Consider the following 57,322-nt stretch of genomic DNA (forward strand, 5'->3'; position numbering starts at 1 on the left):
TTTCAGGTTTCAGGTTTCAGGTTTCAGGTTTCAGGTTTCAGGTTTCAGGTTTCAGGGTTCAGGGTTCAGGCAAAACTAAGGGGTTCCGGGTTCCGGGTTCCGGCCCTCAAGATAGCATCGGGGCATTTCAGCCGCCCCGCATGCACGGTGCACAGCTTGTCGGCAACGATCCCGAAGCTTCACCAAACGCTCCTGAAACCTGAACCCTGAAACCTGAACCCTTCTTCAAAGCCTCACTTCCAGACGCTCCACCCCACCCATGTAAGAACGCAACGCTTCGGGAACCACCACCGATCCATCCCTTTGCTGATAATTCTCCAGCACGGCGATCAGTGCGCGGCCGACCGCCAGGCCGGAGCCGTTGAGGCTGTGGACCAGCTCGGGCTTGCCGGTGTCGGGGTTGCGCCAGCGCGCCTGCATGCGGCGGGCCTGGAAATCGCCGAAATTCGAGCAGGACGAAATTTCGCGGTAGGCGTTCTGGCCGGGCAGCCAGACTTCCAGGTCGTAGGTCTTGCGCGCGGAAAAGCCCATGTCGCCGGCGCAAAGGGTCATGACGCGGTACGGCAGCTCGAGGGCCTGCAGCACCTTCTCGGCATGGCCGGTCAGCGCTTCGAGGCCGGCCTCGGAATCCTCGGGCCGCACGATCTGGACGAGCTCGACCTTGTCGAACTGGTGCTGGCGGATCATGCCGCGGGTGTCCTTGCCGTAGGCGCCGGCCTCGCGTCGGAAGCACGGGGTATGGGCGACGAACTTCAGGGGCAGCCGGTCGGCGTCGACGATCTCGTCTGCCACCAGGTTGGTCAGCGGAACCTCGGCGGTCGGGATCAGGTAGCGGGCCGGGTCGTCGTCGATAGCGAAGGCATCGTCGGCGAACTTGGGCAGTTGGCCGGTGCCCTGCATGGCCTCGGCATTGACGAGATAGGGAACGTACATTTCCCGGTAGCCGTGCTCGCCGGCATGCAGGTCGAGCATGAACTGCGCCAGGGCGCGATGCAGGCGAGCCACCTGCCCGCCCAGCACGGCGAAACGGCTGCCGGAAAGCTTGGCGGCCAGCTCGAAATCGATGCCGTCGAGCGCCTCGCCGATCTCGACATGATCGCGCGGCTCGAAATCCAGCTCGGTCGGCTCGCCGAAGCTGCGCACCAGGGCATTGTCCGACTCGTCCTCGCCGTCGGGCACGGACTCGTCCGGCAGGTTGGGCATGTCGAGCTGGACGCGCTCGAGTTCGTGGCGGACCTGCTCGAGTTCCTCGCTGGCGGCCTTCAGGTCGTCGCCGAGCTGGCCGACCTCGGCCAGCAGGGGCTCGATGTCCTCGCCGGCGGCCTTGGCCTGCCCGATCGACTTCGAGCGCCGATTGCGCTCGGCCTGCAGCTCCTCGGTCTTCGTCTGCAGTTCCTTGCGCCGCGCCTCCAGCGAGGCGTAGTTCTCGATGTCGAGGTGATAACCGCGCCGCGCGAGCTTCGCGGCGACGTCGTCGAGATCGTGTCTGAGTAGTTGCGGATCAAGCATAGTGCCGTTCCCAATTCCCGTTACGGAAGTTCTCGCAAAGGCGCCAAGGCGCAAAGTTCGCAATGAAATTCAAATTCAATGAATTCCGGACGAACTCATGGCGCTGAGTTCACTCCATCACTTCATCAAATACTAAACAACTTTGCGACCCTTGCGCCTTGGCGCCTTTGCGAGAGGCTTTTCAATCTTTGAATGGATGTCTCAGGATGACATTGGCGTCGCGTTCGGGGCCAGTCGATAGCATGTGCACCGGCGCTTCGATCAGTTCCTCGAGGCGGTCGAGGTAGGCACGGGCTTCGGCCGGCAGCTTGTCCTGGTCGGTCAGGCCCTGGGTGGAGGCATCCCAGCCCGGCATGTCTTCGTAGACCGGGGTGGCGCGCTCCCATTCCTCGGCGCCCACCGGGAATCCGTCCACGCCGTCGTAGTCGACGCAGATGCGCACGCGGTCAAAGGCGTCGAGGACATCGAGCTTGGTGATGCACAGCCCGGTCACGCCGTTGATGCGCACCATGCGCTTGAGCGCGACCGCATCCAGCCAGCCGCAGCGGCGCGGGCGCCCCGTCGTGGCGCCGAACTCCACGCCGCGCTCGGCCATGAGCTTGCCGTCGTCGTCGTGCAGTTCGGTCGGGAACGGGCCCGAGCCCACGCGGGTGGTGTAGGCCTTGGTAATACCCAGCACGTAATCGATATCGCCGGGGCCGACGCCGGCGCCGGTCATGACGCCGCCGACGGTGGTATTCGACGAGGTCACGAACGGATAGGTGCCGTGATCGATGTCGAGCAGGCTGCCCTGGGCGCCTTCGAACAGAATCTTTCTGTTGTCGCGGCGCAGCTCGTGCAGCTCGCCGGTGACGTCGGCGAACATCGGCTTGAGTTCCGCGCCCATGGCGGCGGCTTCCTCGGCGATCCGGTCCCCGTCGACGGGCTCGGCTTTGTAATACTCGGTCAACAGAAAGTTGTAGTAGTCGACGAGACCGCCGAGTTTCTCCTCCAGCCGCCGGGGATCGGCCAGGTCCGCCAGCCGAAGCCCCATGCGCGAGGCCTTGTCCTCGTAGGCGGGCCCGATGCCGCGACCGGTCGTGCCGATGGCCTTCTTTCCACGGGCCAGCTCCTTGGCCCGATCGAGTGCTTCGTGGAAGCCGAGGATCGCGGGGCAGGCCGGTGAGATGCCCAGGCGCGAACGGACGTCGATGCCCTTGGCTTCGAGACCGTGGATTTCTTTCATCAGCGCATGCGGCGCCACGACGACGCCGTTGCCGATCAGGCAGCGCGCGCGCTCGGTGAGCACGCCGGAGGGAATGACGTGCAACACGGTCTTCTCACCGTTGACCACCAGCGTATGACCGGCGTTGTGGCCGCCCTGGAAGCGCACGACCGCATCGGTGTCGTGTGCCAGCAGGTCGACGATCTTGCCCTTGCCCTCGTCGCCCCACTGGGTGCCGAGAATCACGACGGATCGAGACATTGGATATCCCCGAAATTGAAAATCAGCCGACGAGGTGGAAGATCACCGCGCCGATGATGATAAGCGCTACGCCACCGGCACGCAGGCCGCGGTCGGACAACTGGGCGGCCTGGCTGACCATGCTGCGCCAGCCGGACGGGCTGATGGCAGGCATCAGCCCTTCGATGATCAGGACCAGGCTGCCGGCGAGCAACAGGTCGCCCCACACGGCTAGTCCTGCTGCTTGTCCAGGTAGCGGAAGAAGTCCGACTCGGCGTCGAGCAGCATGACGTCGTTCTGCGTGCCGATGCTGGCGTTGTATGCCTCGAGGCTACGCCAGAAGGAATAGAAATCCCGGTTCTGGTTGAACGCCTCGGCATAGATGGCGGCCGCCCGCGCATCACCCTCACCACGCAGTCGCTGCGCATCGCGTTGCGCCTCGGCCAGCAGGATCCGTACCCGGCGGTCGGCATCGGCGCGGATTCTCTCGGCCTCTTCCCGACCGAGCGAGCGCAACTCGTTGGCATACTCCGTGCGCTGGGTCTCCATGCGGTCGAAGACGGAACTGAGCACTTCGTCGGTCAGCTCGATCTTCTTGATTCGAACGTCGATGACATCGATACCGAAATCCTCGAAGCGCTGGTCGGCTCGAACCACGAGCGCTTCCATCATCTCGCGGCGCTGCTCGGAGACGACCTCGCTGAGCGTGCGCTGTGCGAACTCGTCACGCAGGTCGTTCCGGATCAGCTCCGACAATCTCGCTCGCGTGAACACCTGGTCGCCCCGCGTGGCCACGTAGTAGTCGCGCGGGTTCATGATGCGCCACTTCACGTAGTAATCGACTTCGACGAACTTCTGCTCGGCGGTGTTCATCTGCTCGGGCCGCATGTCCATCGTCATCAGGCGATTGTCGAACTTGCGGATGTTGTTGATGAACGGGACCTTCGTGTGCAGGCCCGGCTCGTAGTCCGTCTGCACGACTTCACCGAGCCGGAAGCGAATGGCGTATTCGGTTTCCTTGACGATGAACAGGCTGCTGAGGCCGACGACCACGAGCGCGATCAACACGATGGGAATAAGCAATCTCATATCAACGATCCTCCCGGCCGGTGCGGCTGCGCGGATCAGTCTGGGTCTGGGTCGTGCCCGAACCCCTCTGGTCATCCTGCAAGGTCATGGGCGGCGGTGGCGCCAGCGACGAGCCACCCTGGCTCAGCCGATCGATGGGGAGGTACAGCATGTTGTTGCTCGATGGGGCATCCATGAGGATCTTCGCCGAGCGACCAAAGACCGTTTCGAGCGTCTCGATATAGAGACGTTCGCGGGTCACCTCCGGGGCCTGTTCGTATTCGGTCAGCAGCGCGACGAAGCGATCTGCTTCACCGGTTGCCTCGGCGATCTTGGCGTCGCGATAGCCCTCGGCCTCCTCCATGACGCGTGCGGCCCGACCGCGCGCCTCGGGCACCACCTGGTTGGCGTAGGCCTGCGCTTCGTTGGCAAAGCGGATCTGATCCTCGCGGGCCCGAACGACGTCGTCGAAGGCCTGGCGCACCTGCGACGGCGGCCGGACTTCCTGCAGGTTGAACGATGTGATCTCGATGCCGACCTCGTAACGCGCGATGATCTCCTCGAGCAACGCCTGCGTGTCGAGCGCGATCTGCCCGCGGCCGATCTCGAGGATGAAATCCATGTTGTTGGTACCGACGATCTCGCGGATGGCGCTGTCGGCCGCGTGCGAAAGCGACACCTCCGGCTGTGAGACGTTGAACAGGAAGTCCTCCGGCGTGACCACGCGATACTGCACCGCGTAGGCCAGATCGATGAGGTTCTCGTCACCGGTCAGCATGCGGCTGGAGTTCTCCAGCGAGCGCACCCGGCTGACGTTGACCTTCTGCACTTCTTCGACCGGCTGCGGCAGGGTGAACTTCAGGCCCGGGGCGACGGTGCGGTTGTACTCACCGAAGCGCAGGACGACGCCGCGCTCGGATTCGTCGATGATGTGGACCGAGCTCCAGGCGACCCAGATGACCAGCAACAGGACCACGAGGCCGACGAAGGGCGCGAAGGAACCACCGCCCGAGCCGCCCTTGCGGCCGCCGCCGTCGTCGCCACCGCCGCCCATGATCTTCTTCAGGCGCCGTTGCACGTTGGCAAATACTTCGTCGAGGTCCGGCGGCTGCTGACCGTTGCCCCCTTTCCAGGGGTCGCGATCGCCTCCGCCGCCACTGCCGCGTCCGGGTTCGTTCCAGGGCATTGATATCTCCGTGATTTCGTCCTTGCGCCGGTCCACTGGCCGACCACTGCCGGCCCCGTTCACTCGCTGCAGATGAGCCGCGCGGCGCCCGATGCTCGGAATCGATTAGTTTAACAGGAGTTGCTCGGCCAGTTGTCCATCCGCTCCCCGCAGTCGGGCGAGTTTCCGGGCATCCCGCTCATCGAGATCGACCTCCAGGCGACTGGAGCCGTCATCCTCGATCCGCTCGTCGACCACCACACCCAGATCGAACAGGCGCGATCGCAACCGCTGCCCCTCGACCGGCACATGGATCTCCCGTCGGATCCGGCCCTCGGCCAGCCGCTCCGACAGCGCTGCGGCGAAGTCGTCGAGCCCTTCGCCGCCCTCAGCCGACAGCCAGACGGCCGTGATCCGGCCGTCGGCATCGCGTTCCAGGCCCGGGCCGCGCTCGGTCAGGTCGACCTTATTGAAGACCTTGAGCATGGGCAACTCGCCGGCACCGATATCGTCGAGCACTTCTTCGACCACAGACTGCTGCTGCAGCCGGTCGGGATCGGCGGCGTCGATCACGTGCACGACCAGGCTGGCCGACAGCGTTTCTTCCAGCGTGGAGCGGAAGGCAGCGACCAGCTCGTGCGGCAGCTCACGAATGAAGCCGACGGTGTCCGACATCAGCACCGACGAGCCGGCCAGGCCCTCGATGCGTCGAACCGTTGGGTCGAGCGTGGCAAACAACTGGTCGCGCGCCATCACCTCGCCCGAGGTGAGGCGATTGAACAGCGTCGACTTGCCGGCGTTGGTGTAGCCGACCAGCGCCACGAGTGGCACCTCGCTGCGATTGCGGGCACGCCGCCCCTGCTCGCGGCGCTGCTGTACCTTTTCCAGGCGCGCGGTCAGCTGGCGTATTCGGTTGCCGAGCAGGCGACGGTCCGTTTCGAGCTGGGTTTCACCCGGCCCGCGCATGCCGATACCGCCGCGCTGGCGCTCGAGGTGGGTCCAACCGCGCACCAGCCGCGTCGACAGGTGGCGCAGCTGCGCCAGCTCGACCTGCAGCTTGCCCTCGTGCGAGCGGGCCCGCTGGGCGAAGATATCGAGAATCAGGGTGGTCCGGTCGAGCACGCCGCGCTTGAGGCTGCGCGCGAGGTTTCGCTCCTGAACGGGGCTGAGCCTGCCGTTGACGAGCACCAGTTGCGCTTCGCTCGCCTCGGCTCGCTCACGCACTTCATCGACCTTGCCGCTGCCGACCAGGTACTTGGGATCGGGCGCGTCTCGCGGAGCCAGCACCTCATCGACCACCTCGAGCCCGGCCGACCGGGCCAGCAGGCGAAACTCGGTGCGCGATTCCTCGCCCGAATCCGGCCCGAGAACCGGATGCAGCAACAGGGTCCTGGAGGCGCCGCCAGCGACGGCTGGCGCGAAATCTTCTATCAGGGCTGCTCGTCCTCCGCCAGGTCACCGATGTGCACGTTGCGAGCCGGCACGACGGTGGAAATGGCATGCTTGTAGATCATCTGGCTGACCGAATTCTTCAAAAGCACCACGAAGTTGTCGAACGACTCGATCTGTCCCTGCAGCTTTATGCCGTTGACGAGAAAGATCGAAACCGGAACGCGTTCGCGCCTTAATGCATTGAGAAACGGATCCTGTAACGACTGACCCTTGGACATCTTGACTCTCCTTAGAAGTTCTTTTTCAGCCTGTTAATAATTCTTATGGGGTCGACGCCAGGTCGGGAACCGGCCGGGGCCGGGGCACAATCAATCGGTCCTGGTTCCAACTCGATATTGTGCAAAAAAGTCGCCTACCTGCCTGAAAATCAAATCAATTGTACGATCTTGCAGTGAATCGTGCCATAGCGCACCCGACATTCTCCGCAACGCGGTCAATTGCCGCTTGGCCAGCTGCCGGGTCGCCGCGACCGCCTTGCGCCGGCAATCGGCCTGGCACCCGCCCTCGTCGAGACAACTCCAGACCTGACGATAGCCCACGCTCTTCATCGAAGCGTGAGCGGCGCTCAGGCCCGGCCTGGCCCTGAGGCGCTCGACCTCGGACAAGAAACCGGCCTCGCGCATCTGCTCGAAACGCCTGGCAATGCGCTCATGAAGAATATGGCGATCAGCCGGCGTCAGAACAAGGCGCAGCGCCTCCAGCCTGGGATAGCGGTTGTGTCCGTGGTGAGCGCTCGGCCCTGAGCCGGTCAGGCGCAGGATTTCGACCGCGCGCTGAATCCGCTGCTTATCCGCGGGACGAATGGCCGCCGCCGCGGCCGGATCATGCCGCGCCAGCTCGGCGTGCAGGGCCCGCCAGCCGCGCGATGCAGCCTCGGCGGCGATGACCCTGCGCAACTCGGGATCGGCCGGCGGCATGGGATCGAGACCGTAGAGGAGCGCCCTGTAGTAGAGCATCGTGCCGCCGACGAGCACCGGCCAGCGTCCGGCGGCATGGATTCTACGGATCTCGCTGGCGGCATCGACGGCGAAATCCGCGGCCGAATAGGTCTCCTCGGGGTCCCGAATGTCGATGAGCGCATGCGGATAGCGGGCCAGCGTACCGGCATCGGGCTTGGCCGAGCCGATATCGAGCCCCCTGTAGACCTGAGCCGAATCGACGCTGACCAGCTCGACGGGGAAACGGTCGTGCAGGGCGAAAGCGGCCGCTGTCTTGCCGGCCGCCGTGGGGCCCATCAGGAAAACCGCGGGAGGCAGCTCCCGCCGGCCACGTTCCTTATTGACCACGCAGGAAAAGCCGGTCGAGGGCCTTCATGTCCAGCTGCACCCAGGTCGGGCGACCGTGGTTGCACTGGTCGGAGCGCTCGGTGCGCTCCATGTCGCGCAGCAGGGCGTTCATCTCGTCGATGTTCAGCCGCCGGTTGGCCCGGACCGAACCATGGCAGGCGATGGTCGACAGCAGTTCGTCCAGCACGGTCTCGATACGCTGGCTCTGGCCGAGCGCCACGAGGTCGGCGAGCACGTCGCGCACCAGCCCCTGGCCGTCGGCCCGTGCCAGCAGGGCCGGCACCGCGCGGATCACGACCGCCTCGGGGCCGGCAAGGCCCAACTCGAAGCCCAGCCGTTCGAGCCCTTCTATGTGGCGCTCAAGGGCTCGGCCTTCACGTTCCGAGACGGCAATCTTTTCAGGCACCAGCAGCTGCTGCGATCGCACTCGCTCTTCGCTCCAGGCCTGCTTGAGTTGCTCGTAGACGATGCGCTCGTGGGCGGCGTGCATATCGACGACGATCAGGCCGTCGGCGTTCTCGGCCAGCACGAAGACCCCGTGGATCTGGGCCACGGCGAAGCCCAGCGGCGGGATTTCGTCGCCGGCGGCCTGCTCTCGCCCTTGCCCCGCGCGGGCCAGTTCGGCATAGCGCGAGACCGTCTCTGCCACGCCCAGGCCCAGCCCGGACTGATTGCCCTCGCCCTGCCAGCCCGCCGCGCTCGGCGCGGCGGCGTGAGCCCTCGATGCGGCGGCCATCTGGGCCGACTCGCCGCCGGGCCGCGTGCCCGAAAGCGCATGGTGGATGGTCTTGAAGAGGAAATCGTGGACCAGCCGGCCGTCGCGGAAGCGCACTTCGTGCTTTTGCGGGTGCACGTTGACGTCCACGCGCTGCGGATCGAGCTCCAGCATCAACGCGAAGGCCGGGTGACGGCCGTGGAACAGCACGTCACGGTAGGCCTGGCGCACGGCGTGGGCAACGAGACGGTCCCGGACCAGGCGGCCGTTGACGAAGAAGAACTGCAGGTCGGCCTGGCTGCGCGAAAACCCGGGCCGCGCGATCCAACCCGTCAGCCGCAAGCCGGCGTGGGCCTCTTCGAGCACGATGGCCTGCTCCATGAAGGCTTCGCCGCAGACGGCCGCCACCCGCCGGTTGCGCGTGGCTTCGTCGGCCGCCGGCGCCAGGCTGCGCACCATCCGGCCGTCGTGCGCCAGGTCGAGCGCCACATCCATCCGGGCCAGTGCGAGCCGCTTGAGCAGGTCGTCGATGTGGCCGAACTCGGTGCGCTCGGTGCGCATGAACTTGCGCCGGGCGGGCGTGTTGTAGAACAGGTCGCGCACCTCGATGACCGTCCCCTCGGGCATGCCGGCGGGCCGCACCTCGCCGACCTTCCCGGCCTCGGCCTCGAGTTCAAAACCGCTGTCGGCGCCGGCCGGACGCGAGGCCAGCCGCAGGCGCGAAACGGAAGCGATCGAAGGCAGCGCCTCACCGCGAAACCCAAGGGTGGCCACGCCCTCCAGGTCGTCGAGGGACTCGATCTTGCTGGTCGCATGCGCGCTCAGGGCCAGTGCCAGCTCGTCGCGCGAAATGCCGCAACCGTCGTCGCTGACCCGGATCCTGCGCGCCCCGCCGCGCTCGGCCTCGACGCGGATCCGGCCGCTGCCGGCATCCAGGCTGTTTTCGACCAGTTCCTTGACGATCGAAGACGGCCGCTCGATGACTTCACCGGCGGCAATCTGGTTGACGAGATGGACGGGCAGCTTGCGAATCGGCATGCCGTACAGTTTACCGGACCGCGTCAGGTTTCAGGTTTCAGGTTTCAGGTTTCAGGCGGCGGCCGCTCTTGCAGGTGGGCGGCTTCGCCGCGATGGGTTGGGGGCTGGGTGTTCCGGGTTCCGGGTTCCGGGTTCCGGGTTCCGGGTTCCGGGTTCCGGGTTCCGGGTTCTGGGTTCTGGAGGACAGCGCTCAGGTGTCAGCGTTGGCGGCGAGGGCGACTCGATATGAACTGAAGCAGTCGGCGGGCACGGCGCGAGGGTTTTCGGCAAGTCACTCGGGGCCCCGCCCAATGCGCCTGAAACCTGAAACCTGAACCCTGAAATCCTTCTTCTAGGATCCCGCTGGGATCACCAGCACCGCGCCCGGATGGATGACATCCCCGTCGATATTGTTGGCCTGCCGGATGCGGGACACGCTGGTGCGGTATTTCTGCGCGATCACGCCCAGGGTATCGCCGCGCTCGACGATGTGGCGGCTGCCTTCCCGATTGGCGGCGATCCAGGTGCCCTGCGGCGCGGTCTCGAAGAAATGTCGGCGCACGCCGTTGACGATGGCCTCGGCGACCTGGCTACGGTGCGTGCCGCTGTTGAGATTGGCCTCGTCGTGCGGATTGCTGATGAACCCGACCTCGACCAGGACGCTCGGGACGTCGGGCGAGCGCAGCACCACGAAATTGGCCCGCTCGACCCGCTCGCGGTGCTGCTTGCCCACGCGAGCGAGCTGACCGAGGATGGCCTCGGCGGCTTCCGTGCTGTATTCCATGGCCACGTTCTGCGACAGGTCGAGCAATACCGAACTCAGCACGTCGTCGTCGCGATCCAGCTTGACCCCGCCGACCAGGTCCGATCGGTTCTCGCTTCGGGCCAGCCACTTGGCTGCCTCACTGGAAGCGCCGCGGCGCGACAGGACGTAGACGGAACTCCCGCGAACCCGGCGATCCCGGAACGCATCCGCGTGGATCGACAGGAACAGGTCCGCGCGAGCCTCGCGCGCTCGCGCATAGCGTTCTTCGAGGGGAATGTAATAGTCACCGGTGCGAATCAGTACGCTGCGCATGCCCGGCTCAGCGTCGATCTGCTCCTTGAGCTCACGCGCCAGGGCCAGGGCCACGGTCTTTTCGTAGGTACCGGACGGCCCGATGGCGCCCGGATCCTCGCCGCCGTGCCCGGCGTCGATGGCCACGATCATGTCGCGTTCGCCGCCCTGGGCCGACTGGACCGCCTCGCGCACGCGCTGCTCGGCGGTCTGCCCATCCTCGGGATACAGGTCGACGACGAGTCGATGGCCATATTCCCCGGCCGGGGCGAGCAGGAAACTCTGGGGGCGCACTGTTCCTTCGAGATCGAGCACGACGCGCAGGTCGTGACCTTCGCGCACGCCATGACGAACGCGACGGATCACGCCGCTGTGTTCCTCGTCAAGCTCCAGTACGCGGTCGAGATCGACATCGTCGATGTCGATGACCACGCGCGAAGGGTTGTCCAGCGTGAACAGGCGGTAGTCCACGCGCTGATCGAGATCGAGCACCGCGCGCGTGCTGTCCGGACTGGCCCAGACACGCAGGTTGCGCACCTCGCCGGCGGCCGCCGACAGACTGGCCGCTACCAGCAGAAACCCTAGAAGCGTGATTGCCTTGCGCATGTGGAATCGACCCTCGGCCGCAAGTTCCACTCAATCATGCACTGACGGGAGGATTTTTTCAAGCCAAATCGGAAGCTTGCGAATACTTTCCAGAAGCTGCTTGGGGAAACGCATCCAACCCCGCGACCGGCCGTGGCCGACGCCACAAAGGCCTGCGTCGTCAATGGATTGCGCAGGAGAGGCCCGGCGTCCGCCAGGACTCGGGCGCAAGTGCCTGTTTCGACGAGCGCGTGCGGGAGTCGGAAGGGTCGTCTCAGGCCGATTCGACGCGGATATCGAGCAGGCGCGAGAGTTCCTGACGGCGCGGCGGGGCGAGGATGTCGGCCAGGGTATAGCCGTCGAGCACCTCCAGAAATGCCTTCTTCGCTTCCGACAGCATGCCGACGAGCGCGCAGGCCGGCGTGATCACGCATTCGTTGTCGGGTCGCATGCACTCGACCAGACCGAGATCGGGCTCCATGGCCCGCACGATGCGCCCCACCTTGAGCTGGCCCGCATCGGCCGAGAGCGTCAGACCGCCGCCCACGCCCCGGACGGAATCGATGAAGCCCTCCGCGGCCAGCTGCTGCACGACCTTCATGAGGTGGTTCCGGGAGATGCCGTAAGCCTCGGAAATCTCGCGGATCGTGCATCGGCGGTCATCATGCAGGCCCAGGTAGATGAGCACGCGCAGGGAAAAATCGGTGTACTGGGTCAGGCGCATCGCGTGATTCTAACCCGCCGACCGTCAGCTTTTGTATAGTGAATATTCACATCATCAAGTGATCGATCCTCCGGGGGCGCCATGTCGCAGGATTCTTCAACCGCTCGCGTATCGAAAAGGGATACGCACCAGGTCTTCAATCAGCCCGAGCCGCTGACCGACTACGATCCCTGGGCGCGCCACCCGGCCCTGCGGGAGGCCCTCGAACGCGAGGGCGGCAGCGCCTTCGAACAGCGCGTCCACGATTTCGCCCGGCTGGCCGCCGCCGAGATCGGCCCGCTCGGATTCGACGCCAACGAATTCACGCCGCGTCTGCGCACCCATGACCGATTCGGCCACCGCATCGACCGGGTCGACTATCACCCCGCCTACCACCGCATCATGGCCATCGGGCTCGACAACGGCCTGGCCAGTCTGACCTGGTCGGGCCGGCCCGGCGGCAGGGTCGCCCGCTCGGCGATGATGTTCCTGCACAATCAGTTCGAAGCCGGCACGATGTGCCCGATCACCATGACCCACGCCGTGGTCCCGGCACTGCGCGCCCAACCCGAAGTGGCCGCGGAATGGGAGCCGCGGGTGCTGGCCTCGCGCTACGACGAGCGCTTCGTGCCGGCGGAACAGAAGCGCGGCGTTACGCTTGGCATGGCCATGACCGAAAAGCAGGGTGGCTCGGATGTGCGCTCGAATTCGACCCGGGCGACGCCCCTGGGCAAGCCCGGCGCCGGCCGGGAATACGAACTGGTAGGCCACAAGTGGTTCTGCTCGGCGCCGATGTGCGATGCCTTCCTGACCCTGGCGCAGTCCGACGAAGGCCTGAGCTGCTTCCTGGTGCCGCGCTTCCGTCCGGATGGCTCGGCCAATCCCTTCCGCATCATGCGGCTCAAGGACAAACTCGGCAATCGCTCCAACGCCTCGTCGGAAATCGAATACCCGGGTACCTGGGCGGTCATGGTCGGCGAACCGGGACGCGGCGTAGCCACCATCATCCGAATGGTCGCGGAGACGCGCCTGGACTGCGTGATCGGCTCGGCCTCACTGATCCACAAGGGGGTGGTCGAGGCCATCCACCACGCGCGCGGGCGCGAGGCCTTCGGCAACCGGCTGATCGACCAGCCGCTGATGGGCAACGTGCTGGCCGACCTGTCGATCGAATCCGAGGCCTCGCTGAGCCTGGCGATGTTCCTCGCCGGTCGCTTCGAGCGCGCCAGCGGCGGCGACGAGCAGGCCGAGCGCCTCGCCCGCATCGCCACACCCGTGGCCAAGTACTGGGTGTGCAAGCGCGCCGTCGGCGCGATCAACGAGGCCCAGGAATGCCTGGGCGGCGCCGGCTACGTGGAGGAGTCGATCCTGCCGAGGCTCTATCGGGAGGCGCCGGTCAACGCCATCTGGGAAGGTTCGGGCAACGTGCAGTGCCTGGACGTGCTGCGCGCGGCCCAGCGCGATCCGGGGTCGATGGACGCGCTGCTCGGGCATCTCGAACCGCACCGCGGCGACCACGACGGCATTGCCGGGCGTCTCGACACGGTCAAGCGGCTGATGGATCGTCCCGACGAAGCCCCCCAACAGGCGCGGGTCCTGACCGAGGCCCTGGCGCTCTGCCTGCAGGCCACGGTGCTGATCGAGGCCGGCAGCCCGCTGGCCGAAGCCTTCTGCGAAGCCCGGCTCACTCCCCGCGGTGCCGGCCTTCACGGCTCGCTGCCGGCGGGCGTCGACCGGACAGCGATCGTCGAGCGCGCCTTTCCGGCCTGAGCGCCCGTCTGCGCGGGTGGTTGAAAGCGCTGGAGGCCCGCTCCATGTTAGTTTGTTCACCAAACCAGAAAGCTAGGATCATCATGGAAATTGCCAACAACACCGTCGTCAGCATCGACTACACCCTGACCGGAGACGACGGCCAGGTCATCGACACCTCCGAAGGCCGGGAGCCGCTGCAGTACCTGCACGGCCACCAGAACATCATTCCCGGCCTGGAAAAGGCGATCGAGGGCAAGACCGAGGGCGACGAGCTGGAAGTGGCCGTCGATCCCGAGGAAGGCTACGGCCCCTATCGCGACGAACTGGTCCAGGACGTACCGAAGGATGCCTTCGCGGGCGTCGAAAAGGTCGAGCCGGGCATGACCTTCCGCGCCGAATCCAATGCCGGCCCGATGACGGTGACCGTCAAGGAAGTCGGCGACGAGTCGGTCACGGTCGACGGCAACCACATGCTGGCCGGCCAGGTGCTCAACTTCAAGGTCGCCATCAAGGGCGTGCGCGAAGCCACCGAGGAAGAAGTCTCCCAGGGCACCGTCGCGGCCTGATCGCTGCCGCTAAGAAGCAGGACTTTCCGAGGGGCCTCATCGCGAGGCCCCTTTTTTGTGGCCGCAAGCCGCCGCAGCACGCGGTGATTGCCCCTTCGGCGCTATCATCGAGGCTCTATCCGTTCACCGGATGATCGATGGCCGACTGGCATGCACTCGGGGTCGACGAGACCCTTCACAAGCTCGAATCCTCGCCCCGTGGCCTGGATGACTCGGAGGTCGAACGTCGTCAGGCGGAATTCGGCCCGAACCGCCTTCCGGGGCAGGCCGGACGGCCCTGGTGGCGGCGCCTGGCCGCCCAGTTCCACGATGTCCTGATCTACGTCCTGATTGCAGCCGCTGCGTTGTCGGCATTGACCGATCACTGGGTCGACGCCGCCGTGATCGCGGCGGTTGTGATCATCAACGCACTGGTCGGCCTGGTGCAGGAAGGCAAGGCCGAACGCGCCATGGAGGCCATCGGCCGGATGCTCGCGCTGCGCGCAAGGGTGCGGCGCGGGGATCGGCCCGTCACCGTGCCCGCCGCTTCACTGGTCCCGGGCGACATCGTCGCGCTGCAGGCCGGCGACCGCGTGCCCGCCGACATGCGCCTGATCGAATCGCACGGCCTGCGCATCGACCAGGCCGCGCTGACCGGCGAGTCGGTGCCGGTCGGGCGGCAAACCGAACCGGTGGCCGCAAACACCGATCTGGCCGAGCGCCGAAGCATGGTCTGGTCGGGCACCATGGTCGTCGGCGGCCAGGCCATCGGCGTGGTCACCGGGATCGGGCGCGACACCGAGCTAGGCCGCATCAGCACGCTGCTCGAGCAGGTCGAGCCGCTGTCGACGCCTCTGGTACGCCAGATGAACCGGTTCGGCCGGCGCCTGACCGGCCTCCTGCTGGCCCTGACCACCGCAATCATCGCCCTGGGCGTCGGTCTCCACGACATGGGCCTCGGCGAGGGTTTCCTCGCCGGCGTGGCGCTTGTGGTTTCAGCCATTCCCGAGGGCCTGCCGGCCATCATGACCGTTACCCTCGCGATCGGCGTACAGCGCATGGCCGCGCGAAAGGCCATCGTCCGGCGCTTGCCCGCGGTCGAAACCCTGGGTGCGGTCACCGTCATCTGCTCCGACAAGACGGGAACGCTGACGGGCAACGAACTGCGCGCCCGCGAACTGATCACCGCCGAAGGCAGCATCGCGCCCGGACAGCTTCCGGGTGCCGGCGAGACATTCAGGCGACTGGTCGAAGCGGCGCTGCTCTGCAACGACGCCGAGCAGGGCAGCGACCACAACGACCCCATCGAGGCCGCGCTGCTCGGCCTGGCCGAGCCGGCCGGCATCGACCTGGCGGCATTGCGGCGCAAGCGGCCGCGGACGGGGCTGCTGCCCTTCTCCTCGGAGCGCAAGCTGATGGCAAGCGCCCACGGCCAAACCCTCACGGTCAAGGGGGCGCCCGAGCGCATCCTGTCGCTGTGCGAAAGCACGGCCACCGCTTCGGGATCCATGCCCCTGGATGCCGCCGGATGGCACGAGCGGCTGGATGGCCTGGCCGAGAAAGGGCTTCGCGTGCTCGCTGTGGCCGCCGGAAAGTCGGATGGCGCCGGCGCAGCACTCGACGAGTCCCGCCTGAGCGACGCCGGCCTGCGCCTGCTCGGGCTGGTCGCATTCTCCGACCCGCCCCGGGCGGAAGTGCCCGAGGCCGTCGCCGCCTGCCGGCGGGCCGGCATCCAAGTGAAGATGATCACCGGCGATCACGCTGCAACGGCTCGCGCCGTCGCCGAGGAGCTGGGCATGGCCGGGGACCAGCCACCAGTCACCGGCCAGGAACTCGAGCGGCTCGACGAGCGGGCGCTGGCCGAACGAGTGCGCGTTTCCCACGTGTTCGCGCGAACCGCGCCCGAGCACAAGCTCCGCCTCGTCGAGGCGCTCCAGGCCAACAGTGAAGTGGTGGCGATGACCGGCGACGGCGCCAACGACGCGCCGGCCCTCAAGCGCGCCGACATCGGCGTAGCCATGGGCATCAAGGGGACCGAAGCCTCCCGGCAGGCGGCGGCCATGGTACTGGCCGACGACAACTTCGCCTCCATCGCCGCCGGCGTCGAGGAAGGGCGCGGCGTCTACGCCAACATCCGCAAGTCCCTGCTTTTCATCCTGCCCACCAATGCCGCGGAATACATCGTCGTTTCACTCGCGGTCCTCGCGGGCATGGCCCTGCCGGTCACGCCGGTGCACATTCTCTGGATCAACATGGTCACGACCGTGACCCTGGCCCTGGCACTGGCCTTCGAACCCGCCGAGGAAGACGCCATGCGCCAGCCCCCGAGGCCGCCCGGGGAGGGCTTGATCAACCGCTTCGTGGCCATTCGCATCGTCTGGTTCGGTCTGGTGTTGATGGCGGCCACCTCCGGACTGTTCCACTGGGAAATGGCCGCCAGCGGCGAGGAGCTGCTGGCAAGGACCCTGGCGGTAAACATGCTGGTCGCCGGGGAGGCGATCTACCTGTTCAACTGCCGGCAGTTGCTCGCACCGGGATTCACGCCCGGGACCCTGGGAACGAACCCGGTCGCACTGGCGGCCATCGGCGCGCTGATTGTCCTGCAGCTGGGGTTCACCTACCTGCCCGCGGCGGCCGAAGTCTTCGGCACGGCCCCGCTGAGCGCCCGTCACTGGCTGACGATCGCCGCGCTTGCCCTGCCCATCGCAGCGCTCGTGGAACTGGAAAAGGCCCTGTGGCGCGCAAGCCTCGGGCGCCGACGCGAACCGATCGAATCGCAGATCGACAACCGGACGGACGCCTGATCCCGGAACGGTTCAAAGGCGGCTTGAATGACTGACCCGCGGCACCAGCAAAGCCGGCACCACGAGAACGTAAGCCATCACGACGACCCCCATGGTGAACTGACCGACTCCGGCCTCGAACGCCATTCCCAGCACGATCGGTCCGATAGCCGTCGACACCACCATCAGCGCAGCGTAGACACCCCGGATCATTCCCAGCCGCGCGGTGCCGAACAACTCCACCCAGACCGCCCCGCAGACGACGCCGTTGACGCCCGCAGTCAGCCCCAGGCCGGCGAACATGAGCCACATGGCGGCCTGCGACGGCAGAATACCGAGCCCGAGAACGCCGACGCCCAGTGGCAAAAGATAGGAACGCAGCAACGCCCGGGCGCTGAAGCGGTCAACCAGCCGACCGCCGGCGAAGGCGGCCAGTGCCTGCATCCCCGCGAAGAGCACGAATCCGGAGGCCACGGCCGCCAGCGACCAGTCCAGTCGCTCGGCCAGGGTGCCCTGGTGCAAGAACAGCGCGGTAACCACGAAGGGCGAAACCAGGGCGACCGCAAGCACCCGCAGGAACCGGCCGTTGACGAACAGGCTCCTGCGCGAGCGTACCGATGTATCGATATCGCCGACTTCCCCGGCCTCGGGCTCGACATGCCCGACCAGGGGCCGCGCCAGGCCGAAAAGGGCCGGCAGCGCCAGCAGGGCGACACCGGCCGCGGCGCAAAACCAGATCTCGCGCCAGTCCAGCCAGCCCATCAGGGCAGCAACGCCCGGCGGCAGCAGCGCCTCGCCCAGGATGAAGCCGTAGGTCGCCATCGCGACGGCCCGGCCGCGCCCGGCAACCGCGTAGCGGCCGGCGGCCACGACGGCCAGGTGCCCAGCCAGCCCCTGCCCCGCCAGGCGGAGCAGGAACAGGCCGACGAAAAGGCCGGCGACGCCGGGAGTGAGGCCGACCAGGGCCGCGCCCACCGCCAGCATGGCCATGGTCACGACGATGGCCCGGCGCATGGCCAGGCGGTCGGCCATCGCGCCGAGCCAGAACATGCTCAGGCCGCTGATCAGCGTGGCCGTGCCGTAGAGCGTGCCCAGCGCCGACTCGCTCAACCCGAACTCGGCGCGGAAGTCCGCGCCGAACAGGCCGATGTAGAAGGTCTGGCCGAAAGAGGAGCAAAGGGCGGCCAGGAATGCGAAGCGGCCCGCCGGGGGCAGGCCGCCGCGGCGATCCTCAGGCATGCACCACCCTCCCCGGCCGCTGCAGGACCGGGCATGTCGTCTTGCCGGAAACCATGGCGCCAGTATAGAGCGCCGCGCCGATTGGCGCGGCGCTCGTGCCTTGATTACTCGAATGCGCCCTTGAGCTGGAGCCAGGCGGTGCGTCCCGGTTCGGGAATCCGGCCGGCCAGCGCACCCAGCTCGGCCGCCCCGCGCTGCAGGTGCTCGGCATAGCGGCGATCGAAGACATTGTCCAGGCCGGCGGTCAGGGTCCAGCGTCCAGCCAGGTGACGGCCGACATAGAACGAAGTCACGGCAAACCCCGGGGTGGGCGTGGTATCCAGCGAGTAGATCGTGCCGTACCCGGGATGAATCCGGTCCTGCCGGGCCACGGCGCGCAGCAGGGCGCCGCCGAACCAGTGCGCGTCATCGTAGTCGACGCTGAACGTCGCCTCCAGCGGCGGCGTCTGGGCCAGCGGCCTGCCATCGCTGTCGTTGTCCGAACGTACCCAGGCCAGGCTGCCGCCCACGCTGAAGCGCTCATCGAGCGCAAGGCGCCAGTCCGCCTCGGCACCGAAGGTGGTGGCATCGACGCTGCGCGCCTCCGCCGGCTCCAGGCCGGGCGCGATGATCAGGATGTAGTCGTCGAGCTTTCCGTAGAAAAGCGACAAGGTGGCGCTCAGTCGCCGACCGCGGTAGCGGGCACCGGCATCGAGCTGCGTCAGGACCTCGCTGCCAAGATCGAACAAACGCTCGCGCTCCCAGTAGTCAGGCGCTCGTTCAGCACGACCCAGCCCGGCGTAGAAGGCCAGTGGCTGATCGGCGAGACGGTGCTCATAGCGCGCGAAGCCGCTGAGCTGCCGTCCGCTCTGACGCTGTCCGGCAGCCGCACCGCCGAAGCCGTCAAGCAACGCGCGGCTGCTGCTGCGGTCGATGCGAACCCCCCAGACCGTCTTGCGGCGATCGTCCAGGGATCGCTCGAGTTCGACGAATGCGCCGGCATCGGTGAATCGCGCGGTGTCTGCTCGGGGCGTTTCGTCGAAGCGGACCACAGCCGGCCCGCGCAGCATGCCGTCGCGGTGACGGTTGCGCATCCAGTCGACACCGGCGTGCACCACCAGGTCATCGGCCGGCTGCAGCCGACCGACCAGGCGCGCGCCCTGGGTGCGCCGATCGGGGAAACGCACCATCGGCATCATCGGCGACTCGCGCAGCGTGTAGTTGTCCATGACGTGGTCGACGTCGTTGCGGAACAGCAGCAGCTCGAGCTCGCGAAGCCAGGGCGTGATGTCTTTTCGCACGATCCGCAGGCTGTATCCGCTGCGGTCGAAGCGAGTGCCGTCCATCATGCGGTCGTCGTAGGCGGCTTCGCCGTCGCTGCGCTCGATGCCCAACTCGACGCGGGTGTCCTCGTCCGGCGTCCAGCCGGCCAGGAGGCTGCCGCTCCAGCGTTCGTATTGCGAGTGGATGCGTTCCCCCGATCCGTCGCGGTAGTCGTCGCGACTCGACCAGGTGCCGATGAAACGGGCATAGCCGCCCTGCCCGCCGAGCAGCACCTCACCGGTACCGTCGCGCCGGTCGAAGCTGCCGACAGTCGCACCGAAGTAGCCACGCTGCGTCGGACCCTCGAAGGCCGGATCCTCTCGATCGAAGCGCACGACACCCGCCGCGGCCACGCCATGGCGAACCGACTGCGGTCCCTTGATCACCTCGATGCGATCAAATGCTTCGGGGTAGACGTAGGCCGTGGGCGGGTCCATCCGCGAACCGCAGCCGCCCAGCACCGTGGCATCGTCGAGCAGGATGTTGAGACGCGACCCGCCCAGGCCGCGCAGGGCAGGATCGCCGCTGGTCCCGCCCTTGCGCGAGAGCGCAAAGCCCGGAATCGACTTCAGGTAGGAGCCGCCGTCATGCGCGGGCAGGGGCAGGCGCGGCTGGCGCGGGTCCGTCGTGACGCGGTAGGGATCGCTCATGATCGGCGCAGTCACCACCACGGGGCTGAGCGCGAGCCGCGCCTGCAGAAGTTCGGCGACCGTCGGCTCGTTCGACGCTGCTTCTTCCCGCTCTTCGGCGCCAGCGACGGGGACTTCGCCGGCCCATGCGGGCAGGCAAAGCATGGCGGCCAGCAGGCCGCCGGAGACATGATTTCCCATTTGGATACTTCCTCTTGCTGATCAAACGCGAGCGAAGCGGCCGGAGCCATTCGCTCGCTTACATCGGATTCGATTCGTTCAGCAGGGAAGTCCCGGCGGTGCGCGAACGCGTGGCAGCCCGGTGACGGCATGGTCCGGCGGGCACTCGATCGGGGCCACCGTGGACCCGACGGCCGGGTATCGCGTCGGCAGGGAAGGCCCGCACGGCAGCAGCGCACCGGGGAAGAATGCATGGGCCCAGGGGCATTCGACAGCGAGCGAGGCCTCGACCTCGACCGGCTCTCCGGTTTCCGGGTCGATGACCACGGTCACCATGCCCTCGGGGGTACACAGGGTGACGGCACCGTCCTCGCCGGGCATGAAGCCTTCGGCCACCAGCGAACGCAGCAGGACCGCCGCCAGGATCAGAATCGTCAGCCAGGTCCGATCGGCGTTGTGCAAGCTGTCGCTCCGACGGGCCCTTGCCGGGCGCCAGGTTCGTCCAGGTCGGAATTATAAGCTTTTTCTTATGGAGCCAGGCGCGATTGCACCGCCGCATGGGCGGGCACAGTGTCGGAAGCGATGGGCACCGCCAGGCGTGCATGCCGAAGGCCGCAAGCACGCTGAACCCGGAGCATTGCCGTTCAGGAACGCCATGCTGATCCGAAGCCGGGAAGCGCGCTGATCAATCGCCCCGGTTGATCTGTCGCAGCTTGCGGCGCTCGCGCTTGTCGGGCCGGCGCGAGGGCGCCACACCGGCCGCCTGCTTGAGGCGACGCTCTTCGGCCAGTCGCTCGCGCGCCGCGCGACTCGCCCCGGTCTCGGTGTACATGGCCTGGGCCAGTGGGGCGGATACCCGCTTTTCGCCGATTTCATCGACCACCACTTCGAAGCGCACCTCGCCCTTGGTGATCTGCAGCCGGTCGCCGCAACGCACCAGGCGCGAGGCCTTGGGCGAAGCCCCATTGATCTCGACCTTGCCGCCCTTGATCGCCTGCTGGGCCATGCCCCGCTTCTTGAAGAAGCGGGTGGCCCAGAGCCATTTGTCGAGTCGTACGGCGTCGGTCACGGTTGGTTCGTTGGGTCGTTGGGTCGTTGGGTCGTTGGCAGCTTTCTCGCCTTTGGCCTTTGGCCTTCAACCCGACCTGCGATCGTCCGCGCCTTCTTCGAGATGCTTGAGGCGCTGGTTGATCGAGCGCAGTTCGGCCAGAAGCTCGCGGCGCTCCAGGTCCTCTTCGTCCTGGTGGATGGACTGGGTGGCGGTCACGATGATCGCAATGAAAAGGTTGAGCACCATGAAGCTCGAGACCAGGATGAAGGGCACGAAGAAGGCCCAGGCCCAGGGATAGGCGTCCATCATCGGGCGCGCGATGCCCGACGACCACGATTCCAGGGTCATGATCTGGAACAGCGCGAACAGGCTGCGCCCGAGGTTGCCCCAGTACTCGGGGAACTGCTCACCGAAGAGCATCGTACCCATGACGGCGAACACGTAGAACACCAGCACCAGCAGCAGCGCCGTCCAGCCCATGCCGGGCAATGCGCGCAGCAGGGATTCGATGATGACCCTGAGCTTGGGCACCTGCGAGAGCAGGCGCAGTACGCGCAAAACGCGCAGCGCGCGCAGGATCTCCAGCGGACCGGCCGCGGGCACCAGCGCGATGCCGACGACCAGGAAATCGAAGACGTTCCAGCCGGATTTGAAGAAGCGCGGCCCGAAGGCGACCAGCTTGAGCGCAATCTCGACGATGAAGGCGCCCAGGATGGCGGTGTTGAGCGCGATCAACGCATCACCGAAGCGCGCCATCACGGCCGGAGAGGTCTCCAGGCCGAGCACCACGGCGTTGACGATGATCAGCGCGATGATGAAGCGGCTGAAAGCCGGGCCCTCGACCCTTCGACCGAGTCGCTGGCGCCAGCCGCCGCCGGGGGCGGCCGAAGCGATCGCCTCCCCGTCAGGCCGAGGCGGCATCGTCTTCGCTCGATTCACCCTTTCCGCCGAGCGCATTGACCAGCAAGGCGTTCACTCGCCGCACGTAGCCGGCCGGGTCGGCCAGCTCGCCGCCCTCGGCCAGCAGGGCCTGGTCGAATAGCAGCTGCGAGAGCTCGCCGAATCGGGCCTCGTCCGTCTCGTCGGCCATGGCTTGCAGCAGGGGATGTCCGGCGTTGATCTCAAGATCGGGCTTCGAATCCGGCACGTCCTGTCCGGCCTGACGCAGCATCTTTTGCATCTGCAGGCTCATGGCGTTGTCGTCGCTGACGATGCAGCCCGGCGAGTCCGTCAGGCGACTGCCGGCCGTGACGTTGCCGACCTGCTCACCGAGGACCTGCTTGATGCGACCGGCAAGCGTCTTTGCCGACTCGTCCGGTTCGGCCTCGTCGGTATCGAGGTCGAGCTTGCCGCTGGCCGCGGACTTGAGCTGCTTGCCCTTGTACTCATGGAGGTGGGCGACCAGCCACTCGTCGATCCGGTCGGTCAGCAGCAACACTTCAATGCCGCGCTTTCGGAACGCCTCCAGGTGCGGGGAGTTCTTCGCCACCTTCAGGCTGTCGGCGGTGAGGTACCAGATCGTGTCCTGGCCTTCTGCCATATTGTCGATGTAGGCATCCAGCCCGACGCCCTCGTCGTCGGACTTGCTGGAAGCGAAACGCAGCAGCGAGGCGATCCTTTCGCGCTGCTCGAAGTCCTCGATCACGCCTTCCTTGAGCACGCTGCCGAAGGCGGTGTGGAATTTCTCCCAGGCTTCGCCGCCCTCTTCGGCCAGTCTCTCGATCAGGTCGAGTGAGCGTTTGATCACCGTGGCGCGGATCTTCTTCAGCAGGGGGTCGTCCTGCAGGATCTCGCGCGAGATATTGAGCGGCAGGTCGGCCGAGTCGATCACCCCGCGCATGAAGCGCAGGTAGCGCGGCACGACCTGCTCGGCCGCATCCATGATGAACACGCGCTGGATGTAGAGCTTGACGCCCTCGCGCTCGTCGCGGTTGATCAGCATGTCGAACGGCGCCTGCGAAGGCAGGTAGAGCAGCAGGCTGTATCGCTGGCTGCCCTCGACGTGGTGGTGCGCCCAGCTCAGCGGCTTCTCTTCGTCGCCGGTCAGGCTGGTGTAGAACTCCTGGTAGTCCTCGTCGGACAACTCCGACTTGGCCCTGGCCCATAGCGCCTTGGAGTCGTTGACCGTTTCCGGGGCTTCGTCCTTGGCTTCGTCCTTGCCGGCCTCGCTCAGGCGGATCGGAAAAGCGATGTGGTTCGAGTAGTGACGGATGATGCGCTTGAGCTGCCACTCCGAGAGCAGGTCCTTGTGCTCGTCGCGCAGCGTCAGGGTGATCGTCGTGCCCTGCGCCTCACGTTCGATCGGCTCGAGCTGGTACTCGCCCTCGCCGCTCGAGGTCCAGCGCACGGCCTTGGCCGCCGGCTCGTCGGCACGCCGGGTCTCGACGCTGACCTCCGAGGCCACGATGAATGCCGAGTAGAAGCCCACGCCGAACTGACCGATCAGCGCGGCGTCCTTCTGCTTGTCGCCCGACAGGGACTCGAGGAACTGCTTCGTGCCCGACCGGGCGATGGTGCCGAGATTGTCGATGACCTCTTCGCGGCTCATGCCGATGCCGCGGTCGCATACCGTCAGGGTGCCGGCTTCGGCGTCGAATCGCACATCGACGGCGAGGTCCTGGTCGAGGCCCTTGAGCGATTCGTTGGTCAGCGCCTCGAAACGCAGCTTGTCGCAGGCGTCGGAGGCGTTCGAAATCAGTTCACGAAGGAAGATCTCGCGATTGGAATACAGCGCGTTGATCATCAGCTTGAGCAGCTGATGAACTTCGGTGTCGAAGCGGCGGGTCTCGGGGGCGTTGGCTTCACTCATGGCGGCGTCGAGTCAGTGGTTCGCGATGCTCACGAAGTGGGAACAAACACCCCGGCTTTCAAGTCTCGGCCTAGTATTCCTCGATACCGAGCACTTCCTTGCCCTGGCGGAATTTCACATCCACCGGAATCCCGGCGGCGTCGATGCGATCGAGGTCGGATTGCAGCGCCTCGCCGATGACGCCCAGCTCCTCGAGCATTCGGCCGGCCTTTTCGTAGTCGCCGTCGCCCTGCATCACCAGGATTTCGCGCGAGAGCGCGTCGATGGCCTCGCTGAAGCGCTCGGGGACGACACGGTAGTGGCCGTTGTCGTCGCGCTCGAAGGCGCCGAAATCCTCGAAGTAGTTGAATCGCATCATGTTGGCCCGGCCGTGCGCGCTCGAGGCGCCGAAACGAACCGAGCGGAAGATACCGGCCAGGAAGGTGACGTAATAGTCCATGATGTCGCCCTCGATCTCGCCGGCTTCGTGGAGTTCTCGCACCATGTACAGTCCGAGCACGTCGGCCTTTCCTTCCTCGTGCGGGCTGGCATGCTCCTTGAGCGCGGCGCGCACGGTGCCCTCGCCCTCGACCAGGTTCTTGATGCCCAGACCGTGGGCCACCTCGTGGAACATCGTGTTGCCGAAGAAGGCGTCGAAGCCGATGTGCTCGCGCTGATCCTCGGCGATGACCACGTCGGCGATGGGTACCAGGATGCGATCGTACTTGGCACGCATTGCGTTCTTCAGCTGGGACCGGCGCGTCCCCTTGGCCAGCTGCACCTCCTCGTCGTTGGGCAGATTGACCGCAATGGTCTTGGAGCCGGCGTTGGAGTCGCCCGCGTAGTAGACGACATCGTAGGCGTTGAGCTCGGCCTCACTGCCGGGCTGCTCGGCCTTGTAGGCCTCGGGCACGGGCAGGTTGCGCTGCAGTTCGGGCAGGAACTCGGCGAAGCGGGCCAGGCGCTCGCTCCACTCCAGGTCCTTGATCAGCACATAGGCCTCGAAGGCCGCCTTGTAGCCGTAGCGCTGGTCCTCGTAGGTCTCGATCGGGCCGTAGATCAGGTCGACCTTGTTGTCCGATACGTCCATCCAGGCCAGGTCGGAGGGCTGGTAGCGGTTGGTGCGAAGCGCATCCGCCCTCAGCCGCAGATAACGCGCGAAGCTCTCGTTCTCGGCCAGCTCCGCGGCCCGCTCGAGCATCTCCGCCGCATCGGCCAGACGCTCCGCGTAGAACTCGTTGTAGGGCTCGACCGTCAGCTCGCCAGCGTCGTTGCGGCGGACCAGGCTGTAGAGATCGTCCTTACGGCGGTCTTCGAGCGCCTCGAATTCGGCGTCGGTCATGTCCGCCGGGTAGAAATTGGCGCCCGGCGGCTTCGGACCGTAGCCGGGCACGAAGGGGCGGTTGCCGGCCAGGCGGTCCCAGGGACCGTAGTTGATGCGGGCGAACTCGCGCGCGGCCTCATCGTCGATCTCCTCGAGCAGGGCATCGCGGTTACCGAAGGCCTGGTGCCAGAACAGGTCGTCCATGATCCGGCTGGCGTCGATCAGAACGGCGACCATCTCTCGCTGCTTGTCGCTGAGATGACTCAGGTTCGCTTCGAGCGTGAACTCCGAGTAGATCCCGGGCCGGGGTTCGGCAACATCCACGGCTTCTTCTGGAGGCGGGCCGTCTTCGGAGGCGGCGGGCTGCTCGACGGCCACTTCGCCGGCCGCGCCCGTCGCTGCGTCCGGGCTTGCGGCTTCGTCCTGGGCACCGCCGCAGGCGGCAAGAAAGAGGCAAACGAAAACACTCAGAATCGTCTTGTTCATTGACCGGACTCCATCGGCATACGGTACGACACAGGCGGGCATTCTAACCGCCGGCCGGGCCCGGTGTTTGCAACCGATCGCCGCCCCTCGCATAATTGGCGCCCCGGCTGCGGGCAAAACCCGGCCGAAAACGGGTGCTTGGCGCCCGGATACCGACAACAACAAGAGCGATACCAGCGCATGCGGCAACGCTATCATGTCACCATCACCGACTACCGGGGCTCGCGTCATTTCACCCTCGACCAGCTCGTCCGCCGCGTGATCGCGGGATCGGCCGTCGGCCTGGCGGTCATACTGGTCGTCGGCGCGGCCAGCATCCTGCTGCTGTCGAGCCGCGTCGGTTCGCTCAACGGACAGGTCGCGGAGCTGGCGGCCGAAAAGCAGGCGATCCGCGCCGACAAGGAGCGGCTGGCCGAACAGCGCAGGCAGCTCGAACGCGAAGTCCAGCGCCGCAGCCGCGAACTGGCCGTGCTCGGCAGCGAAGTGCAGCGAATCGAGACCCTTGTGGGCCTGGAGCCGGCCGACGACCGCCCGCTTGCGCAGCGCGTCGACATTGCCGCGCAGACGGCCTTCGAGAAGCGCCTGATGCTGCGTTCCATTCCGAGCGGCTTTCCGGTCCAGTCCGGCCGCGTGACCAGCGATTTCGGCATGCGCCACCACCCGATCCACGACCGCGAGGCCCTGCACGGGGGCGTCGACCTGCGCGCCCGGCGCGGCACGCCGATCTACGCCACCGCCGACGGCGTGGTCGAGTGGGCGGCCATGCACCAGAGTTCCGGCCTGGGCAAGATGGTCAAGGTGGTCCACAACTACGGGTTTTCGACCATCTACGGCCATCTCGACGATATCGAGGTGAACTCCGGAAGTTACGTCAAGCGCGGAGACCTCCTCGGTTACTCGGGCAACACGGGCCAGTCAGCGGCGCCTCACCTGCACTACGAAGTGCGCTACCTGCAGCGTCGCCTCGACCCCTCACCCTTCCTGCGCTGGTCGCTGGAGGAATACGACGTACTGTTCAGCGAAGAGGATCGCGTTCAATGGGAATCATTAACCGAAGTCGTCCGGACGGCAGCCAGCACGCCGGAACGACCGTCATTGCAGCAGGTTCAAAGTTTGTCGGCGACCTTGCCCTGAGCGACAACCTGCACGTGGACGGCCGAATCGAGGGCGCGGTTCACTCCGAAGCGGAAGTCGCCATCGGCCAGGGAGGCAGCATCGACGGTGAACTCAAAGCCGATCACATCGTGATCAGCGGCAGCTTCGAGGGCAACATCGACGCCAAGCGCCTGGAGATCGTCGCCGGTGGCCGGGTCCACGGCGACGTCACCGTGGCCGAACTCGTCATCGAACCCGGCGCCCTGTTCAACGGCAACAGTCGCATTCGCGAATCCGAGGCCGTCGGCAAGCGCAAGACGGAGAAACCGACCACCGGGGCCGGCAGCGGCGGCGAAGAGGCGGCCAAGGCCGGTTGACGCGATTGCCCGCCTTTGGGGGAAGCGGACGGTTTGAAACCGGAGCGTCCCGAAACGCAAAAAGGCCAGCCGCCCGGCTGGCCTTTTTGCGTTCGGAGCGTTGCTCGATTCAGGCGCGGGCGCGGTTGCGGCCGGAACCCGAAAGCTTTTCCTTGATGCGAGCGGCTTTGCCTTCCAGATTGCGCAGATAGAACAGCTTGGCGCGGCGCACCTTGCCCTTGCGCTTGACCTTGATCGATTCGATCAGCGGGCTGTAGGTCTGGAAAACACGCTCGACACCGGTGCCGTGGGACACCTTGCGAACGGTGAAAGCGGAGTTGACGCCGCGATTGCGCTTGGCGATGCAGACGCCTTCGAAAGCCTGCACACGCTGGCGATCGCCTTCGCGAACCCACAGGTTCACGGTGATCGTGTCACCCGCCGCGAAATCCGGAATCTCGCGTTCGGTCTGTTCCTTGTTGATCTCGTCGATGATATTGCTCATGACTGCTCGTTCCCATTGGCGCGTTGACTAGGAGCGCGTTCTTTTTGCCCCGCCCAGGGGCAGACAAGCCGGTAATTGTAACCGGTTTTTCAGCCCTTGTCTTGTTCTGCGTCCGAAAATTCTGCCAGTACCCGCTCGTCTTCGGCATCGAGACCGCGCAGGTCCAGCATGTCCGGCCGCCGGCGCCGGGTGCGCTCGATCGCCTGCGCGCGTCGCCATCGCTCGATCCGGGCGTGATCGCCGCTGAGCAACACCGGCGGCACATCCAGACCACGCCAGGACTCCGGGCGGGTGTAGTGCGGACAGTCCAGCAGGCCGTCGGAGAAGGAATCCTGCTCGGCCGACTGATCGTGACCGAGAACTCCCGGCAGCAGGCGCACGACCGCATCGATCATGACCGCAGCGGCCGGCTCACCGCCCGAGAGCACGAAATCGCCGATCGACCACTCCTCGTCGACCAGGGTATCCATCACACGTTCGTCGATGCCCTCGTAGCGACCGCAGACCAGGATCAGGCGTTCACGCCCGGCCAGTTCACGGACCGCGGCCTGGTCGAGGCGGCGGCCCTGCGGTGTCAGGCAGCCGACGAGGGCCTCGCCGTCGTCGCCCCGGGCCGACTCGATCGCCTGCGCCAGCGGCTCCGGGCGCATGACCATACCCGGACCACCGCCGTAGGGCCGGTCGTCGACGCTCTTGTGAACGCCGGGCGCGTAGTCGCGCGGATTCCAGCAGTGGAGATCGACCGTTCCGTCGGCTATCGCCCGGCCGGTCAGGCCGAGTTCGCGAAGCCCCCGAATCCAGTCGGGGAAGAGGGTCACCACATCGATGCGAGAGAGCATTGCTTCAGACCGGCTCGGTCCACTCGAGCGGCCAATCGACCGTGATGCGGCCACCGTCGAGGTCCACCTCGCGCACGAATTCGCCGGTGACGAAGGGAATCAGGACGGTGCCGCCCTCGCCGCGGATCTGTAGCACGTCGTGGGCGCCGGTTTCCTGCATCTTCTCGACGCGGCCGTAGCTGTGGCCCTCGAGGTTGACCACCTCCAGGCCGATCAGGTCGTGCCAGTAGTATTCGCCCGGCTCGGGCTCGGGCAGCGACGAGCGCGCGACGCGGATGACCTGCCGGCCCAGCGCCGTCGCCTGTTCAGGAGTGTCGATGCCGTGCAGCTTCACGACCAGCCGGGGGCCGGACTGCTGCCACTGCTCGATTTCGAGGGAGTCGCCGTGCTCGCCGAGGAGCCACGGCTGATAGTCGAAGATGGCGATGGGCGGCCGGGTGTCGGACCACACCTTGACCCAGCCGCGAACGCCCCAGGGGCCGTTGAACCGGCCGACTACGACCGATTCGTCCGACCGGCCCACGCGTTCAGGCCGCGGCCTGGGCCCGGCGTGCTTCGTTGGCGAGGTCGCGGACGCGCTCGGAAATCTGCGCACCCTGGCCGAGCCAGTAGTCGATGCGCTCGACGTCGAGGCGCAGGCGCTCGTCGTTGCCGCGGGCCACGGGGTTGAAGAACCCGAGCCGCTCGATGTTGCGGCCGTCGCGCGCGTTGCGGCTGTCGGTGACGACAATGTGGTAGAAGGGCTGCTTCTTGGCGCCGCCCCGGCTCATGCGAATCTTGACCATTTTCTCTCCTGAATCGCCCCGGAACCGCTGCCGGTTCCGTGACTTGCAATTGCTGAATTCGGCAAACTCGCCATTCTATCGGATTCCCCATGCGTTGGGAAGGGGCGAATGGCTAGGTTTCAGGGGTTCCGGGTTCTTTCCTGAAACCTGAAACCCTGAAACCTAAAACGGCATCCCGCCACCCCCACCCGGCATCCCACCGGGCAGGCGCTTCATCATCTTCGCCATGGCGCCCTTGCTGCCGACCTTCTTCATCATCTTCTGCATCTGCTTGTGCTGCTTGATCAGGCGATTGACGTCCTGGATCTGCAGGCCCGAGCCGGCCGCGATGCGGCGCTTGCGGGACCCCTTGATGATGTCGGGGTAGCGGCGTTCCTTGGGCGTCATCGAATTGATGATTGCGACCATGCGCCGGGTCTGCTTGTCGTCGACCTGCGACTTGACTGCATCGGGCAGATTGCCCATGCCGGGCAACTTGTCCATCAGCGCGCCCATGCCCCCGAGCTTGTCCATCTGAAGCAGCTGGTCGCGGAAGTCGTCCAGGCCGAATCGGCGACTGCCCTTGCCGACCTTGCCGGCCAGTTTCTTGGCCTGCTTCTGGTCGACCTTGCGCTCGACCTCCTCGACCAGGCTGAGCACGTCGCCCATGCCCAGGATCCGCGAGGCCAGGCGATCCGGATGGAAAGGCTCGATCCCGTCGATCTTCTCGCCGGTGCCGAGAAACTTGATCGGCGCGCCGGTGATGTGTCGAACCGAAAGCGCCGCACCGCCGCGCGCATCGCCGTCGGTCTTGGTCAGCACCACGCCCGACAGGGGCAATGCCTCGTGGAAGGCCTTCGCCGTATTGGCGGCGTCCTGGCCGGTCATGGCGTCGACCACGAAGAGCACCTCGGCCGGATCGACCGCGGCGTGGACTCGCCGAATCTCGTCCATCATCGCCTCGTCCACGGCCAGGCGGCCGGCGGTGTCGAGGATGAGAACGTCGGCGAACTGCTTGCGCGCGTGATCGACCGCGTCGGTGGCAATGCGCACCGGATCGGCAGTCTCCGCGGATCGGAAGAACCCCGCATCCACCTGTCCCGCCAGGGTCTCGAGCTGGTCGATTGCCGCGGGCCGGTAAACGTCGCAGCTCGACAGCATCACCTTCTTCTTGTGCCGCTCCTGGATCAGACGGGCGAGCTTGCCGGCCGTGGTGGTCTTGCCGGCGCCCTGCAGGCCCGCCAGCAGGATAACCACCGGCGCCTGGCGATCGAGAGCGAGCGGGGCCTGCTCGTCGCCCAGGACGTGCTTGAGCTCCTCGTGAACCACCTTGATGAGGGCCTGGCCGGGCTTGAGGCTCTTCGTGACCTCCTGCCCCACGGCGCGATCGTTGACCCGGGCAATGAACTCCTTGACCACCGGAAGCGCGACGTCGGCCTCCAGCAGGGCGACGCGCACCTCGCGCAGGGATTCGCGAATGTTGTCTTCGGTCAGCCGGCCGCGGCTGCGCAGCCGCTCCAGGGATCCGGAAAGTCGCTTACTGAGCTGGTCGAACATGAGAATGCTTCTTACGAGTCGTCATCGAGACATTATACTGGGCTCGAGTTTCTTTCATTCGGTCATCCTTGGACAAGAACGCTCTTTTCCACCTGTTGCCGATCGTCGTCTACCTGGGGGCGGCAGCCGACCTGGTGCTTGCCCAGGTTCTGGAACGGGGACAGTTTCGCAAAACCGGGCTGTGGTTCGCGGCCACGGGCGTCTTGCTGCACGGCTTCGCGCTCTCTCACGCCGTGGACACTCCCGCCGGCTGGGACGCCAACTTCGTCAACATGCTCTCGCTGGCCGCCCTCCTCATCATGGGCACGCTCGTGGCAACCGCTGCGGCCTGGGCCAGGGCCGGCGAGGCCTGCATCATCGCCGCTCCCGGCGCGGCGCTCTGCGTGGCGCTGCAGTGGCTGTTGCCGGTCGACGCGCTGATCCTCGGCGAAATCACGGTCACCGTGAGGCTGCACATCGTCAGTTCACTGCTCGCCTACAGCCTGCTCAGCATCGCCGCCATCAACGCCCTGATGCTCGCCGCCCAGGACTACGCCCTGCGCCACCCCCGCCTGGTGCGCCGGCTCGAGTTCCTGCCTCCCCTGACCGTCATCGAGACGATCATGTTCCGGCTGATACTGGCCGGCTGGCTGCTGCTGTCGCTGAGCCTGGCGACGGGACTCGTCTTCGTCGACAACCTCTTCGCACAGCACCTGGTGCACAAGAGCGCGCTGTCGATCCTGTCCTGGCTGCTGTTCGGACTGCTGTTGCTGGGACGCTGGCGCCTGGGCTGGCGTGGCCGCCGGGCCGTGCGCTGGACGCTGATCGCCATGACGGTGCTGGCCCTGGCCTATTTCGGCAGCAAGCTGGTACTGGAGGTCCTGCTCGATCGAAGCTGGCAGATGACGGCCGGTTCCTGAGGCGATATGACTGAAGCGCCCCTGTCCGCACTGTTCATCCTGCTGGCGGTCCTGATCGTTCTGTCCGCCTTCTTCTCGAGCTCGGAAACCGGGCTGGTCGCCCTCAACCGCTACCGCATGCGCCATCAGGCCAACAGCGGGCACCGCGGCGCGCGCCTGGCCCAGCGCCTGCTGGCCAAGCCCGATCGGATGTTCGGAATCATTCTGCTGGGCAACAACCTGGTCAACATCCTGGCCGCATCCGTCGCCACCGTCATCGCCATCCGGCTGCTCGGCGAGTCCGGCATTCTCGCTTCCACCCTCGCGCTGACGGCGGTCATTCTGGTGTTCGCCGAGGTCGCCCCCAAGACGCTGGCCGCCCTCAAACCCGAGCGAATCGCCTACCCGGCCAGCTATGTACTGGTGCCGCTGCTCAAGCTGCTCTACCCGGCCGTCTGGCTGGTCAACCTGCTCGCCGCCGCGCTCCTGCGGCCCTTCGGAGCCCACCGGGCGGGAAGCGCCCAGGACTCCATCAGCCGCGAGGAGCTGCGCACCCTGGTCAAGGAGGGAGGCCGGCACATTTCGCTCGACCACCGGCAGATGCTGATCAATATCCTCGATCTCGAGCACGGTTCGGTCGACGATGTGATGGTGCCGAGGCAGGACATCGTCGGCATCGACCTGGAAGCCGACTGGGAAGAGATCCTGCTCACCCTGGAGACCAGCATCTACACCCGGCTGCCGGTCTGGCGCGGCGACCTGGACAACATGATCGGCCTGCTGCACATTCGCTCGGTCCTGCCCGGGCTGACCCAGGGCCTGCTCAACCGCGACACGCTGGAAAAAGCCATTCGTTCACCCTACTTCGTCCCCGAGGGCACACCGCTGACCCAGCAACTGCTGGAATTTCAGACGCGCGAGCGACGGCTCGGCCTGGTCGTCGATGAATATGGCGACATCCAGGGCCTGATTACGCTCGACGACATCCTCGAGGAAATCGTCGGCGAGTTCACCAGCGAACGCCGCCACCGCCAGCGCATGGTGCGCAAGCTGGAAAACGGCGACTGGATCGTCGATGGTGGCGCCACCGTTCGCATGCTCAACCGGCGATTCGACTGGAACCTGCCCATCACCGGCGCCAAGACCCTCAACGGACTGATCCTGGAACACCTCGAGTCGCTGCCCGACGGCCGCACCAGCCTGCGCATCGGCCCGCACACTTTCACCATCGTCGACATGGTCGACAAGCGGATTCGGAAGGTGCAGGTCAGGCAGGTGAGGGGCTAGGTTTCAGGTTTCAGGTTTCAGGTTGCAGGTTGCAGGTTGCAGGTTAAAGACCGGGTTCCGGGTTCCGGGTTCCGGGTTCGGGACGGCACCGGGTTTTCCGGCGTGCGGCATGCACGGCGCAAGGATTGTCGGCAACGATCCCGAAGCTTCACCAAACGCTCCTGAACCCTGAACCCTGAACACTGAACCCCTTCTTTTCACCCTTCCGTCATCGCCACCAACTGCGCCACCAGCCGGGGCCAGTCGACCAGCCGCCGGTGGCCGACCACGTCGAGATGCGGCAGGCCCCGCCCCTCCACGATGTAGAAGCCGCCCGATTCGTGCGGGGCGACGCCGTCGATGTGGCAGATGTTGCGGTCGAGGCGACAGGCCAGCCCGGCCCGCCGGTAGGGGAATTCTTCGAACATGCGCAGCACGGTCGCGCCCAGCGCCGCCGCGCCGCCGCCCAGTCGGGAGAGGTTTTCCACCGCGCGCTGGCTGATGCGCCGGCTCGGTACGTCCTCATGCGTATACAGACGGGCATCCATTGCCACCGGGCGCCAGTCGAGCAGGCGCAGATCGCGCATCCAGCCCGAGACCTCGCCTTCCATATGGCCGAAGTTGAACGCGCCGGTCAGCTCGGCGAGGTCGAGCCGCTCGATCTCGACCTGGGCCGCCAGCGCCGGCAGCGAACCGAAGGGCCGCTCGATGACGAGGTCGCCGAGACGAATCCCGCCCGAGAAGGCCCGGATATCGATGCCGCCGGAGAAGGCAATTCGATCGCCGCTGACCTGCACTCCGGGAAAGCTGCCCGACAGTTGCCCGGAAAACGTAGGGAAGCCGAGCATCTCGGTCAGTGCCGACAGCTCCAGGGGGGCGATATGCGCATCCAGGGTCAGCGAGCGCTGCGCGGAATCGGCGCCCTGAACAGCCAGGCGCTCGACCACGAAGGCGCCGTCGAGCAGCGGAAGCCTGAGGGGCTCGATGAGCCCCCACGCCGAGGGCTCGCCCGCCGCCGCGAGGCGGGAGCTGCCGAAAGCGAGGCTGAACAGTTCGAGTGCATCCCAGGTCAGCTCGGCCCGCAGATCGTCCTTGGAGCGGTCGAAGGAGCCCTCGAGCGAATCGATGGCGGCCCGTCCGGCCGCATCGCGAACGTCGACGGCCTCGAAATCCACGCGGAAGGACTGCAGGTCGCCCGAACGCCAGGCAAGGGCGGCCGAGACTTCGCCATCGGTCTCGAGATCGCCGAAACCGCGCGACGAAGCCAGCCCGTCGCCCCAGCGCCGCCACGCCCCCGGAAACTCGAGACGGGCGCGCTCGACAATCAGCTCGGCCAGGCGCCAGCCGCCCTCCCCCATTGCCAGCGTGAAGCCACCGTCGGCCTCGACCAGCCCGCCGTCGTCGAGAGCCAGCGAATCGACCTGGATCCGCCTGCCGTCAGCCACGCTGCCGGACAGCTCGAGTTCGAGCGGGCGCTCGGGAGACGGCAAGTAAACCGGGCCGGCCAACAGTTCACCGGCACGCTGCGACAGCGCCGCCGAAAAGCCGAGCTCCCCGAGGTCGCCGAGGTCCTCGACCTCCCCGCGAAGCGACACCGCCAGCCCGGCGCCGGCGACCAGCCCGTCGGGGCGATCGAAAGCGCCGTCGGCCAGCGCGAGGTCGAACGACAAGCCGCCCGATTCGACTTCGATCTGTCCGTCGAGCCTCCCTTCCAGCACGCTCAGGCCCATCGCCTCCACGAGGGAACCGGGCGGCGAAGTCAGGTCGAAGCCCTGCAGCATGACGCGGACGCCGGGCAAGGGCGAACCGGACGGGTCGGGCCAGCTGAGCGATCCGGTCAGGGTGTCGCCCTCCAGTGCAAAGGCAAGATCGGACGCCCCTTCCGGCCGCAGCAGCCGCCCGGCAAGTCGACCGGCACCGTCGGCGCCGAGCCATTCGAACTCCCCCTGATGACACCAGGGCAGGCCGGCACGCAAACCGCCGACGGCGCAGTCGATGGCGACCGAACCGCGCCAGTCCTGCCACGCCAGTCCGTCGACGCGCAACCGCCATTGCGACGCCCCATCGGGTTCCGGACCGCCTCCAGGAAGGTAGACGAGGGACGCCGATCGCCAGCTGAGCGGACCGGCGCGCCCGTCACCCGATTCGAGTTCGAGCCGGCTTTCCGCATCCGCACGCGCGGTGAGCGCCAGCAGCATGACCAGGAACACCAGGGGCGGCATAAATGCGGTTTGTCGGGCGACGACGCTCGGGTAAGATGACCGCCATGAGCAAAGGGACATCACGTTATTCGATCGAGTCGCTCAGCGTTTTGGTCGTCGATGACCACCGCATCAACCGCGAGTTTCTCGGAACCGGCCTGGGACGCGTGGTCGGACAGGTCGCGCTGGCCGAGGACGGTCCGGGGGCCATCGGACTTTGCGAGCAGGAAGATTTCGACGTCATTCTGATGGATCTGCACATGCCGGGCATGGACGGTCTGGCTACGGCCAACAGGATACGCGATCTCGATCGCCGCTCCGCTCATGCCCAGATGGTGGCGCTGACCGCCGACGCCCGGCCGGAGGAAAGACTCAGGCTGCTCGAGGCCGGCTTCGACGACTACCTCAACAAACCCATCAACATTCCCGACCTGGTCGAGGCCATTGAAGCCCTGTTCAACCCGGGTGCGGCACGATCGCCGCGCGAGCAGCCCGCCGCCCCGACCCAGCTCATCGACCGCAGCCGCGCCCTCGCCGCCGCCAACGGCGACACCGAACTGGCGGCAAGGCTCCAGGACATGCTTTCGCGAGAACTCGACGAGAAACTGCCCCAGCTCGACCGCATGATCGCTGCGCGAGAGTACCGGGAAGCGGCGGAGTTGCTCCACCAGTGGGCGGGTGCAGGCGGCTACGCCGGTGCCACGCGCATGACGCAGGCCTGCCGGATGCTGCGCCAGCGCCTGCTCTCCGGGCTGGACAGCTCGCCCGGGACCTCGTATCTCAACTTTCTACGGATCGCTCACGCCACGCGGCAGACGCTGCGGCACATCTGAACCTAGGCGCTCGCGATCAATCCGCGCATTTCGCGCACCGCCGAGTCCAGGCCGGTAAACACGGCCCGCGAGACAATGGCATGCCCGATGTTGAATTCCGCGATGCCCTCGATGGCGGCGACCCGCCGGATGTTGTGATAGTCAAGGCCGTGACCGGCGTTGACCACCAGCCCGAGGCGACGTCCGGTTTCGACGGCCTGGCGCAGGCGCGCGAGCTCATCAGCCGCTGCGCGACCGCGCGCTTCGGCGTAAGCGCCCGTATGCAGTTCGACCACCGGCGCCCCGACGGCGACGGCCAGTTCCAGCTGTTCGGGATCGGGATCGATGAACAGGCTGACGCGAATGCCCGCGGCCGACAGCCGCTCGCAGGCGCTCGAGATCCGTTCGCGCCCCGCGCCGACGTCGAGCCCGCCTTCGGTGGTCAACTCCTCGCGGCGCTCGGGAACGAGGCACACGTCGCTCGGCCGCAGGCCTTCCGCGAATGCGATCATCTCATCGGTTACCGCGAGCTCGAGGTTCATGCGCGTACCGATCGTGGCCGCAAGCAGGCGCACGTCCTCATCCTGGATGTGGCGCCGGTCCTCCCGCAGATGGATGGTAATGGCGTCTGCACCGGCCTGCTCGGCCACCAGCGCTGCCTGGATGACCGAGGGATGGTGGCCCAGCCTGGCCTGCCGCAGCGTGGCGACATGATCGATATTGACGCCCAGCAGCGCTTGGCTCATGAATCGCTTCCTCCTGTGCTCTTGCCTTTCGCGCCGGCCAACAGTCGGCGCGTGGCCAACTCCCGACCGGCCAGGTGATGGTCGATCAAGGTGCGCATCAATTCACGCATCTCGCGCGCCGTCTCGCGCTGATCGGTGCTTCCCGCAGCGAGCGCCCGAATGGCGGCGCCGCGAAACACACCCGCGCCGCCGCGCTCGACGGGCACGAAACCGACCTCCGGCTGCAGATGATACAACCCGTCGGGACGGATCGCGTCGCCGCCGGCGGCATCGAAATCGAAGTCCGGGGCCACGCCCATGCCGCTGAGCAGGGCCAGCTCGAAACGACGCAGCAACATCGACTGCGGCTCGTCTCCGCCAGCCAGCCCCCTGAAGACGGCCTCACATGCGTCGAATACCGTGGGGTGAGGATCGTCGCGCTCGAGCAGCCTCAGCAGCAGTTCGTTGACGTACAAGCCGCACCACAGCGCCCGGCCGGCCAGCGCATGGCGGTCGCCTGCGGGTTCCAGCCCGGTGAGCGTACCCATTTCGCCACGCCGCGACCACGAAGCGCTCAGCGGCACGAAAGGCTCGGCCAGTCCGCGCCAGGGCGAGCGCGCGGAGCGCGCGCCCTTCGCGACGAGTCCGATACGGCCGTGCTCGCGGGCAAAGAACTCGACGAGGAGGCTGGTTTCGCGCCAGGGGCGACGGTGGACCACCCAGCCCGGCTGGTGCTCGACGCGGGACACGGCGCCTATCGGCTGTAGCCGAGCTCGTCGAGGGCGCCTTCGTCGTCCATCCAGTCCGCGCGGGTCTTGACGTGCAGTTCGAGATGAACACGCTCGCCGAGCAGCTCGGCAATCTGGTGCCGGGCGCGGGTGCCGACGCGCTTGAGCACCTGGCCCGACTTGCCGATGACCATGCCCTTGTGGCGATCGCTGGCCACCAGGATCAGTCCGTCGATCTCGACGCGTCGCGGCGTGCGCTCGAAACGCTCGATCACCACCGTCACGCCATAGGGGATCTCCTGGTGAAGCTGGAGCATGAGCTGCTCGCGAATCAACTCGGCGGCCAGGAATCGTTCCGACTTGTCGGTGAACAGGTCGGGGTCGAAGATCGGCTCGGCTTCGGGCAGATGCCGGAAGACTTCATCGAGCAGGTCGTCGAGTCCCTTTTTCTTCTCTGCCGACACATAGACGACGGCATCGAAATCGACCTCCTCGCTCAACTGCGCGGTCTTCTCGAGGAGGCTGGCGCGGTCGGCAAGCAAGTCGATCTTGTTGAACGCGAGGATCTTCGGCACCTCGAGCTGGGCCACCATATCGAGCACCATCCGGTCCTCGTCCGTCCAGCGCATGGCGTCGACGAGCATGACGACCAGGTCCACGCCCTGACGCGTGTCGGCCGCGATCCGGTTCAGGCGGCGATTGAGCGCGTGATCGCGCCGACGATGCAGGCCCGGGGTATCGACGAACACCGCCTGGCCGGCGTCGCGGGTCACGATGCCGGTGATGCGGTGGCGCGTGGTCTGCGGCTTGTGCGTGACGATGGCGACGCGTTCGCCGACCAGAGCGTTGAGCAATGTCGACTTGCCGGCGTTCGGGCGGCCCAGGAGAGCCACGTATCCACTGTGCTTCAATGACATGTCCGGATCAGGAATCAGTTGCTGTTTGAACTCGCCGCCGGGCGCGGGTTGCCCGACTCGAGCAGGCTCAGGAGGTTTTCGTGCATCAGGCGCGCGGCCGCCTGCTCGGCCTTGCGGCGGCTTCCCGCCTCGGCGCGAACCGGCTCGGCCAGGTTACCGGCACTGCACTCGACCTCAAATCGCTTGGCATGGTCGGCGCCCGACTCGGAAATCACGCTGTAGACCGGCAACTCATAACCCCGCCCCTGCAGCAACTCCTGAAGGCGCGTCTTGGGGTCCTTGAGGCTGTCGGCATCCGGCAGATCGGCGAGACGTTCGGCAAACAACTCCCTGAGTACCCGGCGGGCGGCCTCGAATCCCCCGTCGAGATAGATGGCGCCGATGATCGCCTCGACCACATCCGCCAGGATGGACTCCCTGAGAAATCCGCCGCTCTTGAGCTCGCCGCCCCCCAGGCGCAGGTAATCGCCGAGATTCAACTCCCTGGCGAGCCGCGCCAGGGTGACGTCTCGCACCAGGCGGGATCTCAGCCGGCTGAGGTCCCCTTCCGCGGCATGCGGTCTCTGGTGGAAGAGCTGCTCGGCAATGACCATGCTCAGGAGACTGTCGCCGAGAAACTCCAGGCGTTCGTAATGGCGGGGGCCGAAACTGCGATGCGTCAGGGCCTGCTGGAGCAGGCCCGCGTCACCGAACCGGTAGTCGATACCGGGAATTCGATCCAGGCGTTCAGTTCCGGAGGGGTTCGGCACTGTTGAATCGCACGATCGCGTCGATGTTGCCGATGAGGTGCTGTTGCACGTCGTACTTGACTACGATCCTGACCTGATCGGCCCGCTCGATCGTGATGTGCTGGGGCTCGACGTGATCAATGTAGCTGACACTCATTCGCCGCAGCAGCTCTCTCCGAATCGTGTTGGGGGGCTTGTTGGCCGACCCCGGCTGCGAAGCGACTGCCTTCACCTCGCTCATCACCGACATGTGATTGAGGTAGATGGGCACGAGCTTGATGCCGATATAGGTAAAAAACAGAACCAGGACGAGAATGAAGATGAAGCCGAGCAGGCTCAATCCACGCTGGTTTTGCAGTGATTTCATTATTCCAGGTCCCTCTGGTTTCGGTGCCCCCCGGTTCATTCGATTCTATCACCGATTCGGCTGAAGTCGACACAGCCCCGCGAGCAGTCCCAGTGCATCCAGATACGAACGGCCTTGCCGACCAGGTTCTCTTCCGGCACGAAGCCCCAGGAACGGCTGTCGAGCGACTGATCGCGGTTGTCGCCCATCACGAAGTAATGCCCCTCGGGTACGGTGACCGACTCGAAGCGCCCGTTGGGGCGGCTCGGATAGATCACGACGGGATGCGGGTCTTCGGTCAGGTACTCGAGGCGCTTGACCGGATCGGTGCCCGGACGGTTGCGGTTGAGCCCCACGCCTTCCCAGCGACCGGCGGGCTCCTGCTCGACCGGCTCGCCGTTGATGTAGAGCACCTTGTTGCGGTAGGTGATCGTGTCGCCGGGAAGGCCGACGACTCGCTTGATGTAGTTGACGCGCTCGTCTTCGGGAAAACGGAAGACGATCACATCGCCGCGCTCTGGATCACCGGTTTCCAGGATCTTGCTGTTGAGCACCGGCAACCGAAGACCATAGGCGTACTTGTTGACGACGATGAAATCACCGATCCACAGGGTCGGGATCATCGAGCCGGAAGGAATCTTGAACGGCTCGAACAGGAAAGAGCGAAAGACCAGCACCAGCAACAGTACGGGAAAGAGCGAGCCGACGACTTCGACGGTCTTGTGCGCGCCCTCGGGCTCTTCTTCATGGGCCTGACGGCGCCGGAAGTAGTAACGCTCGATCAACCAGAACACGGCGGTAACCAACGTCAGCACCGTCAGGATGAGTGCGAAATCCAGATGCATCGTTCTATTTCTCCGAATCGGTTCGCAGCACGGCCAGGAAGGCCTCCTGCGGAATCTCGATCTTGCCGACCGATTTCATGCGGCGCTTGCCGGCCTTCTGCTTCTCGAGCAGCTTGCGCTTGCGCGAGACGTCACCGCCGTAGCATTTGGCGGTCACGTTCTTGCGGTAGGCCTTGACCGTCGAGCGCGCGATGACATGCGAGCCGATCGCGGCCTGGATCGCCACATCGAACATCTGGCGAGGGATCAACTCACGCATGCGATCGGCCAGCTCGCGGCCGCGGCGCTCGGCCTGGTCACGATGCACGATCGTAGACAGGGCGTCCACCTTTTCGCCGTTGATCAGCAGGTCCAGACGCACGAACGGCCCGGCCTCGTAGCGCAGGAAATCGTACTCGAAGGAGGCGAAGCCGCGGCTGACCGACTTGAGGCGGTCGAAGAAGTCCATGACCACTTCCGACATCGGCAGGGCGTAGCTGAGCTGCACCTGGCCGCCGAGAAAGCGCATGTCGCGCTGCTCGCCGCGCTTTTCCTCGCACAGGCCGATGACGCCGCCGACATAGTCCTGCGGCACGAGGATATTGGCCAGGATCACCGGCTCGCGAATCTCGGAGATCTTGTTGGCCGGCGGCAGTCCGGCCGGATTGTCCAGCGAAACGATCTCGCCGTCGGTCATCTCGAGTTCGTAGATCACCGTCGGCGCGGTCGTGATCAGGTCGAGATCGTACTCGCGCTCGAGGCGTTCCTGCACGATCTCCATGTGCAGCATGCCGAGAAAGCCGCAACGAAAACCGAAGCCCAGGGCCATGGAGGTCTCGGGCTCGAACTGAAGCGCCGAATCGTTGAGCTGCAGCTTCTCGAGCGCTTCGCGCAGGTCGGGATAGTCCGAGGCGTCGATCGGGAACACGCCGGCAAAAACGCGGGGTTTGAGCGGCTTGAAGCCGGGCAAGGGCTTGTCGGCGGGCGTACGCGCGCTGGTGATGGTATCGCCCACGGGAGCGCCGTGGACTTCCTTGATGCCGGCGGAGATGAATCCGACCTGTCCGCAGCCCAGCGTGTCGCGCGGGCGCCGCTTGGGCGTGAAAATCCCGATCTGGTCGGCCTGGTGCTCGTCACCCGACGACATCACACGAATCTTCTCGCCCTTCTTCAGCCGTCCCTCCTTGATGCGAACCAGCGAATTGACGCCCAGGTAGTTGTCGAACCAGGAGTCGACGATCAGCGCCTTCAGCGGCGCGTCGGATTTGTCCTCCGGCGGCGGAATCCGGCGAACCAGGGCCTCGAGGATCTCGCGCACGCCCTCGCCCGTCTTGGCGCTGACCAGCAGCGCATCGGAGGCATCGATGCCGATGATGTCCTCTATCTGGTGCTTGACGCGCTCGGGATCGGCTGCCGGCAGGTCGATCTTGTTGATGACCGGAATCACTTCCAGGCCCTGTTCGACAGCCGTGTAGCAATTGGCGACGCTCTGCGCCTCAACGCCCTGCGCGGCGTCGACGACGAGCAGCGCGCCCTCGCAGGCGGCCAGGGAACGCGAGACCTCGTAGGAAAAGTCGACGTGCCCCGGCGTGTCGATGAAATTGAGCTGGTAGACCTGCCCGTCGTCGGCGTGGTAGTCCAGCGTCACGCTCTGGGCCTTGATGGTGATGCCCCGCTCACGCTCGAGATCCATGGAATCGAGCACCTGTTCGGCCATCTCCCGCTCGGTGAGGCCCTCGCAGGCCTGGATGAAACGATCGGCCAGCGTCGACTTGCCGTGGTCGACGTGAGCGATGATCGAAAAGTTGCGGATGTGGCGGGTGTTGTTCATGGATCCTTCGCGGCTGCGCAATCAGATCGCCCCCGCGGGTCACGGGGGCGATCACGGGTCAAAGAGCGGGGATTATACCGGCCCGACCGGTCCGGAGACCAATCGCATCACTCCCCGCCGCCGTTTTCCGGCCGGTAGGCCAGGAATGCGGTGGCGCCATTGGCCTGCTGGACGAGCAGCGCAACGGTACGCTCGGGCTCGATGCCTTCGACGATCTCGTTGAAGTCGCCCATGTCGCCGACCGGCTGGTTGTTGATCATCAGGATCAACTGGCCGCGGCGGATGCCGGCACGATAGGCGTTGTCGCTCTCGACCTCGGCGATCAGGACACCGCCTTCGGGGTCTCCGTAGCGATTGCGAAGGTCGTCGGTCAGCGGCTCCACGATCAGCCCGAGGGCATTGGAGGGCTCCACGGCGCCTTCACCGTCGCTGCCGGTTTCGACGGCATCGGCCTCGCGTTCACCCAGGGTGACCTCGACCGTCTGCCTTTCGCCCCAGCGCCAGATCGTCATTTCGGCCTCCGTCCCCGGACGCTCCATACCCACCAGCGGCGGCAGTTCGGAATGCTGATCGATGGGCGTGCCGTTGAATGCAAGGATGACGTCGCCGACCTCGATACCGGCCTCTTCGGCCGGGCTGCCGGGCTCGACCCGGTTGATCAGCGCGCCGGTCGGACGCTCCAGCCCCAGTGCATCGGCCTGTTCGCGGCTGACCGCCTGCAGCTGCACGCCGAGGAAGCCGCGCGCGACGCGGCCGGTGTCGAGCAACTGCCCGATGGAGTTCTGCGCCACCTCGCTGGGGATCGAGAACGAAAGGCCGATATTGCCGCCATGCGAACTCAGGATCCAGGAATTGATGCCGACCACCTTGCCGTCGGTGCTGATCAGGGGGCCGCCGGAGTTGCCGCGATTGATCGCCACATCGGTCTGGATGAACGGCACGTACTGCTGTTGCGCGCCCTGGCTTCGGCCCTTGGCGCTGACGATGCCGGCGGTGACCGACTGTTCGAACTGAAACGGCGAGCCGATGGCGATGACCCATTCTCCCGGCTTGAGATCGTCGGTCGACCCGAACTCCAGCGTGGGCAGGTCTTCGGCCGGAATGCGCAGGACGGCAATGTCGGTTTCGGCATCCGAGCCCACCAGCTCGGCCTCGAATTCGCGCCGGTCGGAGAGCCGGACGATGATCTCGTCGGCCCCGTCGATGACGTGGTGGTTGGTGATCACCAGGCCGTCGGATTCGAGGATGAAGCCGGAACCCCCGCCCATGCGGTCGGGCTGACCGCGGCGACCGTAGGGTTCGTCGAAGAAGCGCCGGAAGAACTCGGGCATGTCCTCGGGCATCCGCCGATCATTCTCGGGCGCCTCGTCCGGCCGCGTCCCGAAACGCGTGGTTTCGATGTTGACCACGGCCGGAATCGAGTCCTCGACCAGGCCGGTGAAGTCCGGCTGCGCCAGCACCGGCTGGACGAGCAGCACCAGAATCAGAGTCGCGAACGGTTTGAAGGTTCTGTGCATGATGAGCAATCCTTTTGCTGTTGCTAGCTGAAGGAAGAGTTGGTGTCGCCTCGAGTGCATGACAAGCGCTCGAGCGCAGGATTCAACACGGGTCGCGCGCCGCGGGCCAGCAACCGCGCAACGGCGAGGAAAGCCACCAGACCGGCCGCCAGCGCGCCCGCGTCTTGCCCCGGCCGGCCGCCCATGGCCACGTGCCCGGCGACCACGCCCGCCAGAAATCCGAGCAAGGGCAGGCCGTAGTGCACGGCCGCTGCGAACGCCAGCTGACGGGGCTCGAGTCCGACACGCACCCAGTCACCGCAGGAAACCGGCAGGCTTCCGGGCAAGGTCACGCACGTCGCCCGACGGCTGAACAGGCGCGCGAACACACCCGCGCCGCATCCTTCCCCCCGCGCGCACCGCTCGCATTCTTCCGGCGCCGAGAACAGCAGGGTCAGACGCTCCGCATCGATGGAGACGACACGTGCGAGCTGCCAGATCATGGCGCCGGGTCAGCGACGCGACGGCAGGCGACTCGTGCGGCGGAGCTGACGACCGACGAACTCGACCGTCGCCGCGGGCACCTCGCCGACGACGGTGAACAGCCTGCCGCCGCTCTGGGTCGTGTAGACGTGAACCGGACCCATGGTCTCGACCCGGCCGGCCATCGTCTCCTCACCGGCCCGCTCGATATAGATGGAAAAGCTCGACAGTCCGTCGCTGTAAAGGAGGTGATCGAATTCAGCCCCCCCGGCGCCGCGCCCCTGGCCGGCGTTGACCAGCCGGAATCCGCGCGGCACGCGCGGGCTGACCGGCACGGGTCCGACACTCGATCCTGCAGAGTGGATCGATTCGTCGATCGACTCGGTGGTGAACTGCTGGCCGACCAGCTCGGGCTCGAGCTCGGCGTCGGAAATGTTCGCGCCCAGCTCCAGCGAGGTGAAGGACAACTGCTGGAGTTGGCGGCCGTCGTGATCAATGAGCGCATAGCGCAGGAGCATGCCCGTGCGTTCCTCCAGCCACAGGCGCGACCCATAGCGATAGGCGTCACGCGGCTGGATGTGGATGATGCGCGCCATCATGCCGGCCACGCGTTCTCGGCCACCCATTGTCATCCGGTATCCGGACTCGGGACCGAGCAGGCGGTTGACCGGCAGCGAAGGAAGCAGACGCCCGGCCAACTGGCTCTCGAGCATCATCGGTTCGTCGCCTGGCAGGACGCAGCGCACACTGTCGCCCTCCCTGAGAACTTCCCGCGGCACACCATCGACCGAGTAGATCCTTTCCCGCACACCGTCCTCGTCGGCGCGGTGGATGATCCTCAGCGTATCGACTTCGCCATTGCGCACGTTGACCAGGGTGCCGCGGTAGTCGAGGGTCTCGACCGCGCGCGACATGCGATCCAGCCAGCGCTGGACCGTCTCCTCGGCCCTTGCCGGCGCGGCCAGCGTGGCAGCCGCGATCAGTACCGCCAGCATCCAGCGAAGTTCGGGAATGCGCATCGATTCAGGGTTCGCCCACGCGGGCGTCGGCTTCCGAAGCGGTCGGCTCACCCTGCCGCTCGTCTTCGTTCATGTCGGTCACGATGGGCACCCATGAGACGAAGCCGGTGCTGCCGGCCGCCTGATGGTGACGCATCACGTAGCCGCTGATGCGCTGCCGCTGGGCGCGGCGATCCTCGGAGTAGCTGACCGGCACCGCCGATTGCGTGAACGGCTTGTCCAGTTCGGTCGGACGGCTGACGAAGCCGGGCTCGTCGCCTTGGAGCGAAGCGGCGCCCTGCTGTTCGAGCATGCTGGAGTTGATACCCACAATGGCCATCACCGCCACGCTCGCGGCAATTGCGCCGCCCGCGACGGGCCGCAGAAGCCGGGCCGGAAGGCTTCTGCTGGGGACCGGCTCGGCATCCAGGGCGGCGGATACCCGGGCCACCAGGTCGCCGGTGGCGAGCTTTTCCTGGTGCAGACAGGCCCTGACCGCGTGCATGCGATTCCAGCTGGCCTTCATGTCGGCATCGCCGGCCAGGCGTCTCAGCAGGAACTTGCGTCCTTTCCGGTCCAGCTCACCGTCCATCAGGCTCGACAGGTTTTCCCGGCTCGATTCACTCATGTGTCAGCACTTCCTATTGGTTGTCCAGCAGCGGCCGAAGCCGCGCGTCGATGGCCTCTCGGGCCCTGAAGATTCTCGACCGGACCGTGCCGATCGGGCAGTCCATGGTCTTGGCGATGTCTTCGTAACTCATGCCGTCGAGTTCTCGAAGGGTAATGGCGACCCGCAAGTCCTCGGGCAGGTCCGCGATCGCCTGGTGGATCGTCTCTTCGATTTCGGCCCGCAGCACGTCGTGCTCGGGCGAATCCTGCTCCTTGAGACGCGAATCCACCTGGAATTGTTCCGCATCCGTTGCGTCAACGTCGGATTGCGGCGGTCGCCGGCTCTGGGCGACGAGGTGATTCTTGGCCGTGTTGATGGCAATCCGGTACAGCCACGTGTAGAACGCGCTGTCGCCGCGAAAACGGCCGATTGCTCGATAGGCCTTGATGAATGCTTCCTGGGCCACGTCCATGGCTTCGGCATGGTCGGTTACATAGCGGGAAATCAGGCTGACGATCTTGTGCTGGTATTTGCCGACCAGCAGGTCGAAAGCCGACTTGTCACCGCTCTGTACACGCTCTACCAGTTCTTGATCGACTTCCCGCTCGCCCATCGGGGCATTTCCTGTCCTTGCATAGGCGACCGGGCTCACGCTGGAACTAGACCATGGCCCGGCCGGATAGTTTCATGAATCGTCGGAGAATATCATGGCGCGGGTCTGACCTGCCCGGCGCAGGATGCGATAATACTCCGTTTTCCAAGTGGACAAATCTCAGGAGAAAGCGGTCATGAGCGATCACAAGCAACTTCTCGAACGCCTCGGACTCAAGGACATCAATCCGGGCGCCTGTTTCGGGCCCGGCCAGCATGCGCCGGTACGCGAGGACAACCTCGTGGAGTCGATCAACCCCACCGACGGTAGCGTCATCGCCCGCGTCAGCGGCGCCTCCGTGGAGGACTACGAGAAGGTCATCAAGACCGCCCAGGAAGCCGCGCTGGCCTGGCGCCAGGTGCCGGCCCCGGAACGCGGCAACGCCGTGCGGCTGGTCAACGACGCCCTGCGCGACTACAAGGACGCACTCGGCTCGCTGGTTTCGCTGGAAATGGGCAAGATCAAGCCCGAGGGCGACGGCGAGGTCCAGGAAATGATCGACATCGGCGATTTCGCCCTGGGCCAGTCGCGCATGCTCTACGGTAACACCATGCACTCCGAGCGCCCCGGCCACCGCCTCTACGAGCAATGGCACCCGCTCGGCGTGGTCGGCGTGGTCACCGCCTTCAATTTCCCGGTCGCCGTCTACGCCTGGAACGCCTTCATCTCGGCCATCTGCGGCAACGCCACCATCTGGAAGCCGAGCCCGAAGGGCGTGCTGTGCTGCTCGGCCGTGCAGAACATCATCAACGAGGCCCTGGCCGACACCGACTATCCGCCGGTGTTCACCTCTTTCATGGAGCCGACCAACGACCTGGCCGCGCGCTTCATCGACGACGAGCGCGTCAACCTGCTGTCGTTCACCGGCTCGAGCAAGGTCGGCCGCATGGTCGGCGAGCGCGTCGCCGCGCGTATGGGCAAGAGCCTGCTGGAACTCGGCGGCAATAACGCCATCATCATGGACGAATCCGCCGACATCAAGCTGGCGGTCCCCGCCGTCGTCTTCGGCGCCGTCGGCACGGCCGGCCAGCGCTGCACGACCACGCGCCGCCTGTTCGTCCACGAGTCGATCTACGACCAGACGGTCGAGGCCCTGGTCAATGCCTACGGCCAGGTGCGCATCGGCGACCCCCTCGACGAAAACACCCTGATGGGCCCGTTGACCGGTGAGCAGGCTGTCGACAGCTTCCTCGACGCCGTCAAGCGCGCCAAGGAAGCCGGCGGCAAGGTGCTGACCGGCGGCAATCGCGTCAACCGGGAAGGCTTCTTCGTCGAGCCGACCATCATCGAGGCCGAGAACCACTGGGACATCGTCCAGGAAGAAACTTTTGCCCCCATCCTCTACGTGATGAAGTTCAGCGACATCGAGGACGCGGTGAGAATGCAGAACGACGTCCGCCAGGGCCTGAGTTCGTCGATCTTCACCACCGACCTGCGCAACGCCGAGTACTACCTGTCGCACCAGGGCTCGGACTGCGGCATTTCGAACGTCAACATCGGCACCTCGGGTGCGGAGATCGGCGGCGCCTTCGGCGGCGAGAAGGAAACCGGCGGCGGCCGCGAGTCCGGTTCCGACGCCTGGAAGGCCTACATGCGCCGGCAGACCAACACCATCAACTGGTCGAAGGAAATGCCGCTGGCCCAGGGCATCAAGTTCGAACTGTGAGCCCAGCAAGTTTTCAGGTTGAAGGTTTCAGGTTTCAGGAAAGGGGCCAGTTGCTTCCTTCCTGGAGCCTGAAACCTGAAACCTGAAACCTGGAACCTCCGATGTACCAATGGCTCCGCAACGGCCTTTTCCTCCTTCCCCCGGAGACGGCCCATGATGTCGCGCTGAACGCGCTTTCGGCCGGCAGGCTGATCGGCCTGCCGCGCCTGATGGGCGGGAGGCCCGAGTCCAAGCCCGTCGAATTGATGGGACTGACCTTTCCCAACCCGGTCGGTCTGGCCGCCGGCCTGGACAAGAACGGCGATCACATCGACGCGCTGGGCGATCTCGGTTTCGGCTTCATCGAGGTCGGCACGGTTACCCCGAAGCCGCAACCGGGCAATCCCAAGCCGCGCATGTTCCGCCTGTCCGAGCACCAGGCCCTGATCAACCGGCTGGGTTTCAACAACAAGGGCGTCGACCACCTGGTCGACCGCCTCGAGCAGCGGAAATTCGGCGGGATCGTCGGCGCCAATATCGGCAAACAGAAAGAAACCCCGGTCGAGCGCGCAACCGATGATTATCGGTATTGCCTCGAGAAGGTCTTCGCCCACTGCGACTACGTGACGGTCAACATCTCTTCGCCCAACACGGCCAACCTGCGCGAACTGCAGGATACCGGTCGCTTGCGTGAGCTGCTGTCCGAACTGAAACGGAGCCGCGATCGACTCTCCGAAGAACACGGCGCCCACCGACCGCTACTGGTCAAGATTGCGCCGGACTGGGACGAACAGGCGTTGGCGGAATCGCTGAAAGTCATTGGCCAATCGGGTATCGACGGACTGATCACGACGAATACGACGCTCGATCGCACTGCGGTAAACGGGCACCCGCATTCCAACGAGGTCGGGGGCCTCAGCGGCGCCCCGTTGAAGTCACGAGCCGATCATGTGTTGCGATTTGCACGGCGCGTGCTCGGTCGCGACTTTCCGATCATCGGGCTGGGCGGCATCACCCGGGGCGCCGACGCAGCCGACAAGCAGCGCGCCGGCGCCGACCTCGTTCAGGTCTACACCGGTTTCATCTACCGCGGGCCGACCCTTATCCGGGAGTGTATCCGCGCCTGGGATGGCGATGGTTTCGCAGACCACGCCTGAAGTCTTAAGTGACGCCGACCTGACGGGCCTGAGCACGTTCGGACTGCCAGCCCGCGCGGCCGAGCTGGTCTGCCTCGAATCGCCCGAGCAACTCGCCGAGCTGCCCTCATCGACCAGGCCGGAACTGATCATCGGCGGCGGCTCCAATACCGTTTTCGTCGCCGACTTCCCCGGCCGGGTTCTCCTGAACCGAATGCGGGGTGTGCGCATGACGCCCCGGGGCGATGATGTCCTCGTTTCCGCGGCGGCAGGAGAGAACTGGCATGCGCTGGTGCGACGCTGCCTGGACAAGGGGCTGCACGGCATCGAGAACCTGGTCATGATCCCCGGGTCCGTGGGAGCGGCGCCAATGCAGAACATCGGCGCTTACGGCGTGGAACTGGCCGATGTCTTCGAGTCGCTCGAAGCGCTCGACCGCAAGAACGGCAAGCGAGTCACCCTCTCTCGCGAGGATTGCCGCTTCGGATACCGGGACAGTCGCTTCAAGTCCGCCGATCGCGGCCGGTTCATCATCTGCGAAATCACGCTGCGGCTGACCCGGCGCTTCGAGCCCGCAACCGACTACGCCAGCCTGGCCGCCGAACTGGCCAAGCGGCGCATCGGCGCTCCGAATCCACGCCAGCTGACGGCTGCGGTGATGCGCCTGAGACGCCACCGCCTTCCCGATCCAAGACGACTGGCCAACGCCGGCAGTTTCTTCAAGAACCCGATTGTCGATGATGAGACCGCCAACCGACTGATCGCCGAACACCCTGACCTGCCGCATTGGCGCTTACCCGGCGGCGGCACCAAGCTCGCCGCCGCCTGGTTGATCGAAAGCCTGGGCTGGAAGGGGCGCTCGATGGGCCGGGTTGGCGTATACGCCCATCACGCCCTGGTGCTGGTCAACCACGGCGGCGCCACGACAGCCGAACTGATGGCCTTGGTCACCGCCATCACCGACTCGGTCGAGGCCCGCTTCGGACTGACCCTCGAGCCGGAACCCCAACTGGTGGGCTAGCCCGGTCAGTCGGCGCTCGCAAGCGGCGAGGGCTTGGAGTAGCATGACGCGATTCCATTGCATCGAGAGCGAGAGCCTTCCCATGTCGAAGATCAGAAGATTCTGCACCACCCTCGGCGCGGCTGGCCTGGTGGCCATGAGTGCGGCTGCCCAGGCCGGTGTAGGCGCCTCCGGATGCGACGACCTCAGCGGCATCGCAGAAACCCCGATGGTCGATTTCCAGAGCCAGATCCAACCCATCTTTGACAACAGCTGCACGGGTTGTCACGGCGCATCGGGGCCGGCCGGCCTGGACCTCCGCCCCGGAGAGTCCTACGGCAATCTGGTGGGCGTGATCAGTACGACCAATACGAGCCGACTGCGCGTGGAACCCTTCAGCCCCGAAAGCAGCGCCCTTTTCCTCGCCGTCAACTGCGACGCTCCGGCCGGGCCCGGCTTTCGCATGCAAGGCACCGATGCCCAGCAGCGCGCGCTCATCCGCGACTGGATCGCTCAGGGCGCGCTGGCCGAGCCGGCCGGTGCGCCCGAGCCGATTGCCGTCCCTGTGGACGGCCACTGGGCACGGGTCCTGCTGACGATCATGCTCCTGCTCACCGGCCTGAATCTCGTTCGAGCGACCCGACCGTGATGGCATGACAGGATTCCGGGCGGGAATGCGCTTGCTTGTGCAGGTCATTCCCGAATCCCGGAGTCCACAGCATGCAGTCCTTCTCAGGCTTTTCCAGCGCAGGCCGGCTCGCCGCCCTGCCGATTCTCTTCGCGCTCTTCCTGATGGTTTCGCCGCCAGCCGACTGCGGCGAAGGGAGCGATCGAGTGTTCGCATCGGCCTTCAGCGAAGACATTCACCCCCTCTTTCCCAGTTCGGGCGGCACGGTCGACTGGCCGGACTACGGACTGTCCGACCGGCTGCAGTGGGTGATCGACGAGCTGGCGGCTTCGGAAACGACGAGCCTGGCGGAAATCCAGGCCAGGTTCTCGGGGGGCTTCGACCAGCCCGGGCTGGTCTCGTTCTTCAACGACGTACTTCGACCGCAGTTTCCCGACGCTGTCGTGGTCGATGTCGTGGGCGTCTCACCGACCCGCGCCACCGTCGTCATCGACGGCGACAATCCGGCGTCCGAACTGGGCTATCTGAACCTGTGGACCCAGTATGCGGGCAGCGGCCTGATCACCTACTTCAGCGTCGGCAACTTCTCCGGATCAGTCCAGTTTCCCGGCGACCAGTACTTGACGCTCGGCGAGGCGGCCGACCACTTCCAGGGACTCACTCCCGCCAACAGTCTCTACATCGGAAGGATCGACAGCCAGGGACAATGCTCGCCCGTGCTCCAGCGGGAGGCACAGACGCCGCGGGCGCTGGGCTCGATCTTCAAGATGTGGGTGCTGGCCGCCGTCGCGCAACGCCTGGCCGACGGCCTCTCGAACCCGCAGGATCCGATTACCCTGGTCGCGGCCGAGCGCGCGGCCGGCGGCATCATCAACGAAGAGCCGCTGGGCACCAGCTTCAGCGTGGACCACATGGCCACCCTGATGATGGGCAACAGCGACAACACGAGCACCGACCACCTCCACGAGCTGGTCGGCCGCACGGCGATTGCCGGGCAGCTCGCCGATATCGGCGTCGAGAATCCCCAGCTCCTGCAGCCCTTCCTCAACATCAGCGAGCAGTTCCACGTGTTCACGCGCTTCGACCTGCCCACGGCACAGTCCTACGTGAGCGGTTCGCAGGCCTTCCGCGAACAATTCCTGAACGACGAGATCGTTCCGGAAGGGCCGTCCTACCCGATCGACTTTCCGTTCTTCCACGACGCCTTGCTGACCGAAGGGACCTGGCGCGCCACCGCAGAGGACATCTGCCGCACCCTGGCCAGCCTCCAGGGCCTGCCGAGGAACTCGTCGGCGTTCGAAGTCGTCGATCGCGCCATGGGGTCGCAGGCCGCCCAGCCGGGCGTCCGCAACGAGTGGGCACGAGTCTGGTACAAGGGCGGCAGCCTCGAGTCCGGCATCAGCGGCCTGCACGTGCTGACCCATGCCTGGCTGCTGCAGGCCGACGGCGCCTCGAGGCCCTGGGTCGTCGTGGCGCTGTCCAACAACGAGGCGGGAAACATCGACGCGATCGCGATCCAGTCCGTCACCTCCCGGATCCTCGAACTGGTCGCCGGAATGCCGGACTGAGGCGCGTGGTCGCTCAGGGCGGGTCGATTGGAACGACCCCGGTGATCCAGGGCTCGTGTCCCCGGCCCCAGCGAATCTCGACCCGATAGCGGGGCGGCGCGTCGATCGCGTTGCGTTGCTCGTCGGTCGCCTGCCGAAGCGCCTCGTGGAAGCGACGCGGCAGGTAGACCTCACCGGGCAGGAGCCGGCCGACGCGGCCGCGCAGCCGCAGGTCTTCACCCCGACCGTGCGGGGCGATGGCATGCATTCGCAGCAGGCCCCGCGTCACCACATGGCGCTCCGGGTTCGCGTAGCGATTCCGGAGCGCGTCGGCGTCGGTTCCGGCATCGACGGCGACCAGCCTGGATCCGGCCCTGAGAAGACGCTCCAGCCCGCTCCGGGCGGCTTCCACTTCGTGGCGGCTCGCCCCGCCGGCCGCCAGCTCCGATCGCAGCCGCTCCAGCCGCGAGCGCTGCTGGTCGAGCAGGGCTTCGAAGGCCGGGCCGTCGTATTCCAGCGCGACGAACAGCCGGCGCTCCTGCCCTCGCCAGTAGCGGCCATCGTCGCGATCGGCGGGCACGACATCGAAGCCCAGCTCCGCGAGTTTGCCCGCGTCCAGCCAGTCGTAGTCCTGGTCGGCCAGACGCAGCGACAGGGACACGCCGGTACTCTCCCGGTTCGACCAGCGGTCATGGGACAGGGCCAGTTCGCGCTCGGTCAATTCGAGCACCGACGCCGGCTGGCCCGAGCGATTCCAGGCCACGCCGACCAGCACCAGGGCGTTGGCTACGACCACCAGAGCGATGGCGAAGATCGACAGCCGAATCTTCATGACGCACCTCCGCCTCGCCGCAGCCGTCCCAGCACCAGCAGGAAGCCGACGGCAATCAGCCCCACGACGAGGAAAAACAGCCACTTGGGCAGCCAGTCCCACCACCAGTCGAAGACCTTGGTGTAGAGAAAGAGCAGGAAGAACGTGGCGCCCAGGTTGAAGAGCTTGTGCCAGCCGCGCCGAATGCCGAGCACGATCAACACCGCACTGCCGGCGAAGCCGAGCAACTGGTAACCCGCCTCGATCAGGGAAACCGACAGGGGGAGGAAACTCGCCCGCCCCCAGTGCGAGAGTATGAGCACGCTGACGAGAGCCACCAGCAGCCCGAACACGCGATAGACGTTCCGGAATTCGGGTCGGGGCAGCCCCCAGAACCAGCCCGGCAGCGTGATCAGCAGGCCGGCGATCAGGACGGTTTCCGGTCGCTCGCCGAACGACAGCCAGTAAAGGCCGCCCCAGGCACCGACGGTCGCCGACAGCCACGCGACGAGACTGACCAGGCCGGCGGTCAGCACCAGCTTCAGTCCCCAGGAGTAGGCCAGGATCAGCGCGAAGGCGGCCCACAGCAGAAACGCGTTGCGGCTGGGCACGAGATTGAAGGTCTGCCCCAAGACGGCGAGGTTCAGGACGAAACAGGCCACGGCCACCAGCGCCGCCAGGGACGTGAAGTAGCCGCTCCGCTCGCGGCGATGCACGACGCCGGCTAGCACGATCGCGGCGATAGGCGCAGCGACCAGCAGCACCACCTGCACCGGCACGTCGAGCAGCCCCCAGATCCGGTAGAAGAAGAAGAAAACGGCCGCCGAAAGCGCCAGGGCACCGATCAGAGAGGCGATCCTCATGCCCAGGGACAGGCGCTTGCGGGATTCGTCGACATCCACATCGAAGCGCTCGCGCAGCTCGGCCTCGATTGCAGCGTGGTAGTCGTCGATGCGCTGCCGATCGGCGTCACCAAGCGTCAGCACGCGCTCGCGCTCGAGGGCGGCCAGCTCTTCGCGAAAAGCGTGCACCCGATCGATTCGCGCCTGGGCGGCGCTACGGGTATCGGGGGCATCGGGCAGAGCACTCATGTGTTGATGATAGTGGTTTCAGGTATCAGGTAAAAAAAACGCCCCGGCAAATACCGGGGCGTCATTCGTTCGGATCAACTCGTCGGCTCGGCCGGAATTCAGGCCTCGAAGCGCGCCTTGAGCTTCTTCAGGGCCGCGGCCTCGAGCTGGCGGATTCGCTCGGCCGACACGTCGTACTTGTCGGCGAGTTCCTGCAGCGTGGTCTTCGGGTCCATCAGCCAGCGCGCCTGGATGATGTCGCGCGAGCGATCGTCGAGATTCTCGATCCCGTCGAACAGCAGGTTGTGGTGATGCTGCTCCCAGTCCTCGGCCTCGGCGGCTTCGTCCGGGGAAGCCGACAGGCCCTCGAGGTAGGCGGCCGGCGCCATGTAAGTGGATTCCTCGTCGTCGGTCGGCATGTCGAAGCCGACATCCTGGCCCGACAGGCGCGATTCCATTTCCATGACCACTTCGGGCTTGACGCCCAGGTCGTCGGCAACGGCATTCACCTCGGCCTGGTTGAGCCAGCCCAGACGCTTCTTCTGCTTGCGCAGGTTGAAGAACAGCTTGCGCTGCGCCTTGGTGGTGGCCACCTTGACGATGCGCCAGTTGCGCAGGATGAATTCGTGGATTTCGGCACGGATCCAGTGCACGGCGAACGACACCAGCCGCACGCCCTGGTCGGGGTCGAAGCGCTTGACGGCCTTCATCAGGCCGATATTGCCTTCCTGGATCAGGTCGCCGATCTGCAGACCGTAACCGGAGTAGCCCCGCGCCACGTGCACCACGAAGCGCAGGTGGGACATGACCAGCTGGCGGGCCGCGTCGAGGTCTTCCTCGTCGCGATAACGGCGCGCCAGGCCCTGCTCCTCCTCCAGCGTCAGCACCGGGATGCGGTTGACTTCCTGGATGTAGGCATCCAGCGAGCCGGTGCCGGCGGGCGCGAGCAGATGACTGGGTACGAGTTGCTTGGCCATGGATTCCTCCTTCGATTCACCGCAAATTATACCAAACGAGCCGTCGACTCTCTAAATCAGGATCGATTTGGTACGTTTTGCCTTTCGCGAGCTTTGACTGCGGTCGAGTCCCCGAAGTTCCAAACCTTGGGGCATCGATGGACAGAGCCAAGGGGCAGGGCACAATCCCTGCCCCCCCCGGCCGCCGATTCCAGCTCAGCCACCGGCATTCGACTCGCCCGCCGAACCCAGCCGTTCGTGCAGGTAGGCGTAGATCAGGCCCGACAGGAACGCGCGCTGCTTGAGGTTGGCCGCGCCGCCGTGGCCGCCTTCGATGTTCTCGTAGTAGAGCACGTCGTGGCCCTGGTCGAGCATCCGCGCGACCATCTTGCGGGCGTGGCCCGGGTGCACCCGGTCGTCCCGCGTGGAGGTCGTGAAGAAGGCCTTCGGGTACTCGCCATCGGCCGAGACGTTCTGGTAGGGCGAATACTCGCTGATGTAAGCCCACTGCTCGGGGTCGTCGGGGTTGCCGTACTCGCCCATCCAGCTCGCCCCGGCGAGCAGCTTGTGGAATCGCTTCATGTCGAGCAGCGGCACCTGGCAGACCACGGCGTTGTAGAGATCGGGTCGCTGGACCATCACCGCGCCGACGAGCAGGCCGCCGTTGGAACCGCCCTGGATGCCCAGATGCTCCGGCGAGGTAATGTTGCGCTCGACCAGGTCTTCGGAGACCGCGATCAGGTCGTCGTAGGCGCGCTGCCGATTCTCCTTGAGCGCGGCCTGGTGCCAGCGCGGTCCGAACTCGCCGCCACCGCGGATATTGGCCAGCACGAACACGCCGCCGCGCTCGAGCCAGGCGGTTCCGGTCACGCCGGAGTAGTAAGGCGTGCGCGATACCTCGAAGCCGCCATAGGCCGACAGCAGGGTCGGGTTGGCGCCGTCGGCCTCGTAGCCGGACGGCGTCACGACGAAGTACGGGATCATCGTGCCGTCGGCCGACTCGGCCTCGTGCTGAGCCACTTCCATACCCTCGGCATCGAACCAGGCCGGCTCGGCGCGGACCTCACGGTGGGTGTCAGCCACCGCGTCGGCCTCGAAGAGCGTCGACGGGGTCAGGAAGCCGGTGTAGTTGTAGAAGAAACGGTTGGACCGATCGTCGGCGGTCACGACCGAAATCGTGCCCATCTGCGGCACCTCGAGTTCCTTCTGCCGCCAGCGACCGTCCTCGCGGGTAAAGCTCAACAGCTTGCCGTTGACGTTGTCGAGCAGGTTGACCAGCACGGCTCCGTCGGTGGTCGACACGCCGTTGATCGACTGACGAGCGCCCGGCTGGATCAGGACCTCGAGTGCGGGCGCATCGGCGAGGAAGGACTCGACCGGTGCGGCCACCAGGGCACCCTGCGCGAAGGTGTGCTCGCCCACCGTCCAGTCGGACTTGAGGTCGACCAGCAGCTGGCCGTCGATGACCCCGGAAAGCTCGGCGTCGGCCGGCACGTTGAGACGCTTCGCCTCGCCGTCTTCGAACAAGTAGTACTCGCGGGTGAAGAAGGTCGGCGCGCGGGTAATCACGTCGTAGTGGTCGTCGCCGTCGTGGATGCGCGCGGAGAAGACGCCCACGTCGCCCTTCTCGCCTTCGAACACGGTTTCGGCCTCGGCCAGGTCGGTGCCGCGCCGCCAGACGCGCACGGTGCGCGGATAGCCCGAATCGGTGACCTGCTCGTCGGTGTAGGCCGGACCGACGAAGACACTGTCGCGATCGCGCCAGGTGATCGAACTCTTGGACTCGTCGAGCCGGAAGCCGTCATCGACGAACTCGCGGGTCTCGAGATCGAATTCAC

The 57,322-nt window shown here is 66.0% G+C and carries 54 protein-coding genes (1 of these 54 cut by a window edge); 14 read left to right on the plus strand and 40 right to left on the minus strand.

Annotation, left to right across the window (positions count from 1 at the left end):
• Nucleotides 1–203 (plus strand): hypothetical protein (locus tag DZC52_RS15625; protein WP_220338304.1); only part of this gene is annotated, 203 nt, incomplete at its 5' end.
• 22 nt (nt 204–225) lie between these two features.
• Here DZC52_RS15625 and serS read toward each other — a convergent pair.
• From serS to DZC52_RS07900, 11 genes are all read right to left on the minus strand, one after another.
• A complete protein-coding gene (gene serS, locus DZC52_RS07850) occupies nt 226–1,509 on the minus strand; it encodes a serine--tRNA ligase (protein ID WP_116650581.1) in 1,284 nt (427 codons plus the stop codon).
• Nucleotides 1,510–1,690: 181 nt separating this feature from the next.
• Nucleotides 1,691–2,974, minus strand: coding sequence for an adenylosuccinate synthase (locus DZC52_RS07855; protein ID WP_116650582.1), 1,284 nt, complete (start codon nt 2,972–2,974; stop codon nt 1,691–1,693).
• 22 nt (nt 2,975–2,996) lie between these two features.
• Nucleotides 2,997–3,182 carry a DUF2065 domain-containing protein gene (locus DZC52_RS07860; RefSeq protein WP_116650583.1) on the minus strand — a complete coding sequence of 62 codons (186 nt, stop codon included), beginning with the start codon at nt 3,180–3,182 and terminating at the stop codon, nt 2,997–2,999.
• A gap of 2 nt (nt 3,183–3,184) precedes the next feature.
• A complete protein-coding gene (gene hflC / locus DZC52_RS07865) occupies nt 3,185–4,042 on the minus strand; it encodes a protease modulator HflC (protein WP_116650584.1) in 858 nt (285 codons plus the stop codon).
• 1 nt (nt 4,043) lies between these two features.
• Nucleotides 4,044–5,207: an FtsH protease activity modulator HflK gene (gene hflK, locus DZC52_RS07870; RefSeq protein ID WP_116650585.1), complete on the minus strand. Its 1,164-nt coding sequence runs from the start codon at nt 5,205–5,207 to the stop codon at nt 4,044–4,046.
• A 105-nt stretch (nt 5,208–5,312) separates the two neighbouring features.
• Nucleotides 5,313–6,569 carry a ribosome rescue GTPase HflX gene (gene hflX / locus DZC52_RS07875; protein ID WP_116650586.1) on the minus strand — a complete coding sequence of 419 codons (1,257 nt, stop codon included), beginning with the start codon at nt 6,567–6,569 and terminating at the stop codon, nt 5,313–5,315.
• Nucleotides 6,570–6,616: 47 nt separating this feature from the next.
• On the minus strand, nt 6,617–6,856 hold the full coding sequence (gene hfq / locus DZC52_RS07880) for an RNA chaperone Hfq (RefSeq protein ID WP_116650587.1): 240 nt from the start codon (nt 6,854–6,856) through the stop codon (nt 6,617–6,619).
• Nucleotides 6,857–6,946: 90 nt separating this feature from the next.
• The gene (miaA, locus tag DZC52_RS07885) at nt 6,947–7,873 is read right to left on the minus strand and encodes a tRNA (adenosine(37)-N6)-dimethylallyltransferase MiaA (RefSeq protein ID WP_116650588.1); all 927 of its coding nucleotides are present in this window, start codon (nt 7,871–7,873) and stop codon (nt 6,947–6,949) included.
• Nucleotides 7,874–7,913: 40 nt separating this feature from the next.
• Entirely contained in the window at nt 7,914–9,677 is a 1,764-nt protein-coding gene (mutL, locus tag DZC52_RS07890; RefSeq protein ID WP_116650589.1) for a DNA mismatch repair endonuclease MutL, read from the minus strand.
• A gap of 331 nt (nt 9,678–10,008) precedes the next feature.
• Nucleotides 10,009–11,319 carry an N-acetylmuramoyl-L-alanine amidase gene (locus DZC52_RS07895; protein WP_116650590.1) on the minus strand — a complete coding sequence of 437 codons (1,311 nt, stop codon included), beginning with the start codon at nt 11,317–11,319 and terminating at the stop codon, nt 10,009–10,011.
• A gap of 253 nt (nt 11,320–11,572) precedes the next feature.
• Nucleotides 11,573–12,022 (minus strand): RrF2 family transcriptional regulator, encoded by a 450-nt coding sequence (locus tag DZC52_RS07900; protein WP_116650591.1) that lies wholly within the window; start codon nt 12,020–12,022, stop codon nt 11,573–11,575.
• A gap of 81 nt (nt 12,023–12,103) precedes the next feature.
• Here DZC52_RS07900 and DZC52_RS07905 point away from each other — a divergent pair, with 81 nt between their 5' ends.
• From DZC52_RS07905 to DZC52_RS07915, 3 genes are all read left to right on the plus strand, one after another.
• Nucleotides 12,104–13,771: an acyl-CoA dehydrogenase family protein gene (locus tag DZC52_RS07905; RefSeq protein WP_116650592.1), complete on the plus strand. Its 1,668-nt coding sequence runs from the start codon at nt 12,104–12,106 to the stop codon at nt 13,769–13,771.
• Nucleotides 13,772–13,854: 83 nt separating this feature from the next.
• Nucleotides 13,855–14,319, plus strand: coding sequence for an FKBP-type peptidyl-prolyl cis-trans isomerase (locus DZC52_RS07910; protein ID WP_116650593.1), 465 nt, complete (start codon nt 13,855–13,857; stop codon nt 14,317–14,319).
• 137 nt (nt 14,320–14,456) lie between these two features.
• Nucleotides 14,457–17,102, plus strand: a complete 2,646-nt coding sequence (locus tag DZC52_RS07915; RefSeq protein ID WP_116650594.1) for a cation-translocating P-type ATPase — start codon at nt 14,457–14,459, stop codon at nt 17,100–17,102.
• Nucleotides 17,103–17,114: 12 nt separating this feature from the next.
• On the opposite strand, the gene DZC52_RS07920 is transcribed toward DZC52_RS07915, so the two are convergent.
• The 7 genes from DZC52_RS07920 to DZC52_RS07950 all read right to left on the minus strand — a co-directional run bounded on the left by DZC52_RS07920 (nt 17,115) and on the right by DZC52_RS07950 (nt 26,080).
• The gene (locus DZC52_RS07920; RefSeq protein ID WP_116650595.1) at nt 17,115–18,320 is read right to left on the minus strand and encodes an MFS transporter; all 1,206 of its coding nucleotides are present in this window, start codon (nt 18,318–18,320) and stop codon (nt 17,115–17,117) included.
• A gap of 104 nt (nt 18,321–18,424) precedes the next feature.
• A complete protein-coding gene (locus tag DZC52_RS07925) occupies nt 18,425–20,452 on the minus strand; it encodes a TonB-dependent copper receptor (protein WP_245960789.1) in 2,028 nt (675 codons plus the stop codon).
• Nucleotides 20,453–20,530: 78 nt separating this feature from the next.
• On the minus strand, nt 20,531–20,893 hold the full coding sequence (locus DZC52_RS07930) for a hypothetical protein (protein ID WP_116650596.1): 363 nt from the start codon (nt 20,891–20,893) through the stop codon (nt 20,531–20,533).
• A 223-nt stretch (nt 20,894–21,116) separates the two neighbouring features.
• A complete protein-coding gene (locus DZC52_RS07935; protein WP_116650597.1) occupies nt 21,117–21,500 on the minus strand; it encodes an RNA-binding S4 domain-containing protein in 384 nt (127 codons plus the stop codon).
• A gap of 66 nt (nt 21,501–21,566) precedes the next feature.
• Complete coding sequence (locus tag DZC52_RS07940; RefSeq protein ID WP_116650598.1) at nt 21,567–22,403, minus strand: ion transporter; 837 nt, start codon at nt 22,401–22,403, stop codon at nt 21,567–21,569.
• Nucleotides 22,387–24,291 (minus strand): molecular chaperone HtpG, encoded by a 1,905-nt coding sequence (gene htpG, locus DZC52_RS07945; RefSeq protein WP_116650599.1) that lies wholly within the window; start codon nt 24,289–24,291, stop codon nt 22,387–22,389. The genes DZC52_RS07940 and htpG overlap by 17 nt, the downstream gene beginning before the upstream one ends.
• Nucleotides 24,292–24,361: 70 nt before the next feature.
• The gene (locus tag DZC52_RS07950) at nt 24,362–26,080 is read right to left on the minus strand and encodes a dipeptidyl-peptidase 3 family protein (protein WP_116650600.1); all 1,719 of its coding nucleotides are present in this window, start codon (nt 26,078–26,080) and stop codon (nt 24,362–24,364) included.
• A 180-nt stretch (nt 26,081–26,260) separates the two neighbouring features.
• Between DZC52_RS07950 and DZC52_RS07955 the strand changes: the two genes are divergently transcribed.
• Both DZC52_RS07955 and DZC52_RS07960 read left to right on the plus strand, forming a co-directional pair.
• The gene (locus tag DZC52_RS07955; protein ID WP_116650601.1) at nt 26,261–27,214 is read left to right on the plus strand and encodes a M23 family metallopeptidase; all 954 of its coding nucleotides are present in this window, start codon (nt 26,261–26,263) and stop codon (nt 27,212–27,214) included.
• A gap of 14 nt (nt 27,215–27,228) precedes the next feature.
• Complete coding sequence (locus tag DZC52_RS07960) at nt 27,229–27,552, plus strand: bactofilin family protein (protein ID WP_245960790.1); 324 nt, start codon at nt 27,229–27,231, stop codon at nt 27,550–27,552.
• A gap of 109 nt (nt 27,553–27,661) precedes the next feature.
• Here DZC52_RS07960 and rplS read toward each other — a convergent pair whose 3' ends face one another.
• The 5 genes from rplS to ffh form a co-directional block, all read right to left on the minus strand.
• Complete coding sequence (gene rplS, locus DZC52_RS07965; RefSeq protein ID WP_116650603.1) at nt 27,662–28,036, minus strand: 50S ribosomal protein L19; 375 nt, start codon at nt 28,034–28,036, stop codon at nt 27,662–27,664.
• 89 nt (nt 28,037–28,125) lie between these two features.
• Nucleotides 28,126–28,875 (minus strand): tRNA (guanosine(37)-N1)-methyltransferase TrmD, encoded by a 750-nt coding sequence (gene trmD, locus DZC52_RS07970; protein WP_116650604.1) that lies wholly within the window; start codon nt 28,873–28,875, stop codon nt 28,126–28,128.
• 4 nt (nt 28,876–28,879) lie between these two features.
• Nucleotides 28,880–29,398, minus strand: a complete 519-nt coding sequence (gene rimM, locus DZC52_RS07975) for a ribosome maturation factor RimM (RefSeq protein WP_116650605.1) — start codon at nt 29,396–29,398, stop codon at nt 28,880–28,882.
• Between the two features lie 4 nt (nt 29,399–29,402).
• A complete protein-coding gene (gene rpsP, locus DZC52_RS07980) occupies nt 29,403–29,660 on the minus strand; it encodes a 30S ribosomal protein S16 (RefSeq protein WP_116650606.1) in 258 nt (85 codons plus the stop codon).
• Between the two features lie 162 nt (nt 29,661–29,822).
• Nucleotides 29,823–31,196 carry a signal recognition particle protein gene (ffh, locus tag DZC52_RS07985; protein WP_116650607.1) on the minus strand — a complete coding sequence of 458 codons (1,374 nt, stop codon included), beginning with the start codon at nt 31,194–31,196 and terminating at the stop codon, nt 29,823–29,825.
• Nucleotides 31,197–31,264: 68 nt separating this feature from the next.
• Here ffh and DZC52_RS07990 point away from each other — a divergent pair, with 68 nt between their 5' ends.
• Nucleotides 31,265–32,095 carry a cytochrome C assembly family protein gene (locus tag DZC52_RS07990; protein WP_116650608.1) on the plus strand — a complete coding sequence of 277 codons (831 nt, stop codon included), beginning with the start codon at nt 31,265–31,267 and terminating at the stop codon, nt 32,093–32,095.
• Nucleotides 32,096–32,101: 6 nt separating this feature from the next.
• A complete protein-coding gene (locus tag DZC52_RS07995) occupies nt 32,102–33,361 on the plus strand; it encodes an HlyC/CorC family transporter (protein ID WP_116650609.1) in 1,260 nt (419 codons plus the stop codon).
• Nucleotides 33,362–33,558: 197 nt separating this feature from the next.
• Here DZC52_RS07995 and DZC52_RS08000 read toward each other — a convergent pair whose 3' ends face one another.
• Nucleotides 33,559–35,562, minus strand: a complete 2,004-nt coding sequence (locus tag DZC52_RS08000; RefSeq protein WP_116650610.1) for a hypothetical protein — start codon at nt 35,560–35,562, stop codon at nt 33,559–33,561.
• 44 nt (nt 35,563–35,606) lie between these two features.
• Between DZC52_RS08000 and DZC52_RS08005 the strand changes: the two genes are divergently transcribed.
• Entirely contained in the window at nt 35,607–36,374 is a 768-nt protein-coding gene (locus DZC52_RS08005; RefSeq protein ID WP_181918843.1) for a response regulator, read from the plus strand.
• 2 nt (nt 36,375–36,376) lie between these two features.
• Here DZC52_RS08005 and pdxJ read toward each other — a convergent pair whose 3' ends face one another.
• From pdxJ to rpoE, 12 genes are all read right to left on the minus strand, one after another.
• Nucleotides 36,377–37,099 carry a pyridoxine 5'-phosphate synthase gene (gene pdxJ, locus DZC52_RS08010; protein ID WP_116650612.1) on the minus strand — a complete coding sequence of 241 codons (723 nt, stop codon included), beginning with the start codon at nt 37,097–37,099 and terminating at the stop codon, nt 36,377–36,379.
• The gene (gene recO, locus DZC52_RS08015) at nt 37,096–37,827 is read right to left on the minus strand and encodes a DNA repair protein RecO (protein WP_181918844.1); all 732 of its coding nucleotides are present in this window, start codon (nt 37,825–37,827) and stop codon (nt 37,096–37,098) included. The genes pdxJ and recO overlap by 4 nt, the downstream gene beginning before the upstream one ends.
• Nucleotides 37,828–37,832: 5 nt before the next feature.
• Complete coding sequence (era, locus tag DZC52_RS08020) at nt 37,833–38,723, minus strand: GTPase Era (protein ID WP_116650614.1); 891 nt, start codon at nt 38,721–38,723, stop codon at nt 37,833–37,835.
• A gap of 14 nt (nt 38,724–38,737) precedes the next feature.
• Entirely contained in the window at nt 38,738–39,472 is a 735-nt protein-coding gene (rnc, locus tag DZC52_RS08025) for a ribonuclease III (protein WP_116650615.1), read from the minus strand.
• Entirely contained in the window at nt 39,450–39,818 is a 369-nt protein-coding gene (locus DZC52_RS08030; protein ID WP_181918845.1) for a DUF4845 domain-containing protein, read from the minus strand. The genes rnc and DZC52_RS08030 overlap by 23 nt, the downstream gene beginning before the upstream one ends.
• Before the next feature lie 35 nt (nt 39,819–39,853).
• Entirely contained in the window at nt 39,854–40,642 is a 789-nt protein-coding gene (gene lepB / locus DZC52_RS08035) for a signal peptidase I (RefSeq protein ID WP_116650617.1), read from the minus strand.
• A 4-nt stretch (nt 40,643–40,646) separates the two neighbouring features.
• On the minus strand, nt 40,647–42,452 hold the full coding sequence (lepA, locus tag DZC52_RS08040) for a translation elongation factor 4 (RefSeq protein WP_116650618.1): 1,806 nt from the start codon (nt 42,450–42,452) through the stop codon (nt 40,647–40,649).
• A 107-nt stretch (nt 42,453–42,559) separates the two neighbouring features.
• On the minus strand, nt 42,560–43,969 hold the full coding sequence (locus tag DZC52_RS08045; RefSeq protein ID WP_181918846.1) for a DegQ family serine endoprotease: 1,410 nt from the start codon (nt 43,967–43,969) through the stop codon (nt 42,560–42,562).
• A gap of 23 nt (nt 43,970–43,992) precedes the next feature.
• A complete protein-coding gene (locus tag DZC52_RS08050; protein ID WP_116650620.1) occupies nt 43,993–44,451 on the minus strand; it encodes a SoxR reducing system RseC family protein in 459 nt (152 codons plus the stop codon).
• Nucleotides 44,452–44,460: 9 nt separating this feature from the next.
• Nucleotides 44,461–45,450 (minus strand): MucB/RseB C-terminal domain-containing protein, encoded by a 990-nt coding sequence (locus tag DZC52_RS08055; protein WP_116650621.1) that lies wholly within the window; start codon nt 45,448–45,450, stop codon nt 44,461–44,463.
• A 4-nt stretch (nt 45,451–45,454) separates the two neighbouring features.
• On the minus strand, nt 45,455–46,057 hold the full coding sequence (locus tag DZC52_RS08060; RefSeq protein ID WP_116650622.1) for a sigma-E factor negative regulatory protein: 603 nt from the start codon (nt 46,055–46,057) through the stop codon (nt 45,455–45,457).
• Between the two features lie 13 nt (nt 46,058–46,070).
• Nucleotides 46,071–46,652, minus strand: coding sequence for an RNA polymerase sigma factor RpoE (rpoE, locus tag DZC52_RS08065; protein ID WP_116650623.1), 582 nt, complete (start codon nt 46,650–46,652; stop codon nt 46,071–46,073).
• 175 nt (nt 46,653–46,827) lie between these two features.
• Between rpoE and amaB the strand changes: the two genes are divergently transcribed.
• The 5 genes from amaB to DZC52_RS08090 all read left to right on the plus strand — a co-directional run bounded on the left by amaB (nt 46,828) and on the right by DZC52_RS08090 (nt 52,668).
• On the plus strand, nt 46,828–48,357 hold the full coding sequence (gene amaB / locus DZC52_RS08070) for an L-piperidine-6-carboxylate dehydrogenase (RefSeq protein WP_116650624.1): 1,530 nt from the start codon (nt 46,828–46,830) through the stop codon (nt 48,355–48,357).
• Between the two features lie 101 nt (nt 48,358–48,458).
• A complete protein-coding gene (locus DZC52_RS08075) occupies nt 48,459–49,493 on the plus strand; it encodes a quinone-dependent dihydroorotate dehydrogenase (RefSeq protein WP_116650625.1) in 1,035 nt (344 codons plus the stop codon).
• On the plus strand, nt 49,465–50,493 hold the full coding sequence (gene murB / locus DZC52_RS08080) for a UDP-N-acetylmuramate dehydrogenase (protein ID WP_116650626.1): 1,029 nt from the start codon (nt 49,465–49,467) through the stop codon (nt 50,491–50,493). Before DZC52_RS08075 ends, murB begins: the two co-directional genes overlap by 29 nt.
• 82 nt (nt 50,494–50,575) lie before the next feature.
• Nucleotides 50,576–51,121: a hypothetical protein gene (locus DZC52_RS08085; protein ID WP_116650627.1), complete on the plus strand. Its 546-nt coding sequence runs from the start codon at nt 50,576–50,578 to the stop codon at nt 51,119–51,121.
• Between the two features lie 71 nt (nt 51,122–51,192).
• A complete protein-coding gene (locus DZC52_RS08090; RefSeq protein WP_116650628.1) occupies nt 51,193–52,668 on the plus strand; it encodes a serine hydrolase in 1,476 nt (491 codons plus the stop codon).
• A gap of 13 nt (nt 52,669–52,681) precedes the next feature.
• Here the strand turns inward: DZC52_RS08090 and DZC52_RS08095 are convergent, their stop codons facing one another.
• From DZC52_RS08095 to DZC52_RS08110, 4 genes are all read right to left on the minus strand, one after another.
• A complete protein-coding gene (locus DZC52_RS08095; protein ID WP_116650629.1) occupies nt 52,682–53,479 on the minus strand; it encodes a DUF4824 family protein in 798 nt (265 codons plus the stop codon).
• On the minus strand, nt 53,476–54,549 hold the full coding sequence (locus DZC52_RS08100; RefSeq protein ID WP_116650630.1) for a DUF2157 domain-containing protein: 1,074 nt from the start codon (nt 54,547–54,549) through the stop codon (nt 53,476–53,478). Before DZC52_RS08100 ends, DZC52_RS08095 begins: the two co-directional genes overlap by 4 nt.
• Before the next feature lie 98 nt (nt 54,550–54,647).
• Nucleotides 54,648–55,505, minus strand: a complete 858-nt coding sequence (gene rpoH / locus DZC52_RS08105; protein WP_116650631.1) for an RNA polymerase sigma factor RpoH — start codon at nt 55,503–55,505, stop codon at nt 54,648–54,650.
• Nucleotides 55,506–55,700: 195 nt separating this feature from the next.
• On the minus strand, nt 55,701–57,322 hold the 3' portion of the coding sequence (locus DZC52_RS08110) for a prolyl oligopeptidase family serine peptidase (protein WP_116650632.1). The gene runs 481 nt beyond the window's last position; only the last 1,622 of its 2,103 coding nucleotides appear in the window; the start codon falls outside the window, past its right edge; the stop codon is at nt 55,701–55,703.

The sequence above is a fragment of the Wenzhouxiangella sediminis genome (genome assembly GCF_003410055.1).
Lineage (GTDB): Bacteria > Pseudomonadota > Gammaproteobacteria > Xanthomonadales > Wenzhouxiangellaceae > Wenzhouxiangella > Wenzhouxiangella sediminis.

Coding starts and splice junctions, on each gene's coding strand:
- serS (WP_116650581.1), bottom strand. CDS start 1,509: ATGCTTGATCCGCAACTACTCAGACACGATCTCGACGACGTCGCCGCG.
- DZC52_RS07855 (WP_116650582.1), bottom strand. CDS start 2,974: ATGTCTCGATCCGTCGTGATTCTCGGCACCCAGTGGGGCGACGAGGGC.
- hflC (WP_116650584.1), bottom strand. CDS start 4,042: ATGAGATTGCTTATTCCCATCGTGTTGATCGCGCTCGTGGTCGTCGGC.
- hflK (WP_116650585.1), bottom strand. CDS start 5,207: ATGCCCTGGAACGAACCCGGACGCGGCAGTGGCGGCGGAGGCGATCGC.
- hfq (WP_116650587.1), bottom strand. CDS start 6,856: ATGTCCAAGGGTCAGTCGTTACAGGATCCGTTTCTCAATGCATTAAGG.
- miaA (WP_116650588.1), bottom strand. CDS start 7,873: ATGGGCCCCACGGCGGCCGGCAAGACAGCGGCCGCTTTCGCCCTGCAC.
- mutL (WP_116650589.1), bottom strand. CDS start 9,677: ATGCCGATTCGCAAGCTGCCCGTCCATCTCGTCAACCAGATTGCCGCC.
- DZC52_RS07895 (WP_116650590.1), bottom strand. CDS start 11,319: ATGCGCAAGGCAATCACGCTTCTAGGGTTTCTGCTGGTAGCGGCCAGT.
- DZC52_RS07900 (WP_116650591.1), bottom strand. CDS start 12,022: ATGCGCCTGACCCAGTACACCGATTTTTCCCTGCGCGTGCTCATCTAC.
- DZC52_RS07905 (WP_116650592.1), top strand. CDS start 12,104: ATGTCGCAGGATTCTTCAACCGCTCGCGTATCGAAAAGGGATACGCAC.
- DZC52_RS07910 (WP_116650593.1), top strand. CDS start 13,855: ATGGAAATTGCCAACAACACCGTCGTCAGCATCGACTACACCCTGACC.
- DZC52_RS07915 (WP_116650594.1), top strand. CDS start 14,457: ATGGCCGACTGGCATGCACTCGGGGTCGACGAGACCCTTCACAAGCTC.
- DZC52_RS07920 (WP_116650595.1), bottom strand. CDS start 18,320: ATGCCTGAGGATCGCCGCGGCGGCCTGCCCCCGGCGGGCCGCTTCGCA.
- DZC52_RS07925 (WP_245960789.1), bottom strand. CDS start 20,452: ATGGGAAATCATGTCTCCGGCGGCCTGCTGGCCGCCATGCTTTGCCTG.
- DZC52_RS07940 (WP_116650598.1), bottom strand. CDS start 22,403: ATGCCGCCTCGGCCTGACGGGGAGGCGATCGCTTCGGCCGCCCCCGGC.
- htpG (WP_116650599.1), bottom strand. CDS start 24,291: ATGAGTGAAGCCAACGCCCCCGAGACCCGCCGCTTCGACACCGAAGTT.
- DZC52_RS07950 (WP_116650600.1), bottom strand. CDS start 26,080: ATGAACAAGACGATTCTGAGTGTTTTCGTTTGCCTCTTTCTTGCCGCC.
- DZC52_RS07955 (WP_116650601.1), top strand. CDS start 26,261: ATGCGGCAACGCTATCATGTCACCATCACCGACTACCGGGGCTCGCGT.
- rplS (WP_116650603.1), bottom strand. CDS start 28,036: ATGAGCAATATCATCGACGAGATCAACAAGGAACAGACCGAACGCGAG.
- trmD (WP_116650604.1), bottom strand. CDS start 28,875: ATGCTCTCTCGCATCGATGTGGTGACCCTCTTCCCCGACTGGATTCGG.
- rpsP (WP_116650606.1), bottom strand. CDS start 29,660: ATGGTCAAGATTCGCATGAGCCGGGGCGGCGCCAAGAAGCAGCCCTTC.
- ffh (WP_116650607.1), bottom strand. CDS start 31,196: ATGTTCGACCAGCTCAGTAAGCGACTTTCCGGATCCCTGGAGCGGCTG.
- DZC52_RS07995 (WP_116650609.1), top strand. CDS start 32,102: ATGACTGAAGCGCCCCTGTCCGCACTGTTCATCCTGCTGGCGGTCCTG.
- DZC52_RS08000 (WP_116650610.1), bottom strand. CDS start 35,562: ATGCCGCCCCTGGTGTTCCTGGTCATGCTGCTGGCGCTCACCGCGCGT.
- DZC52_RS08005 (WP_181918843.1), top strand. CDS start 35,607: ATGAGCAAAGGGACATCACGTTATTCGATCGAGTCGCTCAGCGTTTTG.
- pdxJ (WP_116650612.1), bottom strand. CDS start 37,099: ATGAGCCAAGCGCTGCTGGGCGTCAATATCGATCATGTCGCCACGCTG.
- era (WP_116650614.1), bottom strand. CDS start 38,723: ATGTCATTGAAGCACAGTGGATACGTGGCTCTCCTGGGCCGCCCGAAC.
- DZC52_RS08030 (WP_181918845.1), bottom strand. CDS start 39,818: ATGAAATCACTGCAAAACCAGCGTGGATTGAGCCTGCTCGGCTTCATC.
- lepB (WP_116650617.1), bottom strand. CDS start 40,642: ATGCATCTGGATTTCGCACTCATCCTGACGGTGCTGACGTTGGTTACC.
- lepA (WP_116650618.1), bottom strand. CDS start 42,452: ATGAACAACACCCGCCACATCCGCAACTTTTCGATCATCGCTCACGTC.
- DZC52_RS08045 (WP_181918846.1), bottom strand. CDS start 43,969: ATGCACAGAACCTTCAAACCGTTCGCGACTCTGATTCTGGTGCTGCTC.
- DZC52_RS08050 (WP_116650620.1), bottom strand. CDS start 44,451: ATGATCTGGCAGCTCGCACGTGTCGTCTCCATCGATGCGGAGCGTCTG.
- DZC52_RS08055 (WP_116650621.1), bottom strand. CDS start 45,450: ATGCGCATTCCCGAACTTCGCTGGATGCTGGCGGTACTGATCGCGGCT.
- DZC52_RS08060 (WP_116650622.1), bottom strand. CDS start 46,057: ATGAGTGAATCGAGCCGGGAAAACCTGTCGAGCCTGATGGACGGTGAG.
- rpoE (WP_116650623.1), bottom strand. CDS start 46,652: ATGGGCGAGCGGGAAGTCGATCAAGAACTGGTAGAGCGTGTACAGAGC.
- amaB (WP_116650624.1), top strand. CDS start 46,828: ATGAGCGATCACAAGCAACTTCTCGAACGCCTCGGACTCAAGGACATC.
- DZC52_RS08075 (WP_116650625.1), top strand. CDS start 48,459: ATGTACCAATGGCTCCGCAACGGCCTTTTCCTCCTTCCCCCGGAGACG.
- murB (WP_116650626.1), top strand. CDS start 49,465: ATGGCGATGGTTTCGCAGACCACGCCTGAAGTCTTAAGTGACGCCGAC.
- DZC52_RS08085 (WP_116650627.1), top strand. CDS start 50,576: ATGTCGAAGATCAGAAGATTCTGCACCACCCTCGGCGCGGCTGGCCTG.
- DZC52_RS08090 (WP_116650628.1), top strand. CDS start 51,193: ATGCAGTCCTTCTCAGGCTTTTCCAGCGCAGGCCGGCTCGCCGCCCTG.
- DZC52_RS08095 (WP_116650629.1), bottom strand. CDS start 53,479: ATGAAGATTCGGCTGTCGATCTTCGCCATCGCTCTGGTGGTCGTAGCC.
- DZC52_RS08100 (WP_116650630.1), bottom strand. CDS start 54,549: ATGAGTGCTCTGCCCGATGCCCCCGATACCCGTAGCGCCGCCCAGGCG.
- rpoH (WP_116650631.1), bottom strand. CDS start 55,505: ATGGCCAAGCAACTCGTACCCAGTCATCTGCTCGCGCCCGCCGGCACC.